Genomic DNA, 57,671 nt, shown 5'->3' with positions numbered 1-57,671 from the left:
CGGCCGAGATCTCCCGCTCCCAGGTCTGGCAGTGGGTCCACAACGACGTCGCGCTCGACTCGGGTGAGACGGTGACGCGTGAGCTCGTCGAGGATGTCGTGGAGCAGGAGTATGCCGGCCTGCGCGGTCGCATCGGGTGGGACGTTTTCGACGCAGATCCCTTGTGGGACAGGGCCCGTCAGCTCTTCGTCGACACAGCGCTCGCCGACAGGTTCCCCGACTTCCTCACGTTGCCGGCATACGAGGTGGTTCTCGCCGACGGCGAGTGACCGGCTACCCCTTGAGGCGGTCGCCGCCGACCCAGACACCGGCGACGTCGGCGGGGCACGCCAGCGCAAAAGCCTTGGCAAGGGCATCCTCGGGAGAGCAGGCCTGTCGCAGGCCCACCTCGAGCGGGTCGCCGTCGACCGGCCGCACCCACAAGGCGTCGAACTGCTTGCCCACCGACAGGTCACCCACCTCGGAGTCGAGCCCGAGCGCCAGCGCCCCGGCTCGCGTCGCCAGGAACAGCAGGTCGGGGGAGGCGAGCGGAAGGCCCTGGTCACCGAGCAGCTGCTGCATGAAGTACGCCTGCAGCCCCTCCTTGAACAGCGAGAACCCCGTGCCGGCCCCGACGTCGGAGCCCAGGGCGACCCTGGTGCCGTGCTCGATGTGAGTGCGCAGCGGGAACAGGCCGCTCCCGAGCGCCGAGTTGCTCGTGGGACAGTGGGCGACGGACGCCCCCTGGGATGCCAGCAGCTCCAGCTCCCGGGCCGTCGGGTGCACGTTGTGGGCGAGGACGGTCTTCGGACCGACGAGGCCATGCCGGTCGTAGGTGTCGCAGTAGTCCTGTGCGTCGACGAAAAGCCTTGCCACCTCTGCGATCTCGGCCGCGTTCTCGTTGACGTGCGATGTGAACCACGTGCCAGGGACGTCCTTGAGGACCGACCGACAGGCGTCGAGCATGTCGTCGCTGGCGGAGTACGAGAAGCGCGGTGTCACGGCATACCTCGTGCGTCCGCGACCGTGCCACCGGCGAGCCAGGGCGACCGCTTCGTCGTACGTGCGCTCCGGACTGCTGAGGAGGGGCTCAGGCAGCGAGCGGTCGCTGACGACGAGTCCCGCCGTGACGCGCACGCCGACCCGCTCGACCTCCTCGAACAGGACGTCGACCGCGCTCGCGAAGTGCGAGCCGAAGACGAGCGCGGTCGTCGTGCCCGCCGACACCAGGCCGCTGACGAACTCCGTCGCCACGGCGCGGGCGTAGTCGACCGACGCGAGCCGGGCCTCCTCGGGAAGGGCGCACTCGTCGAGCCACTGGAGAAGCGGCATACCGAGGGCGCCGATGACCCGCACCTGCGGGAAGTGCACGTGGGTGTCGACCATCCCAGGGAGCACGAGGCCGTCCGTGAGGTCGACGACGTCGTCGTCGCGATGCCGCCCACTGACCTCGGCGAACGGGCCGCGCTCGACGATGGTGCCGTCGACGACGCGCAGGGCGATGTCGGAGTCGGCCCGAAGGCGGATGCCGGAGGCGTGCTCCCCGCTGGGCGTGTCGAGAACCGTGCCCCGGTAGATGGTCACCGGACGACCTCCGCGTCCGCGCGTGCGGTGGCAAAGCGCCGCAGGAGGTCCCCGGCGACGCTCACGGCGATGGTCGCGGGGTCCTTGCCCGGGATCTCGGGCAGGCCGATGGGTGTCGTGATGCGCGCCAGGGCGGCATCGTCGTGACCCTCGCGCCGGAGCAGCACCTCGAAGCGCCGCCACTTGGACGACGACCCGATCAGGCCGATCGACCCGAGGTGTCCGGAGCGCAGTGCCATGTCGCAGAGCGCCGCATCCTCGGCGTGGTCGTGAGTCATGACCAGGACGTGGGTGCCGGCGGGCACCTGCCCGAGGACGACCTCGGGCACGGGGGAGTGGTGCACATGGATGCGGGCGACCGCATCGTTGAGGGGCAGGAGCCGGGCGGGCTCGACGTGGGCGGCGCGGGAGTCGACCAGGTGCAGCTCGATGTCGTGACGGGCCAGGATCCGGGCGAGCTCGAGCCCGACGTGTCCGATGCCGAAGATGGCGACGGCTGGGACCACCGCGAGCGGCTCGAGCAGGACCGTCACCTCGCCTCCGCAGCACTGCTGGCCGTGCTCGCTGGGAGCCTTGTCGCTCAACGACATCGTGAACGTCTCGGGCGATGTCGTACCGGACTCGATCAGGGCACGGGCACGCTCGACGGCCGTCGCCTCGAGGTTGCCGCCGCCGATGGTGTCCCACTCGGCATCGGCGGCCACGACCATCTTCGCCCCCGCCTCGCGGGGCGCATGTCCCCGCACGGCCGTCACGGTGACGAGGACGCCGGCCCGGCGCTGCTCCCGCAGCGCCTCGACGGCGCGCACCCAGTTCATCGGCCCGCTCCGACCGACTGGGCAGACGTGACGCCGTCGCCGGCGTGCAGCGCGGGCAGACCGTTGGACACCGGGGAGTCCTGCGCGGCGGCATGGCCGACCGCGAGACCGGCCCGCGAGGCGCGCGTGGGATCGTCGGCACCCGGCGACTGCGACCGCGCCGCCTCGACGGCCCAGTAGACCGCCTCGGGTGTCGCTGGCGATGCGAGGTCGACGCTGGTCCCCTCGGGCCCGAAGGCCGCCGCGGCCTGGCGCAGCGCCTCGCGAACGGAGAACGCGAGCATGAGGGGTGGCTCACCGACCGCCTTGGACCCGTAGACGACGCCCTCCTCGTGTGCGTGCTCCAGGAGTGACACGTGGAAGACCTCCGGCATCTCGGAGAACGACGGCAGCTTGTAGGTGCTCGCGGCCTGGGTCGCGAGGCGCCCCCGGGTCGGACCGTCGCTCTCGTCCCACCGGAGGTCTTCGAGCGTGAGCCACCCTGCGCCCTGGACGAACCCACCCTCGATCTGGCCGATGTCGACCAGCGGGGACAGGCTCTCCCCGACGTCGTGGACGATGTCCACGCGGCGGGTGCGGTAGGCGCCGGTGTAGCCGTCGACCTCGACCTCGGTCGCGGCGACGCCGTAGGCGAAGTACTTGAAGGGGGAGCCCTGCATCCGCGAGGAGTCCCAGTGCAGGCCCTCGGTGCGGTAGAAGCCCGCTGCCCACAGCTGGATCCGCTGGAAGTAGGCCTGGCTCACCAGGTCGTCCCAGGCGATCGGCTCGCCCCCTCCCAGCCCGCTGACGACGCCGTCGGCGAAGCGCACGTCGTTCGCGTGCACGCCGAGACGCCCGGCGGCGACCTGGGCCAGCCGCCCCGTGATCTGCTCGCAGGCGTTCTTGACAGCGCCGCCGTTGAGGTCCGCACCTGAGCTGGCCGCGGTGGCCGATGTGTTGGGGACCTTGTCGGTGCGCGTCGGGGCGAGCCGCACGCGGCGCAGCGGGACGCCGAGGGTCGTCGCAGCGACCTGGAGCATCTTCGTGTGCAGCCCTTGGCCCATCTCGGTGCCGCCGTGGTTGATCAGCACCGAGCCGTCCTTGTAGACGTGCACGAGGGCGCCGGCCTGGTTGAAAGCCGTGAGGTTGAAGGAGATCCCGAACTTCACCGGTGTCAGCGCGACAGCCCGCTTGACGTCGTCGTGGGCCGCGTTGAAGGCCGCGATCTCGGCGCGGCGCCGTTGCACGTCCCCGTTGGCGAGCACGCCGTCCCAGGTGGTGACGAGCCGATCGGGGTGGCGGACCGGCTGGCCGTACGGCGTGGCCTGGCCCTCGACGTAGAAGTTGCGCCGGCGCAGCTCGATCGGGTCGAGTCCAAGCAGCGGCGCGCACCGGCCGAGGATGTCCTCGATGACGAGCATGCCCTGAGGACCGCCGAACCCCCGAAACGCCGTCTGCGACGTCTTGTTGGTCCTGGCGATGCGCCCCTGCACCCGGACGTCGGGGATCCAGTAGGCGTTGTCGATGTGGCAGAGGGCGCGCGCGAGCACCGGCTCGGACAGGTCGAGGCTCCACCCGCCGTCGGCGGTCAGCGTCGCATCGAGCGCTTGGAGCCGACCCTCCTCGTCGAAGCCGACTCGCCAGGAGGCGTGGAAGCCGTGCCGCTTGCCGGTCATCGTGATGTCCTGGGTTCGGTTGAGTCGCAGTCGAACCGGTCGTCCCGTCAGCGTCGCCCCGAGTGCGGCGATGGCGGCGAGCCCGTGCGGCTGCATCTCCTTGCCGCCGAAGCCGCCACCCATCCGGAGGCACTGCACCGTCACGTCGTGGTTCGCGAGCCCGAGGACGTGCGCGATGATCTCCTGCGTCTCGCTCGGGTGCTGTGTGCTCGACTGGGCGAAGATCTGCCCGTTCTCGTCGACCATGGCCAGGGCGCAGTGTGTCTCGAGGTAGAAGTGCTCCTGGCCGGCGAACTCGAGCTCGCCCGAGAACGTGCGGGTCGACCGCGTCAGGCCGGCCTCGACATCGCCGCGCTCGAGGCGCGGCTGTGCGCCCTGGTAGGAGTCCGCCGCGATGGCCTCCGTCACTGTCACGAGGGCCGGGTGCGGGTCGTAGTCGACCTCCACAGCGGCGGCGCCGAGCCGCGCGGCTTCGAGCGTCTCGCCGAGGACCCAGCACACCGCGTGGCCGAAGTACATCACCTCCGTGGGGAACAGTGGCTCGTCGTGCTTGACGCCTGCGTCGTTGATGCCGGGCACGTCGGCAGCCGTGAGGACGCGCACCACGCCGGGCACGCCGTATGCCGGCTCGACCCGCAGGTCGGTCACCGTGGCCCGCGCGTGGGGGGCCTGGACCGGCCACGCGTGCAGCACGCCGGCGGTCCGGCCGACGAGGTCGTCGGTGTAGAGCGCGGCGCCGGTGACGTGCAGGGCCGCGGACTCGTGCGGGACCTCCAGCCCGACGACGGGGTTCGCGGGGCGCTCGGAGAGCTGGCTCATGCTCCCACCTCCTGCGGGGTCGCGTTCTGGGCGTGGAGCTTGAGCAGCGCGGTGCCGAGCATGGTGCTTCGGTATGCCGCGCTGGCCCGGTGGTCGTCCATGGGCGTGCCTTCGCGGCGCATCACGGCTGCTGCCGCCCGGACGACATCCTTGGTCCATGGCCGACCCTCCAGGGCGGCCTCGGTCGCCAGGGCCCGGACCGGGGTTGCTGCAACACCGCCGAGGCCGATCCGTGCCTTCTCGACGACACCGTCCGAGATGGTGAGGGCGAAGCCGACCGCGACGCTGCTGATGTCGTCGAACCGGCGCTTGGCGATCTTGTGGAACGCCACCACCGGGCTGAGGGGCAACGGGATGCGCACCGCCCGGATGACCTCGTCTGGCCTCCGCTGGGTCTGCCGGTAACCGGTGAAGTAGTCCGCCAGCGGCACCTCCCGCTCGCCGCGCGCCGAGGCCAGGACCACGCCTGCCTCGAGCGCGAGCAGTGCGGGCGGGGTGTCGCCGATGGGTGAACCGGTGCCGAGGTTGCCGCCGATGGTGGCGCCGTTGCGGATCAGGCGTGACGCGAACTGCGGAAACACCTCGTCCAGCAAGGGAACCCGGCCTTCGAGACGCGTCTCGACCTCGGACAGGGTGAGAGCCGCGCCGATCTCGATGGTGTCGTCGCCGATCGTGAGACCACGCAGCTGCTCGACCCGGTCGATCCCGATCACCTGACCGGCTCGGGTCCCTCGGAGGTTGACCTCCACACCCCAGTCGGTCGAGCCGGCCACCAGGACCGCGTCGGGGTGCTGGGCCATCAGGGCGAAGACGTCAGCCAGGTCGGCCGCCCGCGAGTAGCTGCCCGCCGTCGTGTCGAGGCGAGTGGCCACGGCGGCCGGGGGCGCCTGGTGGAGCCTGACCGCGAACGGGTCCGTCTCCTCTGGTGCTCCGAGGGCGTAGGCGGCGTCGCGGATCGGCCGGTAGCCGGTGCACCTGCAGAGGTTGCCGGACAGCGCGTGCAGGTCGAAGCCGTTGGGACCATGCTCGGGGTCGCCCTGTTGCCCGTGCTCCCCATCCGATCGAGTGGCCGCCCCGTCACTCCGGTCACTCGCCATCCGTGACTCCTGTGAAGACACGGCCGCTCGACTGTCTGCCCGGGTGTCGTCCCGCGGCTCCCGACCCGTTCGAGTGGCCGCCCGGTCACTCCTGTCACTCGGGTCACGCGTGCCACAGCGGCGGGGGCGGTAGTACTCGGCGGCCATGCTGCAGACGAACCCGGGCGTGCAGTAGCCGCACTGCGACCCGCCGCGCAGCGCCATCTCGCGCTGCACCGGGTGCAGGGCGGTCGGGGTGCCGAGGCCCTCTGCGGTGACGACCTCCTGGCCGTCGAGCGAGGCCGCGGGGATGAGACACGCGTTGATCGCCGTCCACTGGGTGCCTTCGGGCGAGCCGTCCGGCGCGAAGCCGGGCCGTGCGACGAGCACAGAGCACGCCCCGCACTCGCCCTCGGCGCAGCCTTCCTTGGCACCCGTGAGCCCGCAGGCGCGCAGCAGGTCGAGCGCACTCGTCCAGGCAGGCAGGGCCGCGAGGTCGAGGGTCTCGCCGTTGACCGTGACCGACGGTCCGCCGTCCGGCGCGCCGGGTGCCCCAGGTGCCCCAAGTGCTCCAGAGGCTCCGGTGGTGGGGAAAAGGGAAGACGCCATTGTCCACTCCTCGTGGTGCAGGACTGCACCGCTCGGACCGATCAGCGAGGGATCAGCCGCATGGTTGAGGGTGAACCGAACCGCTGGTTATCCATGCCGAACAACGGTCGGGCGCTGCATCGATGGTACGCGGGGGGTCGCGCCAAGGGAAGGGTTCACCCAGGATTATTTCCGCTATGTGGATAGATGATTCCGATCAGAGGAACTGCCTCGACAGCTTCGCGTGCCGGTTGACGTCCTTGTAGAGCAGGTACCTGAACCGCCCCGGCCCACCGGCGTAGCAGGCCTGCGGGCAGAAGGCGCGCAGCCACATGAAGTCGCCCGCCTGCACCTCGACCCAGTCGTTGTTGAGCAGGTAGACGGCCTTGCCCTCGAGCACGTAGAGCCCGTGCTCCATGACATGGGTCTCCGGGAAGGGGATCACGCCGCCCGGCTCGAAGGTCACGATGGTGACGTGCATGTCGTGCCGCACGTCGAGCGGGTCGACGAACCGCTTCGTCGTCCAGGCCCCGTGCGTGTCGGGCATGGGCGAGGCGTCGATCTCTCTCTCGTGCGTGACGAAGAGCTCGGGCGGCTGGATGCCCTCGACGAGCTCGTACGCCTTGCGGACCCAGTGGAACGTTGCCGGCTGGCTCGCCGCCTCGTCGACGGACACCGTCCACTGCCACCCGGGCGGCAGGTAGGCGTACCCGCCAGCCTCCATGACGTGCTCGTCGAGTCCCGCCCTGAGCCGCAGGGTCCCGCTCACGACGAAGATGACGCCCTCCGCCCCGGGGTCGAGCTCGGGACGGTCGCTGCCGCCGCCGGGTGACACCTCGACGATGTACTGCGAGAACGTCTCGGCGAAGCCGGACAGGGGTCGCGCGATGATCCACGTCCGGGTGCGCTCCCAGAAGGGCAGCACGCTCGTGACGATGTCGCGCATCGTCCCCCGGGGCAGGACGGCATACGCCTCGGTGAAGACCGCGCGGTCGGTCGTGAGGTCGGTCTGGGCCGGCAGCCCGCCGGTCGGGGCGTAGTAGCTCGGGGTGCTCATGCGTCTCCTCTCCGCAGCAGCCGCCCGCGCGGCTGAGCGTCGACGTCAAGGGGTATGCCTGCAAGCCAGGTCTGGCGCACGATGCCGGTCAGGGTGCGGCCGGCATACGCCGACACAGGGTTCCTGTGGGCGAGGGCGGCGGCGTCGACCACGAGCTCCTCGTCGGGGGCGAAGACGGCAAGGTCAGCGGCGAAGCCTTCCGCGATCCGCCCCTTCGTGGCCAAGCCGACCTGGCGTGCGGGCGCCTCGGCCATCCATCGCACGACATCGGGCAGCGCGAGCCCTCTCGCGCGGGCCCCGGTCCACGTCGCGGCCAGCCCGACCTGCAGCCCGGCGATGCCGCCCCAGGCCTTGCCGAAGTCGCCGCTGTCGAAGGCCTTGAGGTCGGCGGTGCAGGGAGAGTGGTCGGTCACGACGAGGTCGATGTCCCCGTCGACCAGTCCGTCCCAGAGCCGGTCGCGGTTCGTCGCCTCTCGGATCGGCGGGCAGCACTTGAACTCCGTTGCCCCGTCAGGGATCTCCTCGGCCGTGAAGGTGAGGTAGTGAGGACAGGTCTCGGCGCTGAGGGCGACGCCGTCCTCGCGGGCGCTGTGGATCATCGGCAGCGCGTCGGAGCTCGACAGGTGCAGGATGTGCGCCCTCGCGCCGGTCCATCGGGCCAGCTCGATGACCCCGGCGATGGCGAGGTTCTCGGCGCCCCGGGGCCGTGACCGCAGGAAGCCCGCGTACGCCGGCCCGGCGGCAGCGTGTGCGTGCTCGATCGTGTGCGAGTCCTCGGCGTGGACGATGAGCAGGGCCCCCAGGCGGCCCGTCTCGCGCATCGCCTCCTCGAGCTCGTCCGGCTCGAGGTGCGGGAACTCGTCGACGCCGGAGTGGAGCAGGAAGCACTTGAAGCCGAAGACGCCCTCGTCGTGCAGCGGCTCGAGGTCGGCGACGTTGCCCGGAACCGCGCCTCCCCAGAACCCGACGTCGACGAACGCCTGGTCGCGCGCGACGGCTCGCTTGGCCTCCAGCGCGGCGACATTCGTCGTCGGGGGGATCGAGTTGAGCGGCATGTCGACGATCGTGGTGACGCCACCGAGGGCTGCCGCTCGGGTGGCGCTGGCGAAGCCCTCCCACTCGGTGCGACCGGGCTCGTTGACGTGCACGTGGGTGTCGACGAGGCCGGGCAGGAGCACCTCGTCCGGGGCGAGCTCGACGACGACGCTGGCGTCGAGCCCTCCCCCGGCGGACGTGGCCGCGAGGTCATCGAGGGCGGCGGCGGTGCGCAGCTGCACGATCCGGCCGTCTGCGATGCCGACGAGCGCCGCCTTGACGGTGCCGTCGACGACCGCGCGAGGCGCGCGGATCAGGGTGTCGAGAGCCATGCGGCGGACTCCTTCGTCGTACCTTCGAGTCCGACCGTATGCCGTGTGGCCGCCTCGGGCGAGCGATCGCGGAGCTCCGCGGTGGCGCCGGAAGGCCCCATGCCCAGCCGTCGTCCGAGCCGCTCGCCGATGCGCTCGCCGATCCGCTCCAGCGCCGGACCGGGAGCCGCGATCGACGCCTCGACCGAGCCCGCCTCGTCCGTCGTGGTGAGGACCGTCGCGAACCCGGCCGACTCCCACGTGGCCCGGTCGATGAGGCACCTCCCGGCAACCCCGACAACGGGCACGCCCGCGGCTCGCGCCGCCTCGGCGACCGCGGCCGGAGCCTTGCCGTGCAGCGTCTGCTCGTCGATCGACCCCTCGCCGGTCACGACCAGGTCGGCGCCGGCGACCGCGTCTCGCAGCCCGGTGAGCTCGAAGACGATGTCGGCGCCTCGTCGCGATGTCGCACCGAGGGCCCCGATGAGGGCGAAGCCGACGCCGCCGGCCGCACCCGCTCCGGGCGCGTCCCGCAGGTCGCGGCCTGTCGCGTCCGCCACGAGGTCCGCCCAGTGGACGAGAGCCGCGTCGAGCAGCTTCACCTCGGCAGCCGATGCGCCCTTCTGCGGTCCGTAGACCGCCGCCGCTCCGCGCGGCCCGCTCAGCGGGTTGTCGACATCGCAAGCGACGACGAGCTCGACCTCGCGCAGCCGCGGGTCCAGCCCATCGAGGTCGAGGACCTTCACCTCGGCAAGCGGAGCACCGCCGTCGGCGACGGAGCCGCCGTGGCGGTCCGTGAAACGCGCGCCCAGGGCCCCGAGCAGGCCGGCACCGCCGTCGGTGCTCGCGCTGCCACCGATGCCGACGACGATGCGCGTGCACCCCGCGTCGAGGGCGGACCGGACGACTTCTCCGGTGCCGCGGCTCGTCGCCGTGAGGGGGGCGGGGAGGCCCTGGGGGACCAGGGCGAGCCCGCTTGCCGAGGCGAGCTCGACCACGGCGTCACCGCCACGTCGCGCCCACGACGCCTCGACCGGCATACCCGTGGGTCCGGTGACGCGCACGGTCTCGCGGCGGAACCCTGCCGCCACCGCTGCGTCGACCGTGCCGTCGCCACCGTCGGCGACGGGGATCATGACGATCTCGGCGTCCGGGCAGCCGGCGCGGACGCCCGCGGCGAGGTGTCCAGCGACGGCAGCCGCGCCGAGCGAGCCCTTGAACTTGTCGGGTGCGACGACGACACGTGGCATGGCGGACCTCAGTCGAGGTTGGCGTAGAGGGCCGTCGGTGCGTCGAGGTCGCTGACGGCGAGCTCCTCGAACTCGGTGACAGCCGCGATCGAGGTGCCCATGGACACGTTGGTCACACGTTCCAGGATCACCTCCACGATGACCGGCACGCGATGCTCGACGAGCAGCTTCTTCGCCTCCTCGAGAGCGGGCCGGATGCCATCGGGCTCGTGAACGCGAATCGCCTTGCAGCCCAGCCCTTCTGCCACCTTGACGTGGTTGACCCCGTAGCCGTTGATCTCAGGTGCGTTGATGTTGTCGAAGGACAGCTGCACGCAGTAGTCCATGTCGAACCCTCGCTGCGCCTGACGGATCAGGCCGAGGTAGGCGTTGTTCACCAGCACGTGGATGTAGGGGATGTTGAACTGCGCCCCGACCGCGAGCTCCTCGATCATGAACTGGAAGTCGTAGTCGCCGGAGAGTGCCACGACGGTCGCGTCGGGGTCGGCCGTGGCCACTCCGAGCGCGGCAGGCACCGTCCAGCCGAGTGGGCCCGCCTGGCCGGCGTTGATCCAGTGACGCGGCTCGTACACGTGCAGCAGCTGGGCCGCCTGGATCTGGGACAGGCCGATGGTGCTGACGTAGCGCACGTCGCGGCCGAAAGCCTTGTTCATCTCCTGGTAGACGCGCTGCGGCTTGATCGGCACGACGTCGAAGTTCGTCTTGCGCCACAGCGTCCTCTTGCGCTCCGTGCAGTCGGCCAGCCAGTCGCTCCGGTCGGGAAGCGCGCCCGCGTCACGGCGGGCGCGTGCCGCCTCGACGAACAGGACGAGGGCCGCCTTCGCATCGGACACGATCCCGTAGTCGGGCGCGAAGACTCGCCCGATCTGGGTGGGCTCGATGTCGACGTGCACGAACGTGCGTCCCTGCGTGTACGTCTCGAGGTCGCCCGTGTGGCGGTTCGCCCAGCGGTTGCCGATGCCGAGCACGAAGTCGGACGCGAGCATCGTCGCGTTGCCGTAGCGGTGGCTCGTCTGGAGCCCGACCATGCCGACGTTGAGCTCGTGGTCGTCCGGGATGGTGCCCCAGCCCATCAGGGTCGGCACGACGGGCACCCCGGTCAGCTCGGCGAGCTCGACGAGCAGGTCCGCCGCGTCGGCGTTGATGATGCCGCCTCCGGCCACGATGAGCGGACGTTCGGCGGCGGCCAGCATGTCCAGAGCCTTGTCGACCTGGGCCCGCGTCGCGGCCGGCTTGTACACCGGCAGTGGCTCGTAGGTCTCGATGTCGAACTCGATCTCGGCCATCTGGACGTCGATCGGCAGGTCGATGAGCACCGGACCCGGACGCCCGGACCGCATGAGGTGGAAGGCCTGCTGGAAGGTGCCGGGCACCTGCGCCGGCTCGAGGACCGTCACCGCCATCTTCGTCAGCGGCTTGGCGATCGAGGCGATGTCGACGGCCTGGAAGTCCTCCTTGTGGAGCTTGGCGACCGGCGCCTGGCCGGTGATCGCGAGGATCGGGACCGAGTCGGCGCTCGCCGAGTAGAGGCCGGTGATCATGTCCGTGCCCGCCGGGCCGCTCGTGCCGATGCAGACGCCGATGTTGCCGGCCGTGGTTCGGGTCCAGCCCTCGGCCATGTGCGAGGCGCCCTCGACGTGCCGGGCGAGCGTGTGGTGCAGGCCGCCCTGGGTCTGCATCGCCTTGTAGAACGGGTTGATCGCCGCTCCGGGCAGGCCGAACACGTGGGTGATCCCTTCCTTCTTCAGGATCTCCACCGCTGCCTGTGCTGCTGTCATGCGTGCCATGTCAGGTGTCCTTGCGTGAGGTCACCCCGCGGCATACCTGCATCTGACGTGAGGGTCGGTATGCCGTCCGGGTGGGGAGGTGGGTCAGGCGGGCCGCTGGCCCGACAGGCGCTGCACGCCGCGGAGCAGGCCGGAGTGGTCGAGGGCACCGTCGCCGTTGGCGCGGGCGGATGCCATCAGAGTCGCGATGAGGCTGCCTAGTGGGAGCACCACGCCGGCCTCGCGCGCTGCCGAGGTGACGATGCCCATGTCCTTGTGGTGCAGGTCGATCCGGAATCCGGGCTCGAACGAGTCCTGCAGCATGTTGTCGCGCTTCTGGTCGAGCACCTTCGAGCCCGCGAGGCCGCCACCGAGGACGGTGAGCGCGGCGTCGAGGTCGACGTCGTAGGCACGCAGGAAGACGACGGCCTCGGCGAGGGCCTCGATGTTGGCCGCGACGATGAGCTGGTTGGCCGCTTTGACGGTCTGGCCGGCGCCGTTGCCGCCGACATGGACGACCGTGCGGCCGACGGTCTCGAGGACCGGCCGGGCCTGCTCGAAGTCTCCCGTCGCTCCGCCGACCATGATGGACAGCGAGGCGTTCTGGGCGCCCGCCTGGCCGCCGGACACGGGGGCGTCGAGGATCCGGAAGCCCTTGGTCTTGGCCTCGGCGGCGAGCTCGGCGGTGACGTCCGGGCGGATCGACGAGAAGTCGATGACCAGTGTGCCCGGCTGCGCGTTCGCGAAGACGCCGTCGTCGGCGGCGAGAACGGTGCGGACGTCGGGGGAGTCCGGGACCATGACGGCCACGATGTCGGCCGCCTTGACTGCCTCGGCGATGGAGTCGGCCGCCCGGCCGCCGGCCTCGAGAAGGGGGCCGTAGCGGTTCGGCGTGATGTTGTAGCCGACGACCTCGTAGCCGGCGCGGGCCAGGTGGACTGACATCGGGCTGCCCATGATGCCGAGTCCGATGAAGGCGATGGTGGTCATATCGATCTCTCCTCGATGCTGCGGTGCTGGTCGTGCATGTCGAGCTCGGGTCGCTGGGGAGGCGGCCCGGTGGGACGCCGCTGGGCCGTGCCTCAGGTGCGGCGAGCGGCAGTGAGCCAGGTGAGGCTCTCGGTGGTGGTGGTCGAGGGTTTGTACTCGAGGCCGACCCATCCGGTGTAGCCGCCGTCGGCGAGGCGCCCGAGGTAGTGGTCGAGGTCGAGCTCGCCGCTGCCGGGCTCGCCGCGCCCGGGCCAGTCGGCCACCTGGACATGAGCGATGGTGTCGCCGTATGCCGTGACGGCGCGGTCGAGGTCGTCGCCGTTGTTGGCGAGGTGGAACAGGTCGAGCAGGAAGCCGACGTTGGCGGCGCCGGCGGCCCGGACGTCCCGCACGACGGCGTCGGCGTCCGCGGCCGTGCGCAGCGGGTACGGCTTGGGCCCGCTCACGGCCTCGACGAGGACCGTGGCGCCGATGCTGTCGGCGGCGTGAGCAGCGGCGACGAGGCTCTCTCGGGCCAGCGCGTCCTGCTCCTCCGGCGCCGCCTCGTCGACCCGGTTGCCGTAGAGGGCGTTGAACGCGCCCGTGCCGAGGCGCTCGCCGATGCCCACGGTGACCTCGATGTTGTCGCGGAACTGCTGGACTCGGGCCGGGATCGAGAGCACCCCGCAGTCGGGCCCGGCCAGGTCGCCGGCGAAGAAGTTGAGCCCGGCGAGGCGCACCCCGGCGTCCTCGACCGACCGGACGAGCGCGTCGACCTCGCGGTCTGAGGGGACCGGCTGGTCGGGCCAGGGCCACCAGAGCTCGATGGTGTCGAAGCCGGCCGCCTTGGCGGCTGCGGGTCGTTCGAGCAGCGGCAGCTCGGTGAACAGCATCGAGCAGTTGGCGAGGTAGCGCAGACCTCCAGGTCCGCTCGGCGTCTGGTCTGTCATCTCATCACTTCCGTAATGTGGAAATAGATTTCCGATATGCAAAACTGTAAGGGGGCGCCGGTGGGCGGGTCAAGATCCTGCGCCCACCACGTGAGACGCCCGAGGAGGGCCTCAGGCGAGGACGGCCGCCTTGCGCAGCAGTGATGTGCTCGCGGCCTGGAGAGCGGCGGCGAGGGTCTCCTGCTCGACTCTGACGAGCTGGTCGCGTTCGACGACGGGCCGTCCGCCGACGAGGAGCAGCTCGAGTGGTGGCCGGTCGCCGAGCACGAGCCCGGCGACCGGGTCGGCGATGTCACCGTGGGCGAGCCCATCGACCCGCCACAGGGCGATGTCGGCGAGCTTGCCTGGTTCGAGTGAGCCGATCTGGTCGTCCCAGCCGAGCACCCGTGCGCCGCCGATCGTCGCCAGCTCGAGCGAGTCACGAACGGTGAGCGCGGTGGGGCCGCCGACGGCGCGGGCGAACAGCAGTGCGTGCCGCGCCTCCTCGAGCATGGACGATGCCTCGTTCGACGCCGGTCCGTCGACGCCGAGGCCGACGGGCACGCCGGCATTGCGCAGTGCACGAGCTCGGGCGATGCCTGCGCCGAGCCGGGCGTTCGACGACGGGCAGTGGGCCACGCCGGTGCCCGACCGTGCCAGCGTCCCGATCGCCTCGTCGTCCAGGTGGATGCCGTGGGCGAACCAGACGTCGTCACCGACCCAGCCGAGGGACTCCATGTACTCGACCGGCGTGCGGTCGAAGTGCTCCCGGCAGAACGCCGCCTCGTCCGTCGTCTCCGCCAGATGCGTGTGCAGGCGAACGCCCTTGTCGCGAGCCAGTGCTGCCGCCTCGCGAAGGAGGTCGCCGGTGACGGAGAAGGGCGAGCACGGTGCGACACCGACGCGGGTCATGCTGTCGGGCGTCGCGTCGTGATGCCGGTCGACCGCGTCCGCGGTGGCCCGGAGGATGCGGTCGAGGTCCTCGACGACATGGTCCGGGGGCAGGCCGCCTTGTGACTGTCCGAGGTCCATGGAGCCACGGGTGGCCAGGAAGCGCACGCCCACCTCCGCCGCGGCCGCGATCTCGGCGCCGAGCAGGTCTCCTCCGGTGTGCGGGAAGACGTAGTGGTGGTCCATGCTCGTCGTGCATCCGGTGCGGGCGAGCCACCCCAGCCCGCCGGCGGCTGCTGCATGGGTGATGTCCTCGTCGAGACCGGCCCAGACCGGGTAGAGGGTCGTCAGCCACTCGAAGAGGGTCGAGTCACAAGCGATTCCACGGGTCGCCCACTGATAGAGGTGGTTGTGCGTGTCGACGAGGCCGGGTGTGGCGACGCAACCTCTGGCGTCGACGACGCGAACGTCACTGTCCGTCGCAGTCGGCACGAACTGGCCGGACGCCACTCGTGCGATGCGCGAGCCGTCGATGACGACGTGTCCCACGGCATACTCGGTACGGCCCGGATCCATCGTGACGATGGTGCACCCGTCGAGGACGACGCGCGCTCCCCGCGGCTCAGCTGCCACGGTAGGTGGAGTAGCCGAAGGGGTTGAGCAGCAGTGGCACGTGGTAGTGCTGCTCGGCGTCGGCGATCGTGAAGGAGATCGTCACTTCGGGATAGAACCCGGCCTGGCCGGTCGCCGCGAAGTAGGCGGCCGTGTCGAAGCGCAGCCGGTAGACACCGCGGTCGAGCAGGTCCGGCCCGATGACGCCCACCCTGCCGTCCGAGTCCGTGGACGCGGACCCGAGCTCGTGACCATCTGCAGTCTCCAGGGTGACCGGCACCTCGGCCGCCGGGACCCCACGGCTCGTGTCGAGGACGTGGGTGCTCAGGGTGCCCACTAGACCACCGCCTCGAGCCGGAGCAGGGCGATCTGCCGGAGCTGGTCGATCGTCTCGGCACGCTCCGACTCCTCGTCGTTGCTCAGGCGGCGCCGCAGCTCGGCCAGGATCTCGTGCGCAGAACGGCCCGCCGCCCTGATGAGGAACACCCGGTCGAAGCGGTCCTCGTATGCCGCGTTGCCGGCCGCCAGCGCCGCCGCGACCTCGGCGTCGGACCGATCGACCCCCGACTGCTCCTGCGCCGAGCGGACGGCATCGTGCTCGGGCGCGCTCGCTCGCTCTCCGATGCGTGGATGTCCGGCCAGAGCCGACGCGAGCTCCTGGTCGTCGAGCTGCCGGGCCGCCCGGTCGGCCGTGTCGAACACGGCCGACCGGGCGGCATACGGCCTGCCGGCGAGGACCTCATCGGCCCACCGGCCGACTCCGAGACACGCCAGCAGGCGCGGCCGCAGTGACTCGCCGGGCTCGGCGTTGAACTCGTCGAGCCTGAGGGCGGAGCGCAGGTCCGCTGGGTTGCTCACGCGACACCACCATCCTGGGAAGGCCTGATAGGCGCTGCGGCGCGCGCCGCAGCGAAGCGAGGCGCCAAGTGATGGCTGCTCATGCCAGCTGGTCCACGTCGACGATGCGCTGGCGGGCACTGTGGATCGGGTTGGCGTCGGCGACGAGGTCGTCGAAGCGGTATGCCGCGATCTTGCTGATCTCGACGAGGGCGGCGGCATGCTCCTGACTCGGGGAGTTGCCCAGCCGCTGCCATCCATGACGCAGCACCTGCTTGAACGAGTCGCGATCGCGCACGCACGTGACGAGCGGGAAGCCGAAGCGTTCGCGGTACTGGTTGTCCAGGTCGGACAGCTCGAGATGGTCCTTCTCGTCGAGTCGGGTCAGGCCGAGCGACGACTGGTCTCGCAGTGATCCCTCACCCTCCTCGCCACCGGCGACGCTCTCGGCGCCGAGGTCGGGGTAGGAGCTGATCAGCTCGAGCTGCTCCTCCCTGGTGGCCGCGAAGAGCGCCTCCTGGAAGGACCGGCGGAGGTCGTTCGTGTCGTCGAACGGGCGCTGGTCGTACGCCCGCTCGACGACCCAGTCAGGGCCCTGGAACAGGCCGCGGAAGGTGTCGACGAACTCGTCTCGGCTCATCTCGTTGACCTGGCTCAGCCGGATGAGCGCGCCCGGGGTGCCGGCGACGGCCGGTCCGCGCCTGCTCCCGACGTGGTGGAAGACGAGGTTGAGCAGGATCGCGGTGATGCTGCCCAGCGTGATGCCGGAGCCGAGGATGATCTGGGCCCACTCAGGCACGGCCTGGGAGACCTCCGGCTGGGCGGTGACGTACATCGCCAGGCCCACGCTGGTCCCGACGATGACGACGTTCCGGTGGTCGTGGAAGTCGACTCGCGAAAGGGTCTGGATGCCGACGACCGCAACGGTCGCGAACATCGCCAGGGCCGCGCCGCCGAGCACCGGGTGCGGGATCCCGGCCACGATCGCTCCGGCCTTCGGGATGAGGCCGATGACGATCATGATCAACCCGGCCGTCGCCACGACGTAGCGGCTCTTGACCCTGGTCAGCCGGACCAGGCCGACGTTCTCGGCGAAGCAGGTGTAGGGGAAGGAGTTGAAGATGCCGCCGATGGTCGTGGAGACACCGTCGGCGCGCAGCGCCCGAGCGATGTCCTCGCGCTCGATGCGCTTCTCGACGATCTCGCCGGTGGCGAAGACGTCGCCGGTCGTCTCGACAGCGGTGATGAGCATGACGACGACCATCGAGATGATCGCGGCGATCGAGAACTTCGGCCAGCCGAAGTAGAACGGCGTCGTCACTCCGAACCAGCTCGACGAGGAGACGTTGTCGAAGTGGGCGTCCCCGAGAATCCAGGCCAGAGTCGTGCCCGCGACGAGGCCGACGAGCACGGCGATCGTGGCCATGAAGCCCTTGAAGACGCGTTGGATGATGACGATGAGGAAGAGCGTGCCGAGCGCGTAGGCCATGTTGCGCCCGCTCGACGGGTCTCCCTCGGGCCCGGCCCCGCCGACCGCGTCAGCGGCTGCCACGGGGAGCAGGGCGATGCCGATGATGAGGATCACCGAGCCGGTGACGACCGGCGGGAAGAAGCGGATCAGCCTGCTGAAGTACGGCGCGATGAAGAACGTGAACAGGCCGGCGATGATCACCGCGCCGTAGATGACCAGCAGGCCCTCCGTGCCGCCCCCGGCCGCGAGGCCGATGGCGATCATGGGCGAGACGGCCGTGAACGTGACGCCCTGAAGGAGCGGGAGCCGGACGCCGACCTTCCAGAAGCCGATCGACTGGATGATCGAGGCGATGCCGCAGGTGAACAGGTCGGCGTTGATGAGGTGGATGAGCTCTTCGGTGCTCAGGTGGATCGCGCTCGCGAGCAGGATCGGGACGATGACCGCGCCGGCGTAGAAGGCGAGGACGTGCTGGAAGCCGTAGACGAAGAGCTTCGGGGCGGGCAGCACCTCGTCGACGGGGTGCCGCGAGCGGCGCTGGGCGGGAGGCTGTTCGACGGTGGTCGTGCTCATGGTGGTGGTCCTTTCCGAGTCCGTCAGCAGAAGCCGGGCGTGGCGAGCCAGGCCTGGGGGGCTGCCGGCACGTCGTCACGCAGGACGGTCGCTTCGATGAGGCCGTACGGCCGGTCGGCGGCGATGAAGACCTCGCCGTGGTTCTCGACGTCGGGGAAGTGGGAGAAGTCGACGAGGAAGTGGTGCTTGTTCGGGGCCGAGAACCTGATCTCGGCGATGTCCGGGTGCCGCTCGAGAACGGTCTGGCCCATGGCGTAGAGAGTTTCCTGCAGGGCGCGGCTGTACGTCGTGGCGAACACCTCGAGGAGCGAGTCGCGGACGCTGTCGTACGACTTGTTCCAGTCGACGTCGGTGCCGAGGTAGCGCCAACGGGCCACGAGCGAGGTCGCGAGGATGCGGTCGTCGGTCTCGGCGAGGGTCGTGTACTCGTCCCTGAGGTAGCCCTTGAACTCCGAGCCGGTCGACTTGAGCACGACGAGGTCCTTGAGCCCCGAGATGACGTGGGCGGTCCGGTCTCCAGCCTGGGCGCCTCGGTCCAGGGTGACCACCGTGGTGCGGACGTCGCCGCCGCGCCGGACGAATGCGTGGTCGTGCCCGTTCTCGCCGACCGGGATCCGGTCCCAGGCGTACTGCTCGACCTCGATGCGCGCGCCGGTTGCGGCCGGGGCGGCGTCGAGGAAGCGGCCGGCGAGGGCCAACGCGTAGTCCTCCGGCGAGCTCACGCCGTGCTTCTTGGCGTAGGCGAAGGCGGTGTTCTTCTGCGTGTCGGTGGGAAGGACCTTGGACTGGTCGCCCGTCACGTGGGCGTCGGCGAAGTCACCCCGGAGCGAGGTCGACACGTTGAGGTCGGTGATCTCGTGGCGAGCCGTGTCGCGCGTGATGCGGACGACGCGGTTCTCTGCCTTGCCGTACTGGTTCGGTCCCAGAACGATGCTCATGTTTCAACTCCATTGTCGATGCGTGGCGGTTCTGCTCGCGACGGTGCTCCCATCAGGGTGCCGTGGTCGGGGTCGCGGTGGGGAGGGGTTCGGCCCTGGGTGATCTAGTTTCCGAGATGCGGAATTAAGTTATCGAATAACGGAAGGATATGGCCGGGCCTGGCGGGCGTCAACGGTCTGTCCGAGCCGGGTCGAGTGGAACCCGGGTCGTATGCCGTCTCGCCCGGCTCGGGGGAGGGTGCCGTCAGGCGCGCCTGGCCAGGGCGGCCAATCCGTCGCGGGAGAGTCCGGTGCGCGACATCGCAAGGGCCGGGTCGACCGCGCCGCAGTCGAGGCCACGCAGCACGAAGTCGGCGAGTGCGCGGGCGGTCGCCGGCTCGTCCATGAACTCAGACGCTCGATGCGCGACGTAGTTGCCGAGCCTCGTCGCCGCCGCGTCGAAACCCTTGCGGTAGAAGGCGAAGACGGCTGCGTACCTCGTCGGCAGCTGGGCCGGGTGAAGGTCCCATCCCTGGTAGAAGCCGCGTGCCAGGGACCGCCCGACCAGCCGGTGGTGAAGGGCCCAGGCGTGGGCGACGGCCTCCGGGCTGCCGATGGGGATGACGTTCGTGGACCCGTCCGAGAGGCGTACGCCCGTCTCTGCGGCGGCCACCTGCATCACGGCCTTGGCGTGGTCGGCGGCAGGGTGGTCCATGGCCTGGAACTCGGCGGCGATGCCGAGGGAGGCGGAGTAGTCGTACGTGCCGTAGTGCAGGCCCGTGCACCGGCCGGCAGAGGCGTGGATCATGCGGGCCACCAGCGCAGAGCCGTCGGGACCGAGGATCGACTGTGGGGTCTCGACCTGGATCTCGAAGCCGATGCGGGTGGCGAGGGCGAGGTCGTGCTCCAGGCGGTCGGCGGCGTGGACCATCGCCTCGACCTGTCCGACGCTCGTCACCTTTGGCAACGTGACCACGAACCCGCTTGGGAGAGAACCGTCTTCGGCGACCGCCTCGAGGAAGCGGACCAGAGTGCCCAGGCCGCGGCGACGGGTCGGCGCCTCGAACGACTTGAAGCGGATGCCCGTGAACGGTGGGGCCGTGCCATCGGCTAGAGAGTCGCGCAGCAGGGCCGCGGCGCGGTCGACGGTCGCGTCTTCGTCGCCGTCCGTGTGGTTGCCGTAACCGTCCTCGAAGTCGATGCGAAGGTCCTCGATGGGCTCGGTCGCGAGCTTGCGGCGCACGGCCTCCACGATCTCGGGGTCACCGACCAGCTCGGAGAACGTGTCGGCATGGGAGTCGAGACTCTCCGCCGCAGTCGCACCCCACGCGGCCACCAGGTCAGGCTCGAGGCGGTCGGCCGGGACGTAGACGGTGTGAACCGGCTGCCGTCCGGCACGGGGGCCCGGATAGCGGGACGTGAGATCGCGGTCGGCCTCGAGCAGGAGGTCGTCGAGGGCGTCGGCCAGCGCGCCGATGTCCATCCGATCGCGCTGGTGAGTCGGGGTGGGCTGGTCGTTTCCAGGCATGGCGGCACTCCCTTGTGCAGAAATTCTGTTCTGCGGATAGTAACTTCTGCAATGCGGAAGTCAACGAGTGCGCCATGCCACGGACGGATAGGCGGGCGCCTCACCCGCCGGACGGCATACGGCCCCGCGTCAGGCCGTCGTCACATTCCTCAGCGGTGTCAGGGCGTCAGCGAGGAGGCGAACCGGCCGAGCGCGTCGTCCCAGCGGTGCTTGTCGTTCGCGCCGTCCTCGGCGATGCCGAGGCCCTCGTGGTAGAGGTCGACGCGCGTGCTCTCCCCGTCGGGCCTGAGCTGGAGGTCGACGATGCTCAGCGGGCCGTCCTCGTGCGGGTGCCAGGACACGCGGATCTGCTCGAGCGGGTGGTAGCTGCGCACGACACCGCACGGTCCTTCCGCGCTGTGCCACGACTCACCCTTGCTCCCGAGCACCACGCCGGTCCCGAGCAGGGCCTGCGTCCCACCGGGACTGACCAAGTGCCGCCAGACCTGGTCGACGGGCGCAGGCACGCTGACGCTCGCGTGCACGCCCGCGGGTGATCCCTCGAGCTCGGCGTCCTCGGGGATCGACTGCGTTGAACTGCTCATGGGCACCTCCGGGTCACGCGGCCGGCCCCTGATGGGCCGGACCCACCAAAGACAGTCGACCAAAGGTTGGCGCCGATGACAATGCCCAAATGTCCCGACCCCGTCGCCCGTCGGCGTGTCGTCTGGAACGTCCCGTTCGAGGTATTCGGTTCGAGGTGTTGCATCGGTCGATGGGGCGACCCTGTACCTCGACCCGAATACCTCGAATCCGGGTCAGCCGGTGAAGCCGGCTCGTCGCAGGGCGTCGGCCATCGCGCTGTTGTACGGCACGTCATCGCCTCGACGCCCCCGCTGGTCGCCCTGCTGCCCACCACGTCCGCCTTGCTGCCCGCCACGTCCGCCCTGCTGCCCGCCCTGCTGCCCACGCTGCTCGCTTCCGCGGCCTCGTCGCCTGCTCTGGTCGCCGGTCCGCGACACAGCCGGCCCGCCCGAACCCGTCGCACCCGTCGAGTCGGGCGAGGCGGGGGAGACGGCACCAGGCACCTCGTCGTCGAGACGTAGCGTGAGCGAGATCCGCTTGCGGGCGACGTCGACGGCGAGCACCTTGCAGGTCACCACGTCGCCGGGCTTGACGACCTCCCGCGGGTCCGAGACGAAGCGACGGGACAGCGCCGAGACATGGGCGAGGCCATCCTGGTGCACCCCCACGTCGATGAAGGCGCCGAAGGCAGCGACGTTGGTGACGACACCCTCCAGCGTCATCCCGGGCCGGAGGTCCTTCAGCTCCTCGACGCCGTCCCGGAAGGTCGCCGTGCGGAACGCCGGGCGCGGGTCACGGCCCGGCTTGTCGAGCTCGGACAGGATGTCGGTCACGGTGGGTAGCCCGAAGGTGTCGTCGACGAAGGTGGCCGGCCGGATCGCCTGCAGCGCAACGGTGTTGCCGATCAGCTGCTTCAGCTCGAAGCCGGTGTCGGTGAGGATGCGCCGCACGACAGGGTAGGCCTCGGGGTGCACCGCCGAGGAGTCGAGAGGGTCGTCGCCGTCCGCGATCCGCAAGAAGCCCGCAGCCTGCTCGAAGGCCTTGGCCCCGAGCCGCGGCACTTCCTTGAGCGCGGCACGGCTGCGGAACGGGCCGTTCGCGTCCCGGTGAGCGACGATGTGGTCCGCCAGACCCGCGGTGATGCCCGAGACCCGTGTGAGCAGTGGGGAAGAGGCCGTGTTGACGTCGACCCCCACCGCGTTCACACAGTCCTCGACGACGGCGTCGAGCGACCGTGACAGGGCGGTCTGCGGCAGGTCGTGCTGGTACTGGCCGACGCCGATCGACCTGGGGTCGATCTTGACGAGCTCGGCGAGCGGGTCCTGCAGGCGCCGGGCGATGGAGACCGCCCCACGCAGCGACACGTCGAGGCCGGGCAGCTCCTCCGAGGCATACGCGGACGCCGAGTAGACCGAGGCTCCGGCCTCGGAGACGACGGCTGTCGTGAGACGCAGATCGGGGTGGCGCTTGACGAGGTCGGACGCGAGCCGATCGGTCTCGCGTGATGCGGTGCCGTTGCCGATCGCGACCAGCTCGACCGAGTGTGCGGCACAGAGCTTCGCCAGGGTGTCGATGGAGCGGTCCCACTGGTTCTGCGGGACGTGCGGGTAGATCACATCGGTTGCCACGACCTTGCCGGTGGCGTCGACGACGGCCACCTTGACGCCGGTGCGAAAGCCCGGGTCGAGACCCATGGTCGCGCGGCTTCCGGCCGGGGCCGCCAGCAGCAGGTCACGCAGGTTGGCGGCGAACACGCGCACCGCCTCGTCCTCGGCGGCCTTCCTGAGCCGCATCCGGACGTCGATGCCGAGGTGGACGAGGATCTTGGTCCGCCAGGCCCATCGGACGGTCTCGCCGAGCCACCGGTCGGCCGGACGGCCCTGGTCGGCGATCCCGAACCGGGCAGCGATGGCCCGCTCGTACGTGGTCGCGAGGGCGCCCGGCGTCGCTGCCGCCGTGGCCGCGGGGTCGCCGTCCTCGGGCGTCGGGTCCACGCTGACCGAGAGCACGTCCTCCTTCTCGCCACGGAACATCGCCAGCACCCGGTGGGACGGCATACGGGACAGGGGCTCGGAGAAGCTGAAGTAGTCCGCGAACTTCGCGCCCTCGGTCTCCTTGCCCTGGCGGACGGTCGCGGCGAGGTGGCCACCCTTCCAGAGCCGCTCGCGCAGGTCGCCGATGAGGTCGGCGTCCTCGGCGAAACGTTCGACGAGGATCGCGCGGGCGCCGTCGAGCGCCGCACCGGTGTCGGAGACGCCGTTGGCCCCGTCGACGTATGCCGCTGCCGCCAGGGCCGGGGTCAGGGCCGGGTCCGTGAGCAGAGCGTCGGCCAGCGGCTCGAGGCCGGCCTCACGGGCGATCTGGGCCTTGGTGCGACGCTTGGGCTTGTACGGCAGGTAGATGTCCTCGAGGCGGGCCTTCGTCTCGGCCGCGAGGACCTGGGCGCGCAGCTCGTCGGTCAGCTTGCCCTGTTCGGCGATCGAGGACAGGACGCTGGCACGGCGCTCCTCGAGCTCGCGCAGGTAGCCGAGCCGCTCCTCGAGCGTGCGCAGCTGAGCGTCGTCGAGACCACCGGTGACCTCTTTGCGGTAGCGGGCGACGAAGGGGACCGTCGACCCCGCGTCGAGCAGCCCCACGGCTGCCCGCACCTGGCCGTCACGGACACCGAGCTCCTCGGCGATCCGCTGCTCGATCGACTGCACTGCCACATCTGCTCCTTGCGACGACTACGAGAGACCCGCATTCTGCCGGGGCCGCTGCTGCGGCCGACCGGCGGCCCGCGGGGATGGACAGCGCCGGCCGGGCGAGCTCAGCCGATGATGGGCCACCGCGGGGTGATGCCAGCGTCACGGTGCTGCTCGAACCAGTCGAGCGCCCGGAGCACGCCGACGTCGTCGAAACGACGGCCCGAGACCTGCAGACCGATCGTGCGACCGTCCGTCGTGAAGCCGCAGTTGGTCGTTCCGGCGGGTTGGCCGGAGAGGTTGAACGGGGCGGTGAAGCCGATGTGCGACATGGCCTCGTCACCCTCGCCCCAGGGCATCGGCCACTCGGCGGGAAAGGCGGCCATCGGGGCGACCGGAGACAGGACGATGTCGAACCGCTCGGTCCGGGCCGTGGTCGCCTGCTGGATCGCCATGATGCTCGAGTAGTCGCGCAGGACCGTACGGCCGTCGACGTCCCGCGCAGGCTCGACCCACCGCCGGATGAAGGGCAGCACGAGCTGGCGCGCCTGCGGGTCGAGCGACTCCAGCTCGACGAGGGATCTGACCCGCCAGAACTGGTCGAGGTGCTCGAGCCACTCCTGCCGCATGAACGGCGCGACGGGCACGACGGTCGCCCCGGCATCCTCGAAGACGGCGGCCGCGGCCTCGACCGCAGACCGGATCGGCGGGTCGACGGGGCGTCCGCACCCGGCGTCGAGGTGCAGGCCCACCGTCAACGTGGCCGGGTCGAGGTCCTCGGTGTGCAGGACGGGGTCGAGGTGATCCGGCGGCAGGCTTGTCCAGTCGCGGGCATCTGGCCGGCTGAGCACCGACAGGAGCAGCGCGGCGTCCGGTGCCGACCTCGTGATCGGTCCCGCGACGCGACCGAGGTAGGGGGTGTCCAGGGGCACCCGGCCGGCGCTGGGCTTGAGGGTGGTCAGCCCGAGCCAGGTGCCGGGGAGGCGGATCGAGCCGCCGATGTCGGTGCCGACGTGCAGGGGCCCGTATCCCGCAGCCGCGGCGGCCCCGGCGCCTGAGCTGGAGCCACCGGTCGTGAGCGTCGGGTCCCATGGTGAACGGGTGATGCCATGCCGGCTCGAGACCCCGGAGCTCAACATGCCCCAGTCGGGCATGACGGTCGAGCCCAGCAGGATGCCGCCGGCCTCCTCGATGCGCTCGACGACAGGACTGCTGCGCGCCGGGACGGCGGCCGTCACCCCCGCGTTGCCGGACGGCATCGGGACACCCGCGCGCGCGAGGTTCTCCTTCACCGTCACCGGAACGCCGTCGAGCAGCCCACGGGGTATGCCGTCGCGCCAGCGGCGCTCGCTGGCAACCGCTGCATCGAGAGCGGCCCGCAGGTCGTGGACCCAGAAGGCGTTGAGGTCGGGCTCGCGTGCCGTGACGATGTCGGCTACGTCCCTGATCACCTCGACAGGGGACAGCGACCCTGCCGCGAAGCGCTCGAGGAGCTCCGTGGCGGGGAGAGCGGCGGGGCGGAGGTCGGGCAACCGCACTCCTCTCGTCGCTGCGCACTCGGCGACCTGCGTTGTCCCGGCACCGGACCCGTGGGGGGTGACGGGTCTCCCACGCTACCCGTGTGGATAACCCGCCCGGACTGTCACCGCTCGCCGCCATCCTCGACTCATGCGATTCGTCGACCTTCCGAAGGACTGGGCCCAGCGGCCGATCACCGACCCCGACATCCTCGAAGGGGTCGTCGACCTCATCGCCACCGAGGAGTCACGGTCCGACGGCGCGACCTACGTCCTGCTGTGCCATGAGAACCAGCGGCTGCTCCAGCCGATCTGCCTCCCCGACGAGCCTCGCCGGATGGAGCCGGGGGAGGTGCTGGAGGGCGTGACGAAGCTGCTGGCGGAGGTCGCGAGGCATGATGTCCACGACGTCGTCATGGTGATCGCACGGCCTGGGCGGGCGGTTCCAACGCCTCGCGACCACGATCTGCGCGCCGCGTTCGAGGGGGCCTGCCGCAACACCGGTTTCGTCCTGCACGCGGTCGCGGTCGCCGCCCCGGGCGAGGTGTTCACGCTCCCGCCGGACGACGGGCGCGCTGCAGCCTGACCGACACGGACGTTCGCCGCGGGGACGGCCGTCACGGACGTCGGGCCTGGGGGACGAGGTCTGGCCAACTTCGTCGACTCCTAGCCGCCAACCGTTCGACGGTCGCGGGTAGCGTCCGACGCGATGGCCACCGCCCGGTGTCCATGTGTCGGCACAGGGAGGCCCGATGGCTGAGCAGACCCGAAGAGCTCGTACCGTCACGCGTCTGTATCGCGCAGACATCGGCGGGACCTGGTGGGGCGCGCTCGTCGTCGTGACGGTCGTCCTGGGCTTCGTGGGGCGCGGCGACGGTGGTTTCTGGGGGGCGTTTCTGTGGAGCGTCGTCGGGTTCGTCGTCGGCACGCTCGTCGCCATCGCGATCTCCTCGCGAGTGGTCGGTGCCCGGAGCGAGGCGGAGGCTTTCGCCGATGTCGACGACTCCTCCAGTGACGGGACCGTGCGATGAGGTGGCTGATGATGCTCGTGGCCATCCTGCTGGGCGCCGGGATCACCTGGCTGTTGACGGTGCGGCGAGTCACCCGGCAGGTGACCCCCTCGCCCGCCACGGCCATAGGATCCGGCGAACCGACGGACGAGGCAGCGGGCTTCGGTGGCGCCGTGACGCAGGAAAGCTCGTCGCACATGGGCTGGGACCGGACGTCTCAGGACGAGGACGCCCTCTTCCCCCACGACCTACCGGCCCGCGACCGCGAGGTGACGGACGTGCCCCCGATCCAGGGGGCGACACCGAACGGCGATCTCGCCGGGGTCACGGCTCCCGGCGCCGGCGCAGATTCTTCGCTGACACCCGTCGACCAGGGCCCGACTGTGGGCGACCTCGGCCCAGAGCTCGGCGCCCCGGAGCGGGACGAGCCCGAAGCCGCCGCGGCCGAGCCAGAGAGCGGCGAAGCGGACGTCACTGAGTCCGCCACGCCCGCTGCTCGCGACGACGGTCCACCTGACCCCGGACCCGCAGGCAGCCGCTAGCCGGGGTCATCGCCGGTGTCTGCTGCTGGAGCCTGCGGCTACCACCGGGGGCCTCTCAGCGCTGGACCAGGACAGCCCTCGCCTCGCGAACCGTTACGGACGTGGCCGGCTGTCGCACGGTCACCGTGTCGGGGATCGCCACCCACTGCCCGTTGTTGATACGGAACTCGCCACCGAAGGTGACGTCGACTCGAGAGCTGAACCTGCCGGGGCCTCCGTACGTGTGGACGATGTCCCCACGTGGATAGGTCCCGCCTGAGGAGTCGGTGGGACCGAGGGTCCCTCCGTCGCCGAACAAGTAGAGGAAGCCCTTCAGAGTCGGGCGGATCTCGACGCGATACCCGAACATCGTTGCCGGATCTATGACGTCGACTTCTCCGGGTTGGTAACCATCGGCCTCCCACCGGACCCGGAAGAAGGTCCTGAGGTTGACCAACGTCGTGTCGCCCTCGGGTTGCGACCGAACCTTCGCCGTCGCCCATTTCGTGTTGTGGAATGCCTTCAGGATCATCGCAACGGTCGGCATCGTCGCTGCTCCGGGCACCATCTCCGGAAGGCAGGTGGTGCCGATGTGGATCCACCCCGCCAGATCCGGGTTGCCTGCCGGAGGACGCAGGGGCCTCCCGGCCTGGTCGACCCACATTCTGAAGACGTCGACGAGTGGCCCCGTGCCTTGTGCCACGGAGTTGCCCGCGCACGCGTCTACGGCCGCCTGGTAACAGATGCCGGATGACCCCAGGCCACCGATGTCGCACGCCGCGATGGCTGTGCGGTAGGTCCATCGAGGGGAGCTGTCCGTCGACGCCTTGTCCGACTCGACCTGTAGTCTGCGAAGATTCTGACGTGTCATGGTTGCTTCGAGTCCAGACTGGTTTGTCTCACCCTCAAAGTCGGCCAGAGCCCCTTGGCACGAGCTAAACGCGATGATCAGGGCCCCGATGATTGACGCGGTCATGCGGAGGGCCGGTGTTCTCATGTGGCTCGCACCAGCTTGACGTCATGGACAATCCACCCAGTGGCGCCCCACCCGAGGTAGAACATGCAGTGGATGGCTTTTCGAGAGTCTGTGCCCACGGTCGAGCCCCGCCCGTTGATCACGCGGCGGCGTTCCTGAATCGCGCGCACGTCCACGCGCTGGAATCCGGCAAGAGTTGAGAGCCCCGTAGCGCGCCGCAATGTCACCGGCGAGCCGTCGTAGTGCAAACCAGATGTCGCCAGTCGGGCGGCAGTGCTCCGGTATGCATTGCATGCCTTCGACGTTGAGAAGTCACACGTCCCCTCAAGTAGCGCGGGGTTTGGCTCGGTCCATGAGCTGTTGACGCGGCCGATGAACCACGCAACGAAGGCTTCGGCACCGTCTCCGTTGTGTTCGCGGGCCGCCGTCGGGAGCCCGTCGGGAAACGTCGGCGCCGGCCGTGATGCCGGAACGGCCGCAGAGGTCGGGGTTGTCGGCCCAGACGCGGTCGTGGCTGTCGCCGTCGCATCGGCGGTCGCACGTGTGATGCCGCCCGGGCCTACCGGGTCCGCCGGACCGTCGGGTCCGGATGCGGAGCACGCCGCAAGCGCGACCAGCGCCGCAAGCGCGACGAGGGCTACGGCATACCTCCCCGGTGGCTGGCCCGGGCTGGTCCTGGATGTACGCATCTGTGTCCCCTGACTCGTTCGCGTGGCAAAGCCTGTGGTTGCGATGGTATGAGATAGTTTGTCGGTGGATGCCACCGTCTCACGATCTTGCCCGATCACCGCGTCACGCCGCGGACCTGGTCCACAGCCCTGCCCTCAGTCCTAGTAACCTGACAGCGCGAGTCAGGGCACTGGATCGCGACAAACAGGGGGCGTCGGACGACGGGATCCGAAGTCCGCGCGGGCGACACACCCGTGAGTTCGGATCATCGCCGACCGGCAGGTAACCTTTTCCGCGGTCCTGTGCGCACCTCCACGCGTGCAGTAGCTATATCGCCCGTCACATGGGCGTTGCGAGGGAGCCCCATGACACGCACCGACAGTGTCGACGTCAAGCGTTGGCGCGCGAAGTATGCGCTCATCGAGCGTGCCGCCGAGGCGGACAAGGACGCCCAGGCACTGTTCGCCGAGCTCGACACCGAGCGCTCCTCGCGCAACAACGAGCTGCGCGAGATCCTCGCTGACCTCACCGCGTCCAACGACCTGCTCGCCTTCAAGGAATCGATGAACCACTGGGCCCGCAAGGACGGCCCGTACGTCGGCTTCGCAGCGATCGGCGGCCCGTGGCTCGCTGCGCTGGTGCGTCGCGCAGAGGAGGACTACGCCGAGGTCGTGGGCCTGCTCAAGCTCACCCTCCAGACGCCCGCCTCGCCCCAGGACGCCTCGGACAAGCTCCAGGCGGTCGACGCGTTCCTCGCGCGTGGAGGTGCGCGGGGCCAGCGCGCCCCCGGCCCGGGGGCGACGGCATACGTCCTCTCGCTCTTCTGGTCGACGGACGACGCGGGCGCCTGGCCGCTCATGTGGGAGAACGCGCCCCACACGCTCCAGCGCCTCGGCTGGCTCGAGCGCGGCCTGAGCCACGCCGAGCGGTACGTCGCGTTCGCCGACCTCTGCGCGGCCCTGCGCCCCGAGGACCCGCGGTATGCCGCGCGCATCCTCTGGTACTTCAAGGAGACCGAGGCGTTCGTGGGCATCGCGCCCAAGGCGCTCGACATGTGCGTGGAGGCCGCGGAGATCGCGGCGGACTTCCGCCCCGCGACCGGCTACTCCAGCGGCAAGCGCGAGGACCGCGCCGCCGACCTTGCGCGCCAGCTGCGCGGCGAGGCCGACCACATCTCCGACAGCCTCATCGAGCGGCTCTCGGGCGAGACGGGGCTCTATCTGGAGGCGCCGACGCTGGCGCTGCAGCAGTACGCCAGCGAGGACTCGGCCTACCGCTCCGACCTGTATGCCGCGTGGATCCTCGTCGGCGGCGCCGGCGCGCCCGGCTTCCGCCTGTGGGTCACCCCGTCGGGCGTCGCGTTCGGCCTGCACGGGGGCTGGGAGGGCGAGTCCGACGAGCAGCACCGTGAGGTGGGTCTGCTCGTCCAGCAGCACCTCCCGCGGGGGCTCAACTTCATCAAGGTGCACGACGACGGCCGCACGGACCGCCTCGAGGTCGTGGGCCGGGACTACCCGTCGGGCGAGGCTTTCGTCGGCCGCTGGTGGAAGGGCGACACCGCGATCGGCCGGGCGGACTTCGCCGACGACATCATCTCCACCGCCCGTGCGCTCACCCCGCTCCTTCGGTTCATGACCTCAAGCCAGCGCGGTGGCGCCGACGACCCCAGCCTCGAGCTGTCGGCCATCATCGACCTCGAGACCGAGCTCGAGATCTTCACCGCCGAGCGGCCGTACCCGACCGAGCGCGACGCGTGGCACCAGGAGCAGCGGCGGATCTTCGCGGCGTGCCTGTCGCGCGAGGGTCTCGAGGACTTCGACCTGCCCACGTTCAAGCGCATCGTGTCAACGCGCGGCTACGGCGACATCGGCGCCCAGTCGGTCCTCATCAGCTCGATCAACGCCCTCGACGCAGCGGGCATCGACGAGCTGCGCCTCGTTGTGCGCGAGCTGCTCTGGGGCGAGGGCCGGGACGAGGAGCGGATCAACCGCGTCCTCGGCACCGACGACATGCCCGTGCAGGGGTTCGGCGAGAGCGTCGTGCTCAAGCTGTTCGCCATCGCCCACCCCGAGCACTGGCTGCCGCTGTTCACACTGGGCGGTGACTCCGGCAAGGTCGCGATGCTGACCCGCCTCGGCGGCCCGGCGCGCTGGACCGAGGGCAAGTCGCGCGGGCGCATGCACGTCGAGACGAACGCCCTGCTGCGCCAGATGTTCGACCCGCTGCTGCCCGAGGACCCGTGGGGCCAGGCTCAGCTGGCTCACTGGCTCATGCGCCGCTCCGACAAGGCGCTCATGCCCGACCACGACGCCCTGGGTGACGCCGCGTCCGACCTGCTCATCGGCGAGGAGTTCCTGCGCGAGATCAAGTCGCTGCTCGAGGAGAAGAAGCAGGTCATCTTCTACGGCCCGCCGGGCACCGGCAAGACGTACCTCGCGCAGCGGTTCGCGGCAGCCCTGCAGCCCGACCCGGCCAAGCGCGACATCGTCCAGTTCCACCCGAGCAGCTCCTACGAGGACTTCTTCGAGGGGTTCCGGCCGCAGATCGACCACCAGGGCCAGATGGTCTACGAGCTGCGCAAGGGCCCGCTGGCGCTGCTCGCCGAGGCGGCGGAGGCCGACCCGCTCACGCCGCACATCATGATCATCGACGAGATCAACCGCGCGAACCTCCCGCGCGTCTTCGGCGAGCTGCTGTTCCTGCTCGAGTACCGCTCACACTCGGTGAAGACCTCCTACCGCCCGGACGAGGGCTTCGAGCTGCCCCCGAACCTCTACTTCATCGGGACGATGAACACCGCAGACCGGTCGATCGCGCTCGTCGACGCGGCCCTGCGCCGGCGCTTCGACTTCGTGCCGTTCATGCCGCACGACGGGCCCATGGAGGGCCTGCTGCGCCGCTGGCTGGAAGCGCACGGTGGCCCGGTATGGGTGGCCGATCTCGTCGACCGGGTCAACGAGGATCTCCGGCGAGCCCTTCGCGGACCGCACCTGCAGATCGGGCACTCTTACTTCATGCGACCGGGCCTCGACGACGACGAGACGACGCTGCGTCGCATCTGGGACTACAACGTCTACCCGTTCATCGAGGACCAGCTCTACGGCCGGGAGCACGAGCTGGCGCAGTTCCGCTGGGAGAACGTCCGCGCCCGCTATGGCCAGTTCGACCTGACGCGCCCGTGACGCCGGCCGCCGACTCGCCGGTCGCGTTGCGATGAGCACGATCGAGCTGCCCCCGATCCCCGAGCACGGCCGCTCGGGGGCGGTTCGGCTGTCCCACGAGACGCGCGCCGCGCTCGTGGCCGCTGCCGGCGACCGGCTGGTCATCCACGCCACTGCCGACCCGGACGTCGTGACGATCGGCGCGACGAGCTGGGTCGGTGCCCTCGCGGTCCCGGGCCTGGTCGTGCGGGTCATGCCGAGGGTCTCGGTCACGAACTTCTTCGCGATGCTCAGCGCGGGGGTGTCGCCCGAGTCGTTCGAGCACGAGCAGGTGACGTGGAGCGACACGGACGAGCTCATCGACGGCGTCGCCTACTTCGCGATCCGGCTCATCGACAACGCGACGATGCGCGGCCTCGTGCACGGCTACGTCGCCCGTGACGAGCGGATGAAGACCATCCGGGGCCGTCTTCTCGTCGAGGAGTTCGCCCGGCGCCCGTGGAGTGCTGCGGAGCCTCAGTGCCGGTATGACGACTTCACCTCCGACATCGCCGAGAACCAGCTCTTCCGCTGCACCCTGCAGGCCATGCTTGCCTGGCCGCAGCTGGCCCCTGAGGTCCGTCGCGAGGCCCTGCGCCTGCTCGGGCGCTTCGACGGCGTCAGCGACACTCCCGCCACCAAGCATCAGGTCCCGGTCCCGATCACGAGGCTCAACGAGCACTACGCCGACGCGATTCGCTTGTCGCGCATGGTGCTTCAGGCCATGTCGCTGAGCCACGAGGCGGGCGACCAGCAGGCCAACAGCCTCATGGTCGACATGGACGACCTGTTCCGTCGCTGGATCGTGCAGGAGCTGGACTTCCGGCTGGCGCCCGAGCTGCGTATCGAGAGCGACGAGGACGTGTGGCTCGACGAGGGCCGCGCGGTCACCATGGCCCCCGACCTCATCGTGCGGCGAGGGACCGAGGTCGTCCTCGTGGGCGACGCCAGCTACTCGATGGGAGCCGACGGCTACATGGCCTCCCGCGACTACGTGTCCCTCGTCGCCTACACGACGGCGATGGGCCTGCCCACAGGTCTGCTCGTGCACTGCAACAGCGACCGCACGCCGGAGTCCGAGATCGTCATCCGCAACGCCGGCACCCGCATCTTGTGCCGGCCGATCCGCCTCGACGGGTCGTATGCCGCTGTGCGCAAGTCGCTGGACTCGCTGGCCGACCTGGTGCGCGAGCTTGCCGACGCGCCAGGGGAGTTCGAGATCCCGACCCTGATCCGCGCACGCCGCTGACCTGGGTCGGGCTGTCTCACAGATCACACTCCTACGGGTTGTAGTAGATCTGTCTTGACTACTACTCTCTGTAGTACCGACAGAGAAGCTGCCGGAACCAATATCGAGTTCTGGAGTTGAGCATCATGGCCACCATTCACCGAGACACCCCCACCCGGGGTAGCGCGAACGTCCCTGGCGCCGACCCGACCAAGGGCGTCGTCACGTTCCAGGAAGAGGTGGTCCGCTCGAGTGTGGCCCGTCGATTCCTCGCCGGCCTGCGACTCGTCCTCGGCTTCACCTTCCTGTGGGCCTTCGTCGACAAGCTGTTCGGCCTCGGCTACGCCACACCGGCGGCCAAGGCCTGGATCAACGGCGGCACCCCGGCCCAGGGCTTCATGAAGCACGCTGAGGGCCCCTTCGGCCAGTTCTTCGCGAACATCGCCGGCCCGTGGGCCGACTGGCTGTTCATGGCCGGCCTGCTCGGCATCGGCGTCGCACTGATGACCGGCGCGGGCCTCAAGATCGCCGCCTGGACCGGCGCCCTGCTCCTCGCCCTCATGTACCTTGCCGAGTTCCCCCTCGGAGCAGACGGCATGACCAACCCGCTCGTCGACAGCCACTGGATTGAGGCCCTCGGCATCGCAGTCGTCGCCGCGACCTACGCAGGCGACACCTGGGGCCTCGGGAAGTGGTGGGGCCGCCACGTCGGTAACGGCTTCCTGAGGTGAGTGGGTCCGGTGGCCGCGAGATCCCCTGACCACGGCCACCCCGCACGGGCCCGACCGACCGGCCGGCCGGCCGGGCCCGAGCACACAGTGAAGGCGGTCCTCTCGGAGGACCGCCTTCCTGCATGCCCGGATCCGCTGCAGGTGCCGCCAGGGCTCAGTCGGAGGTGAACGCGCAGAACTCGTTGCCCTCTGGGTCCGCCAGGACGGTCCAGCCGATCCCGCCCTCGCCCTTGTCGCGCAGCACCGTCGCACCGGCGTTGACGAGCCCCGCGAGGTCATCGGTGCTGACGTCGATGTGGATCCGGTTCTTCGTCGTCTTGGCCTCCGGCACCATCCCGAACACGATCGTCTCGTAGGGGAGGCCCGGCACGCCCTCGAGGTAGCTGTAGTCGTCTCCTCGAGCGACACCCGCGCCGAGCACACCGCCCCACCACAGGGCGAGCCGATGCGCGTCGTCCACGTCGCCGGCGACATCCCACACGAGCTCGTAGAAACGGGTGGTGACCGGCTCGGCGCGGACGAAGACGCAGAACTCCTGCCCGTCGGGGTCTTGAAGGACGGTCCATCGCGGCTGCTCGTCGAAGACGACGGCGCCCGACTGCAGAGCGGGCCCGAGCGACTCGGCGTTGATGTCGATGTGCAGCCGGTTCTTCACCGTCTTGGGCTCGGGCACCTTGTTGAACCACACCATGACCTGCTCGCCGACCCGCAGGCACGAGTCGCCGTCGTCATGGGGGTGTGACTCCCAGCCGAGCAGAGGAGCCCAGAAGTCCGACAGCGCAGGTGGGTCGGCGGCGTCGATGCAGAGGTCCTTGTACGTCGCGAGTGGCATTCTCCGACGGTAACGTCCGGTCCTGCAGGCCGGCGGCCCACGAGCCCAGGGGGCGCGGCCTCCCGAGCGATGTCGGAGGCGGACGTCATACTCGCCACATGCAGCGCATCGACGGCCACCTCGTCCTCAGCCCCACGGACCTGACCAAACATGTCGCGTGCGCGCACATCACCACGCTGGACCTTGACGCGCTCGACCACGGCACCGGCCCTGACGTCGCCGTCGACGACTCGCTCAACCTCGTCTTCGCCAAAGGGCTCGAGCACGAGCGGTCGTACCTCGCGCGGCTGCGAGCCGACGGCCTCGACGTCGAGGACATCGCGCAGCTCGGCCTCAAAGGCCCGGCCGCCGAGGAGGCCACGCTCGATGCGATGCGCCGCGGCGTCGACGTGGTCTACCAGGCGACGTTCTTCGACGGTCACTGGGTGGGCCTGGCCGACTTCCTGCTGCGCGTCGACCTTCCGGACGGCGAGCGGAGCCTGCTCGGCCCATGGCGCTACGACATCGCCGACACCAAGCTCGCCCGCCGGCTGAAGGTGCCAGCACTGCTGCAGATGGCGACGTATGCCGCCCGGCTGGAGACGCTCCAGGGCGTGCCTCCGCAGTGGCTGACGGTCGTGACCGGCGACCAGCAGGCGCACCCGTGGCGGCTCGTCGATGTGGCACCCTACGCGCGCCGGCGGCGGGCCGAGCTGCTCGATGCCATCGACCACCCGGCCCCCACGGAGGCCGTGCGCGTCCAGCACTGTGGCCAGTGCCGGTGGAAGGAGCGCTGCGCGAGCGAGTGGCTCGACCGGGACGACCTCATCCAGGTGGCTGGGATGCGCGCCGACCACCGGGCGCGCCTCATCGAGCTCGGCATCCCGACGGTGCGCGCGCTCGCCGAGTCTTCGGAGGTGCAGCTCGCCGGGGGGCTGTCGGTAGCCACTCGACGGCGGCTCCTCCAGCAGGCCCGGCTGCAGGTCGCCGAGCGAGACACGGGCGTGGCTCAGTTCGAGCTCCTCGATCCTGAGCCGGGGCGCGGCCTGCAGATGCTGCCGGCGCCCGACGAGGGTGATGTATACCTCGACTTCGAGGGAGACCCGTGGGCCCAGGGCGGCGCCGGCCGGGAGTACCTCGCGGGCATCTGGACCCGGCAAGGGGAGTTCGTCGACTTCTGGGCGCACGACTTCGCCGAGGAGGGCCGGCTGACGACCGACCTCGTGGACTGGCTGACCGCGCGCTGGCAGCAGCATCCGTCGATGCACGTCTACCACTACGCGCCCTACGAGACGACGGCGCTCAAGCGTCTCGTCGGTCAGCACGCGACGCGTGAGGCCGAGCTGGACCAGCTGCTGCGGCACGAGGTGTTCGTCGACCTGTATGCCGTGGTGCGTCAGGGCGTCCGCATCAGCAAGGGCTCGTACTCCATCAAGAAGCTCGAGGAGTTCTACTGGGGTCACACCCGGTCCGCCGACGGCTCCGGAGTCGCGGACGGCCTGTCCTCCGTCGTCGAGTACGAACGATGGCTCGCGGGCCGCGAAGACGGGGCACCCGACCAGGCGATCCTCGACGACATCCGGCGGTACAACGAGGAGGACGTCCGCTCGACGCTCGCCCTGCACGACTGGCTCGAGGACCGGCGGTCCGACCTGCTGGCCCACGGACACTCACTGACGCGGCCCGTTCCGGAGCCCCTGCGAGAGATCAGCGACGAGGAACGCGCCGAGATTCTCCTGGCCGACCGCCTCGTCGAGGCCGGTCACGAGCTGCTCGCCGGCTGCGTCGGCTGGCACCGCCGGGAGAAGCGGCCGGAGTGGTGGGACTTCTTTCACTACAAGGAGCTCGACACGGCTGAGCTCGTCGAGGACGGGACCGCGATCGGCGACCTCGGGGAGCCCGTCGAGACCGGTCAGGTCAAGCTGTCACGGATCTGGCGCTACCCGTTCCCGCCGCAGGACTGTTCGGTCTCGATCGGCAAGTACGTCCCCGACGTCGACACCCACATACCTGTCGGCAAGGTTGTGGGCATCGATCCCGTGGCGGGCTGGATCGACCTGTCGATGAAGCGGACTCTCGACCCGCCCCGCCCGCGAGGGGTCGGCGGCCCGAGCCCGATCATGGATGCCGTCCTGCGCCAGTCCATCGCGCGAACCGGCGAGACCGTCCTGACGGGCGGGAGCAACCTCCCGGCGCGGCTCCTCGAGCGCGTCGTGCCCCCCGCCGAGGTGCTGGCCGTCCGGCCGGGGGAGACGCCGAAGGACGCGGTGGTCCGGGTCGGGCTGTCGCTCGACGGCGAGGTGCTGGCGGTCCAGGGGCCACCGGGCACCGGAAAGACCTTCGCGGGGTCGGCGCTGGTCCGCGAGCTGCTCGACGCGGGTCTGCGTGTCGGCGTCACGGCCCAGTCCCACGCTGTCGTGCTCAACCTGCTCGACGAGGTCGCCCGACCCGCGTGGCACAAGGACGGCACCAACGCCGAGGAGGGAGAAGAGCCGGACGACCCGAACACCCTGATCCGGCACACGACCGACAATGGCGCGATCGTCGAGGCTCTCCGCTCCGGTGAGGCGACCCTCGTGGGTGGCACCGCGTGGCTGTGGTCCCGCGAGGACCTGCAGGACTCGGTCGACGTGCTGGTGATCGACGAGGCAGGGCAGTTCTCGCTCGCCAACGCGGTGGCCGTGGCAGCGGCGGCGAGGTCCCTTGTCCTGCTTGGAGATCCGCAGCAGCTGACCCAGCCGACGAAGGCCGTGCACCCCTACGGTTCCGGGGTCTCCGCCCTCGATCACCTCCGCATCGAGGGCGACGACGTCCACGACGTCATCCCGGCCGACCGAGGCATATTCCTCGACCGCACCTACCGGATGCACCCCAGCCTCACCGCGTTCGTCTCAGAGCTCGCCTATGAGGGTCTTCTCGAGTCCGCCCCGGGCCGCGAGCGGCTCGGCGTCGAGGCGCCGGGAGCTCTGTCGGGCAGCGGCCTGCGCTGGGTGCCCGTCGAGCACGCCACGGTGTCCGACCAGTCGAGCGACGACGAGGCGGGGGTCGTTCGCGCCTTGGTGGCCGATCTGATCCGGGGCACCTGGACCTCTGCCGAAGGCGTGACCGCACCTGTCGGCCTCGACGACATCCTCGTCGTCGCCCCGTACAACGCTCAGGTCGCGACCTTGGCCAGGGCCTTGCCCGAGGGCAGCCGCATCGGCACCGTGGACAAGTTCCAGGGCCAGCAGGGCGCCGTCGTCATCTACTCGATGGCGAGCACGACCGCCTCGGCCGCGCCACGGGGCGTGTCCTTCCTCTATGACCTGCACCGGCTCAACGTCGCGATCTCACGGGCCAAGACGATGGCCGTCGTGGTCGGGAGCCCGCTGCTCATGGACGCCGCGGTCCACACACCCGAGGAGCTGCGTGCCGTCAACGCCCTGTGCCGGTTCGTCGACGAGGCCAAGCTGGTCTAGCTCCGCACCTCAGGCGCCGTGCGCGGCCACGTGCCAGAGCCGTCCTTCGCCGCGGATGCCGGGCATCGCGGCGCGGATCGACCGCTCGGCGAGCTCGGGAGCGATTCCCAGGTCGACGGCATACCGGAGCGCGACCGCAGGTGTGCGCTGACCGCCGAAGTGGCAGTGGACGAGCACCCGCTTGCCCTCGGCCCGGAACTGTCGCAGCGCCGACGAGGCGTCGTCGAGGATGAAGTCGAGATGCGGGTTCGACTCCTCCTCGTCGTCCTCGTTGATCCAGAACTCGATGTGGTCACGTGCCGACATGCCCTCGGCCGGGATGTCGCGAAGCCCGAGCGGACAGAGCGAGACCACGGCCTGCACGTCGAGCTCACCCACACGTGCGAGGTCGGTGATGGTGCCCAGGATGATGTCGGGGTCGATCGGGTGGGGGACGCCGGTCGCCGGAATCGAGGGGTCGGCCATCGTCTCGACGCTGGGCCATTCGCCCACGCGGCGCCCTCGTAGGGACGCCGACACGGCGATCTCGACGAGGTCGTGGGCTCGCAGGCCCGGCCAGCCGTGCACCATGCGGCGCCACTGGGTCGGGACCGCGGAGGCGCCGTAGCGAGCGCCGAGGAGCGAGCCGGCAATCGCTGCAACGGTGTCCGTGTCGTGTCCGGCTCGCACCGCCGCCTGGAGCCCGCGCTGCAGGTGCATCGCCGAGCCGTCGCCGCGGTCGGTCGAGGTGATCGCAGCCCAGGCGTCCTGCAAGGCCGTCACGGTGTATCCGTTGTCGCCGAAGCCACCCGGGTCGGCTCCCGTGGCCGCCTCGATCCAGTCGCCCCAGCGGCCGGTGTGGCACTGGCTCACGAGGTCGAGACCGGCCGTGAGGTCGAGACGCCCCTCGGTGACCGCCACCCGAATCGCCTCGGACCACAGCACAGCAGAGTCGCCGGCCAGCGGGTCGGCATGCGTGAGCTCGGCCACGGCACGCGCGGCTCGAGCGGTGGCCTCGCGGTCGTCGAGGGTCGAGATCCCGACGATCGAGGTCCGCATCAGGGCGCCGTTGCCGGCGGTGAGCCCGGTGCGCGCGTGCAGGGCCTTGCTGGCCGCTGTCAGGCGCTGATGGGACGAGCCAGACAGCTGCCTCGCCTCGGTGAGCACCGTTCGGGTCTGGATGCCGACGTCGGTGGCCCCGCGGTCGAGCCAGGCGGTGAAGGCGTCGGCGACCGCGTCGAGTGCGGACGGCGACGCGAGGTCCACTCCCTGTGCCGCCACCAGGGCCACGCACAGCGTCATCTGGGTGTCGTCGCTCCACTCGCCCGGCTGGTAGGGCCCAAGGCCTCCCCCCTTCATGACCGCCTCGCCGACCGGTGGCGCGGCCATCTCGTAGGGCACCCCGAGTGCGTCGCCACAGGCCAGGCCGAGCAGGACCCCGGCGGCTCGGTCGACGGCGATCGGGCGGATGGACAACGGTGCTCCTCGCTGGGCGGCATACCTGGGCTGCCGGACGGGCAGCTGTCGGGGTCGGGACCTGGCAGACGTCATAGGCACCGGGCAGCAGTCGCGCATGCCCGACGGCACCCGAAGGACACCAGGCGTGAGCAGCAAAATACAGCGCCTTGCCGTCACGCCTGTGCACGGCCGCCCACATCGCTGTGCGTCAGCCGCTCCCACGCCGACCAAGTAGGCTTCCGCGCGTGCTTCAACCGCTCACCATCGTGCTGCTCGTGGGCTGCGCCGTCTTCGGGCTCATCGCCGCACATCACCTGCTACGCAAGCGGCTTGTCGACGACCCGCTGATCCTGACCGGTGGCGCGCTCGAGGTGGCCCTGGTCGTCCAGCTCGTCGTCGGACTCTCCACGTCGTCGGCAATCGCCGACGGGGCGGAGCGAGCGACCTTCATCGCGTACCTGTTCACCGTGCTCCTCGTCGTGCCGGCGGCGCTCTTCATCGCGATCAAGGAGAAGACGCAGTGGGCGATGGCCGTCGTCCTCGGCGGCGCGGTCGTCGTGGCGATCCTGGTGGCCCGCCTTCAGCAGGTCTGGAGCACCAATGTCTGACGCCGCGTCACGTCCCGAGCGGCGCCATGAGCCCGCCCAGCAGCCGGAGCAGCCGGAGCAGCCGCACACCGGTCACGGCTTCGGCCGTCTCCTGGTGGCCGTCTACGGCCTGCTGGCCCTGGCCGCGACGGGTCGCTCGATCCTGCAGATCACGGAGTACTACCACCGCGCTCCGGTGTCCTACATCCTCTCGGCGGTCGCCGCCGTCATCTACATCGTGGCCACGATCGGCCTCGCTCGCGGCGACCGTGCCTCGGTGCGGCTGGCGCGGATCGCCCTGACCGTCGAGCTCGTCGGTGTCCTCGTCGTCGGGGTCATCTCGTATGCCGTCCCGTCGGCGTTCCCCGACAAGACGGTGTGGTCGCACTTCGGCTCGGGCTACGGCTACGTCCCGCTGCTGCTGCCCATTCTCGGCCTCTGGTGGATCCACCACACCACCGCGCGTGCGGACGCGGCGACCCCGCCCGACCCGGCGCGCTCGGCCGGGTGAGCAGCGCCGATAGGGTTTCCGCCATGACTGAGCCGACCCCTGCCACCGCTGCGCCGACGATCGCGGGCCCGCTGACGGTCCGGCCGATCACCGGCGACGAGGCCGTCGAGACCCTGCTCGAGGTCGGCGGGAGCTTCCTGCAGACCCCAGCCTGGGCGCAGGCGAAGCAGGGCTGGCGGGCGACCCACCTCGGGTGGTTCGACGCCTCAGGTGCGCGGGTCGGCGCCGGCACCGTGCTGTCGCGGACCATTCCACGCCTGCGGCGCACCTATGCCTACCTCCCCGAGGGCCCGGGGCTGCCGTGGGCCGCCGTCGCCGACGACCCGGCCGCCTGGCTCGACCCGCTCGTGACGTGGGCCCGCTCTTCCGGCGCCTTCGCGCTGCGCCTGGGCTTCCCCGTGGCCTCGCGGGTGTGGGACCGCGAGCCGGTCAAGAGGCAGGTCGCGGAGGGTGGACTGCTCAGCTTCACCACGCTGCCGCCAGCGGTCGACAACCCGGTCGCCCGACGCCTGGAGGCGCATCTGGACGCGAACCAGTGGCTGCCGCTCGGTGCCGACGGCGTCGCGGTCGGGCAGCCGCGCCTGCTGTGCATCGTCGACCTCCGGGGCCGCACCAAGGACGAGCTGCTGTCCTCGATGAACCAGCAGTGGCGACGCAACGTCAAGAAGGCGGCGAAGGCCGGAGTGCAGGTGCGCGCCGTGGGCCCGGAGGGTGTGGACACCTTCCACGCGCTCTACGTCGAGTCCGCGGAGCGTGACAACTTCCTCCCGCGACCCAAGGCCTACTTCGACCTCATGGCGCGGTCCTTCTCGGCGGAGGACGGCCAGGTCTGGGCCAGGTTCTACGAGGCGCACATCGACGGCGACGTGCTCGCCTCGGCACTGATGATCCGGTTCGGCAGGACCTTCTCCTACCTCTACGGCGGCTCGACCGAGCGCAACCGCGATGCACGAGCCTCCAACGCGCTGCAGTGGCAGGCGATGCAGGATGCTGCGGACGCCGGCTGTGAGGCGTATGACTTCAGGGGCTTCAACACGTCCCTCGGCGCGACGAGCCCGCTCACCGGGTTGCTGCTGTTCAAGCTCGGTGCGGGTGCCGACGTCGTCGAGATGGTCGGCGAGCGCGAGCTGGTCATCAGCCGCTTCTGGCACTTCGCGTTCGCGCGGGCCATGGCGTTGCGGATCGCGATCAACAAACGGCGCAAGGCTGCCCGGGCGTCCGCCGACTCTGCCGACATCTGAGCTCCAGGCGCCAGACCGCCCGACGGCGAATATCGGTTCGGTCGGCGATGCAGGGCACGCCTATCCTGACGGGCATGCCCGACGAGCCCCCCACCGCGACCCCGACGTCGCGGCAGCCTCGCAGGCGCGGTGGCCGCCGCCGGCCCGGCGGGAACGGCGCGCAGGGCCCGCGGCAGGCCACACAGACGGGCCGGTCGGGACGTATGCCGCTCACCCCCGAGCAGCGTGAAGCACGCCGTACCACTCGGGCCGCCACGGTTCCCGAGATCACCTACCCCGAGCATCTGCCGGTTGTCGACCGCCGCGACGACATCGCTGCCGCGATCCGGGAGCACCAGGTGGTCGTCATCGCCGGCGAGACCGGGTCGGGCAAGACGACCCAGATCCCCAAGATCTGCCTCGAGCTCGGTCGGGGGCTCGACGGCACGATCGGGCACACCCAGCCGCGGCGGATCGCTGCCCGAGCCGTCGCCGAGCGGCTCGCGGAGGAGCTCGGGGTCGAGCTGGGCAGCGCCGTCGGGTACCAGGTGCGCTTCACCGACCAGTCGAGCCGCGACACGCTCGTCAAGGTGATGACCGACGGCATCCTCCTGGCGGAGCTGCAGCGCGACCGCGACCTGCGCCGCTACGACACGATCATCATCGACGAGGCCCACGAGCGGAGCCTCAACATCGACTTCATCCTCGGCTATCTCAAGCAGCTGCTCCCTCGCCGACCCGACCTCAAGGTCGTCATCACATCGGCCACGATCGACCCCGAGAAGTTCGCGGCCCACTTCGCCGACCCCAGGACGGGGGAGCCGGCTCCGATCGTCGAGGTCTCGGGCCGCACCTACCCGGTCGAGATCCGCTACCGCCCCCTGGTCGACCCGGATCGTCCGCAGGACGACGAGAAGGACATGATCACCGGCATCTGCGAAGCCGTCGAGGAGCTGTGGACCGAGCGACACACGGGCTCGTCGTCCGACATCCTCGTGTTCCTCTCGGGAGAGCGCGAGATCCGCGACGCGGCTGACGCGCTGAACGGGATGAAGCTGCCGATCACCGAGGTCGTGCCCCTCTTCGCGCGCCTCTCCGCGGCGGAGCAGCACCGGGTCTTCCAGGCCCACACGGGACGCCGGATCATCCTGGCCACGAACGTGGCCGAGACCTCGCTGACCGTCCCCGGGATCCGGTACGTCATCGACACCGGGACGGCACGGATCTCGCGCTACAGCCAGCGCACCAAAGTGCAGCGGCTGCCCATCGAACCGGTCAGCCAGGCGAGCGCGAACCAGCGTTCGGGCCGCTGCGGCCGCGTGTCCGAGGGTGTCGCGATCAGGCTGTACAGCGAGCTCGACTACGACAGTCGGCCAGAGTTCACCGACCCCGAGGTCCTGCGGACCAACCTCGCCTCGGTCATCCTCCAGATGACCTCCCTCGGGCTCGGCGACATCGCGCGCTTCCCGTTCGTCGACGCGCCGGACTCACGCCAGATCACCGACGGGGTCCGCCTCCTCGAGGAGCTCCAGGCCTTCGCGCCCGACGCCGAGGAGGCCTCCGCAGACGCGAGCGGGCCCGGCGGGCGGGGTCGGCGACGTCGGGGACGCCGCCTGACGGCATACGGCCGCACGATCGCGTCGCTGCCGATCGACCCGCGACACGCCCGCATGGTCCTCGAGGCCGACAAGCGGGGCGTGCTGCGCGAGGTGCTCGTCATCGTCGCGGCACTGTCGATCCAGGACCCACGCGAGCGTCCCCTGGAGAAGCAGGAGCTGGCCAACGCCGCCCACAAGCGGTTCGCCGACGAGACGAGCGACTTCGTCTCGTGGCTCAACCTGTGGTCGTACCTCCGCGAACAACAGAAGGCCCTGAGCTCCAGCGCATTCCGCCGGATGTGCAAGGCCGAGTTCCTCCACTACCTCCGGGTGCGGGAGTGGCAGGACCTTCACACGCAGGTCAAGCAGGCCGCCAAGCAGGCGGGCCTCGACGTGACCCGGGGGAGCGTGCACGGCGAGCCTGACACCGACGCCATACACCAGTCGCTCTTGTCCGGTCTGCTGTCGCACGTGGGGGTGCGAGACGAGCAGAAGCGTGAGTATGCCGGCGCGCGAGGTGCCCGTTTCGGCATCAGTCCCGGGTCGGCGCTGTTCCGCAAGCAGCCGCAGTTCGTCATGGCCGAGGAGCTCGTGGAGACGACGCGCCTGTGGGCCCGGGTCAACGCCCGCATCGAGCCGGAGTGGGCCGAGCAGCTCGGCGCGCACCTGGTCAAGCGGCAGTACAGCGAACCCCGCTGGTCGGCGCGACGGGGCTCGGCCGTGGCAACCGAACGGGTGACCCTCTATGGCGTCCCGCTCGTCGTCGGACGCGTCGTGGGTCTGGGTCGGGTCGACGCGGAGCTGGCCCGGGACCTGTTCATCCGGAACGCGCTCGTGGAGGGCGACTGGCACACCGAGCACCGGTTCCTGCGCGACAACGCCGCGCTGGTCGAGCGGCTCGGCGAGCTCGAGGCGCGGACCAGGCGTCGCGACATCGTCGTCGACGACAGCGCACTGGTCGCGTTCTACGACAAGCGGGTCCCGGCCGAGGTCGTCTCGGGGCGTCACTTCGACACCTGGTGGAAGAAGGCACGGCGGGAGCAGCCTGACCTGCTCACGTTCACCGAGGAGCTGCTGCTGCGGGACACCGCAGGCAGCATCGCCGACGCGGACCACCCGACGACCTGGACGCAGGGCGAGAACGTGCTGCCCGTGACGTACCAGTTCGAGCCAGGTGCCGAGCTCGACGGCGTCACGGTGCACATCCCGGTGGACCGGCTCAACCAGGTCACGTCCGACGGCTTCGACTGGCAGGTGCCCGGCTTTCGTGAGGAGCTCGTGACCGCGTTGATCCGGTCCCTGCCCAAGGGGATCCGACGCAACATCGTGCCGGCGCCAGACCATGCGCGGGCGGTCCTGCCGGACCTCGACCCCGGGTCAGGCCCGCTGCTGCCCGCCCTGGCCATCGCGCTGCGCCGAAGGGCGGGGGTCGCTGTGGCCGCAGACGACTTCGACTGGGCTCGGGTGCCGAGCCACCTCACCGTGACCTTCAGCGTCGACGGGCCGGACGGCCGGCCGGTGGCGGCCGGCAAGGACCTCGAGGAGGTCCGTGACCGGGCGACCCCGCAGCTACGCCGGCAGGTGCGGCGGGCCGGCTCGGACATCGAGCGCACGGGACTCACCTCGTTCCCGGACGAAGGTGTGGCCGAGACCTTCGAGAGCGCGTCGGGCGTGCACGGCTTCCCCGCGCTCGTCGACACCGGCTCGGCTGTCGACCTGCGGGTGCTCCCGACCCGCCCGGAGGCGGAGGCCGAGCATCGGCTCGGCGTTCGCCGACTGCTGCTGCTCGGTATCACCCCACCGTGGCGCCAGATCCTCGCCCGGCTCACGAACACCCAGAAGCTCGCGCTCGGCCACAACCCGCACGGCAGTGTGCCGGCACTCCTGGACGACTGCCTCGCGGCCGCGGTCGACGCCATCAGCGATGATGCCGTCGCCGGGCGCCTCGACCACACGATCCGGGCGCGCGAGGACTTCGAGTGGACCCTGTCGGCCGTTCGCACCCACACCACCGCCAAGGTCGTGCAGGTGGTCGGCCTCGTCGAGCCGATCCTCGCCAAGCACCTCACCCTGACCAACCGGCTCGCCGAGCTCGACCGGTCGGCGAGCCAGGCGATCCGGCCGATGCTGGCCGATGTGCGGGCGCAGCTGCGTGAGCTGGTGCGGCCCGGGTTCGTCGCCGACACCGGGTTCACGAGGCTGCCCGACCTCGACCGCTACATCCGCGCGATCATGCACCGTCTCGACAGGGCGCCGGAGAACCTGGCGCGAGACACCCAGGCCCTCGAGCAGGTGGATCTCGTCGAGGGACGCTACGCAGACCTGCTCGAGTCGCTCCGGCCGGCACAGCGTGGTTCCGCAGAGGTCGTGGAGATCGGCTGGATGATCGAGGAGCTTCGGGTCTCGCTGTTCGCGCAGTCGATCGGGACGGCATACTCCGTCTCCCCACAGCGCATCCTCAAGGCGATCGCGCGCATCGCGCGCTGACCGCGCGGCACAGGCTCCTCGGCGGCCGGCAGGGAATCATGGGGTGCTGCCGGGCGTTGACCATCTCAACCGCGAGAGACGAAAGGCCATACCGTGCAGGACCCGACCGAGCTCTTCCAGTTCGAGAGCGACACCTCACCGAGCATGCTGCAGGAGATGCAGGCCTCGGTGCTCGTGGTCGCCCTTGGCGGATTCATCGACGCCGGCCACACGCAGCGGCTCATGGCCGAGCAGATGCTCGAGGCGCACGAGTCGCGGGTCATCGCGTCGTTCGACGTCGACCAGCTCCTCGACTACCGCGGGCGGCGCCCGATCATGGTGTTCGACCGCGACCACTGGGCCAGCTACGACGACCCCAGCCTGCTGCTGCACCGAGTCGTCGACCGAGAAGGCGTGCCCTTCCTGCTTCTTGTCGGCCCCGAGCCGGACTACCAGTGGGCCCGGATGGTCGAGGCGGTCACCGCGCTCATCAAGGGGTTCGGCGTCAGCCTGACCGTCAGCGTCCACGGCATCCCCATGGCCGTGCCACACACGCGCCCGCTCGGGGTCACGGCTCACGGCACCAATCCGCGGCTGCTCACGGTCAACGAGCCGGCCTTCGGGCAGGTCCAGGTGCCGGCGAGCTTCTCGTCCCTGCTCGAGCTCCGGCTCGGCGAGTCGGGGCATGACGCGATCGGCTTTGCCGTGCATGTGCCGCACTACCTCGGCCAGAGCGAGTACGCCGACGCTGCCCTGCTGGGGCTGGAGCGCGTGCGCACAGCGACCGGGCTCGACCTCGACCTGCGAGAGCTCGCCGCGACAGCCGGGCTCAACCGGGCCGAGATCACCCGCCAGATGGAGGAGTCCGACGAGATCACGGCCGTGGTCAGGGCGCTCGAGCAGCAGTACGACACCTTCCTCGAGGGCCGCCGGCAGCCCAGCCTGCTCGCCACGGACCTCACGGACCTGCCGACCGCCGACGAGATCGGGGCGGAGTTCGAGGCCTTTCTCAAGGACGTCACCGAGGACGACCGTGGTGGCTCGGACCGATCCTCCGGGGACGGGTCGGACGGTCCCGACGGTGTGGACGGCACCGACTCCGACGGCCCCACGTCCGGCGGCGACCCCGCGAGCGGTCCCCAGGCCTGATCGCGGCCCCGTGAGGACGACGCGAAGCGTCGCCTCAGATCGCCGTGCCGGAGATGCCTCGGCCGTCACGCCTTGGCGTCGCTCCACCGTCGCACGACCGACGTGTCGGCGACGAACCGCACCTGGTCCGTGCCGGCCCAGGTGCGGGACGCACTCGTGAGTGACCGCTCCACCGCCGCCACCGCCGCACCCGCCTGAGTCTCGGGCACGTGCACCAGCAGCTCGTCGTGCAGACACAGCACGATCTGCCCGCCGAGCGGCCGGACCGCGTGGCGGACGGTGGCCGCCCAAGCCTTGAACAGCTCGGCCGCGGACCCCTGGATGATCGCGTTGCGTGCATAGCGGCCCCGTGCCCCCTCGGCGCCCGACCACTCCGACGTGGCCGCGCGTATGCCGTCCCGAAGCGTGTCGGGTGAGCTGTCCTGCGCCATCGGGCTGGTCAGAGCCTCCGGGCCGCTCGGCTGCGACGGTGCGGATCCGAACCGGATGAGCCGGCCGCCGTAGGTGCGGACCGGGCGGCGCGCCACGCCGTCGGCATAGGCGCGGTCGAGCAGTCCCATCGCGACGGGGTACGCGCGCTCGAGGTCCTTCAGAGCTTCACCAGCGGGACCCGAGCGCTGGCCGTACATCGCGGCAAGGACCGCAACCTTCGCGGTGGGTCGGTCTGCTCCGAGCTTGGCCGCAACCGGCGCATAGAGGTCGTCGCTGCGGGTGGCCTCGGCGAACGCCCGGTCGGCACTGACCACCGCGAGCACGCGCGGCTCGATCTGCCCGAGATCCGCCCGGACGAAGACGTGACCCGGGGCGGCGCACACGGCGGCCCGAAGCGGTGCGGGCAGGTTGTGCAAGCCGTTCCCCGCGGTCATCCGGCCGGCGGCGCCGTCGCAGGCGGTCCACTCTCCTCGCAGCCGGTCGTCGCTGCCTACGCACTCGTCCAGCCACCGGTAGCCGTAGGTCGTGGCGATCCGCTCGTCCTTGCGCCAGCGGAGCAGGGCGTCGACGAGAGGATGAGTCTGCCGGTACGGCTCCAGCACGAAAGCCCTGGTATTGGGAACCTCGACACCCACGGACTGAAGCAGCTCGCGCACCTGGCCGGGGTTGCGCAGGTCGGTCCGCTCGCGGCCGGGGGCGTGGCGCAGCACGTCGCGGTCACGCGCCGCCCGGATGCGGGCTGCGTCGGTGTCATCGACCGGACGCGGGCCCGCGGAGAGCGCGATGAAGTCCTCCGCCGTAGCGCGGTCGACAGGGAGGCCGTCCCGTTCCAGCTCGAGACAGAGCACCGCGGCCGCGGACTCGGACCAGACTGTGCGCTGCGCTCGCACGGCATCGATCTCTCCGATCGACGCCAGCGAGCTAGCCTGTGCCGCTTGACATTCCAATGCGAGCTGCGCGAGCACGCGGAGGCGGGTGGCGTCCGTTGCCCATGCTGCAGCGTCAGGTCGCAGGTGACCCTCGGGCGTGTCCAACGAGGTGTCGTCGCGCTCCGCGACGTCGAAGAGGTCGCCGTCGAAGCCGCTCAGCCGGTGGGCCCGGGGCGTCGGCACGTCCGCCTCGGGGAGTCCTCGGCACCCTGCAACCACGTGCCCGGGCGTGGCCCACCAGCCGCCGTGGATGATCCGGTGCGCCTCGGCGAGGTCCCATGACCGGGAGACATCGACGCCTGCGCGCACGACCTCGCGCAGGGTCGATCCCGCGGCCCAGACGACCCAGCGTGGCGAGACGCGCCGGTCGAGATCGGTGACGAGCTGGGCAAGTCTCTCGCGCGGGGCCGTCTGCTCGACACCCGCGCCCAGGGCACAGACCTCGTCCGGCCCGGCGACCAGCGCGACGAGCGGCGGTCCAGACGCCTTGTCACCCAAGGGATCTCGCGATCCGCGTCACAGCCTCGCGAAGGATCTCGGGTGAGGTCGCATAGTTGAGCCGGGCGTGCCCGGCGCCGCCCGAGCCATACATCGGTCCGTCGGAGAGGGCCACCCCGGCACGTGCCACGAGCTCCGTGCCCGGGTGGTCGCCCAGTCCGAGCGGTCTGAGGTCGAGCCACGCGAGATAGGTCGCCTCGGGCATCGTCAGCTCGGCTCCGGGCAGCTCGGCGTCCACGAGCTCGCCGATGAGGCGGCGGTTGGCGTCGAGCTCCGCGACCAGCCGGTGCACCCAGTCGCGGCCGTCGGAGTATGCGGCGGTCTGGGCGATGACGCCGATATGGCTGGCCCCGAACGTGACGAACATGTGCAGCCGGCGCAGGTCGTCGACAGCGCGCTCGCCGGGCACGAGCACGGCAGCCTTGAGGCCGGCAAGGTTCCATGCTTTCGACGCGGAGGTCACCGTGACGCCGCGCTCCGTGCCCGGGACGGTGAGGTAGGGCGTGAACGTGCTCGTCGAGAAGACGAGCGCCCCGTGGATCTCGTCGGAGATGACCTGCACCGAGTGCTCGTCGGCGAGCTCCGCCAAGGCCCGAAGCTCGTCGGGGGAGTGCACGGTGCCGAGCGGGTTGTGCGGGTTGGACAGCAGGTATGCCGCGCGCTCGGCCCGAGCGGTCAGGTCGGCGAAAGTCCTTGCGAGACAGTCGATGTCGAGTCGGCCTGCCCCGTCAAGCGGCGCCTCCACGATTCGCCGCCCAGCTGCCTCGACCACCTCGTAGAAGGCGTTGTACACCGGCGGACTGACGATCACGGGCCCGCCGACGTCGGTGTACAGACCAAGCAGGTGGGTGATGCCGGTCAGCACGTCGGCGACGCGCGTCGTCGCCGTCGGGTCGAAGCTCCAGCCCCACTCCGCCTCCGCGAATGATGCCAGCGCAGCGGCATACGCGTCGGTCATGGCGTAGCCCGTGTCGCCCCTGCGCACGGCCGCGGACACCGCCTCGACGACCGCAGGGCAGGGCGCGGAGTCCATCTCGGCGATCCACAGCGGGATCACGTCGGGGCCGTAGCGCCGCCATTTCACCGACGTTCGATCGCGCCGGAGGTCATCGAGGCCGGCGCCGAGGATCCTTTCGCCCATGCGCCGACCCTACGAGAGCGGACCGACGGTGTGCTGCGGGAGGGTGGCAGCGTCATGGAGCGGGGTGCCGGAGAGATTGGCCGACATCGTCGATGGCTTCGGCTGCCACGGGCCGGGCATCCGGCATACGGTGACGTGGTGGCCGTTCGTCGGCCCGATGACGCGACTTCGTGCAAGGGGTGGAGCCGGTGGGCATGTTCGGGGACAGCAACGCGGCGGTCAAGGCATCGGATGCCGCAGCCGAGGAGGCCCGCAAGCTGGCTGAGGAGACCGCGCAGGTTCGTGCGAAGGGCTCGTCCCAAGGAGGCCTGACCGCTGCTGCCACCCGCCTCGTCGAGCGGCTGGCCGACGTCGGGATCGACGGCAAGGGACCGTTCGACTCGGCCCACCAGGTCGCAGCGACGGCCCTCAAGCATGCGCGTGGCGACACGGAGCAGGCGCTCAAGATCATCCGGCACGACCACCGCCAGATCGGCGCGGTGGGCGGCTTCGTCACCGGGCTGGGTGGCTTCTTCACGATGCCGATCTCCTTGCCCGCCAACGTGCTCGAGTTCTATCTCGTGGCCACGCGCTTGACCGCGGCGACCGCGAAGGTCCGCGGCTACGACATCGACCAGCCCGAGATCCGCTCGGCGATCCTGCTCACGCTGGTCGGGGCGGACCGCAACGACCTGCTCAAGAGGGCGGGGCTGCAGGCAGGCACCGGCAGGCTCTCGGCGCTCGCCACCGACCGTTTGCCCGCTCCCGCGCTGATGGTCCTCAACAAGGCCATCGGGTTCCGGCTCCTCGGCCGGATCAGCCAGAGCACCTTCGCCCGCCTCGGCCGCCTCCTGCCGGTCATCGGCGGAGTCGTCGGCGCGACGATCGACGTCTACCTGCTCAACCGGATCGGGCGACAAGCCGCCAAGGAGTTCCCGCCCGTCGTCCCGTTCGGGCACGCATGAGGTCTGGGCTCATGGGAATCCGCTCGCACCGTCGGTCGTTGGGTCGGGCATGAAGACCGCCTCGCGAATCAAGCTGGCAGCGACCGTCGCCTCCGTCGTGCGCGCGTCGACGCGCCCGGGCTCGCCATCGCTCACCGAGCGCGCGCAGGCCGTGCCCCGCCTCGTGCGAGCGACGGTCGAGCGCAGGTATGCCGGAGTGACCCTCGGCAAGCTCGGCCTCGTCGCCGGGGCCGTGGCCTACGTGGTGTCGCCGGTCGACCTGATACCCGAGGCGCTGCTGCCGGTTCTCGGCGCGGCCGACGACGCCGTCGTGATCACGTGGGCGATCAAGGTGTTCTTCGAGGAGACCGACCGCTTCATCGCCTGGGAGATCGGCCAAGGCCTGCATCGCCCCAGCGTCTCGACCCGACGCGGGCTCGCGGCCTGGTCGCGCTACGCATCGCCCTCGGGGTCAGAGGCATCCTCGGCCACGGTCCCCGGCGCCGCGACAGGCCCGGCCGTCCCGCGGCGAGACCGAGACTTCACCGGGGCGGCGACGCCCGGAGGCGCGGAAGGTGCGGGCACCCGTGGCTCCGCTGGGGCTCGAGGTGCTCGTCCGGGGGCCGGACGCACGGATGCAGGGGCAGGGCGTGGTTCGTCGGGCACGACCGGTGCCACGGCTGGCGCCGGTGCCAGCGGCGGTCGCTCCGCGCGCACGCGCATGCCCGAAGGCATGCGCGGAGCCGCCACGGACTACGTCATGGAGTCGGTGCGCAAGCGCCTCGAGCGCTGACTTTCCACACCCCCTCGCGCACGCGCTGCTCCGTCCACAGGCGTCGTCCGAGGGGCGGCGCGGTGCCGACCGAGCCGCCAGGCTCGGGGAATGCCGAAGATCTCGTTGTCGGGTGCTGCCGACCTGTTGACCGTCATCCCTTTCCAGCTGGGGTTCCACCCGTCACGGAGCGTCGTGGTCAGCTGCTTCCACGGCAAGCGGATCGGGCTGGTCGCTCGGCTGGACCTGCCTCGCGACGATCCTCGAGGGGGCAGCCTGCGGGAGGCCGTGACCGAGGCGGTGGCCGTGCTCCTGCGCGAGAAGCCGTCCGCCGTGGCCCTTGTCGGGTTCGAGGACGAGGCCGGTGAAGCCGGCCCACTGGTCGATGCGCTCAGTGATGCCATCGAGGCGGACCGCGTCATCGTCCGCGAGCGGGTCGTCGTGCGGGATGGCCGCTGGTTCGACCTACTCAGGGGCTGCTGCCCGGAGGAGGGGCACCCCGTGCCTGATCCGAGCGATGTGCCCGCGGTCGCCTCCTTCGTCGCGTTGGGGCACGCCCCGCTCCGCGGTCGCGACGACCTGTGGCAGGTCTTCGGCCCGCTGGCCCGGTCCGATGCCCGGCACGAGCCGATCTCGTCCGCGATCGAGCAATGGCAGCAGCGGTATGTCGAGGCGGGCGGTCCGGGCGACCGGCACGGTCTCCCAGACGGCTCCGGAGCGGTCTGGAGCGAGCTAGACGGTGGCGGGGATGTCGGCCTGGGCGACGGCTGGGACGACGGCCCCGTTGACGGTTGGGACGACGGTTGGGACGACTGGTCCGTTGACGGTTGGGAGGCCTGGGACGACGGCTGGGGCGACGGCGGGGACGCCTGGGACGACGGCTGCGGCGACGATATGAGCGAAGACTCCTCGGACGATGCCGAGCGTCTCGCTGCCCGCGAGCGACTCGTGAAGGAGACGCTGGAGGCGTGGGCAGGGCTGCTGCGAGGCGACCTCGAGGGCGCCGCCCTCGAGGACCGGCTCCCAGCGATCGTCGGACCCCTGCGCGACCCCTTGGTGCGCGGGCTGATCCTTGCGTGGCTCAGATGTGACCCGGCGCTGCTCGACTCGTGGCCGACAGACCCGGCACAGTCTCTTGCGCTCCTTTTCGATGCCGCCTCGCAGCCCACGGTCCCGGTCGACCCCGGCGTCGCCCTGCCCGAGGGGGCGCAGCCCGGGCCGGGTCGCTCGCGTGCTTCCGTCCACGGCCATGAGCCGTCCGCCGGAGCCGGCAGGGTGCGCCGCCCACGGCGTGGCAAGCGCAAGCGGGGCCGGCGACTGCGCCGGGCGTCGTCCGGGGCCGCCGGCCAGGAGCGAGTGTCGGTACGCCCGGCGGCATCCAGCACGGGGAGTGACCTCGGCTGGGATGACTGGGGTGCGGCCGCCGCCGCTCAGACGATCCAGGCACGGCTCGAAGCGGCCTGTCGCCTGACCCCGGCGCCACACGCGGCGCCGCTGCTTGCCCTGGTCGCCTCATATTCATGGTGGGGAGGGGACGGAGCGCGCGCCGGGATCGCGGCGGATCGGGCCCTCGAGGCCGAGCCGGACCACGCCCTCAGCCTGCTCATCCGCGAGGCCCTGATCTGTGGCTTGCGGGCCCGGACGGCCGTCGAGTCGTCGTGACTCGCTCGGAAGCATGGCCCACGGCCCCCCGGAGCCGCGCGAGGATGCGCTCCGCACGTATCGCGTGCGTTGGCCGACTCGGTGGCTTCGAGTCCAGGTCGTGGACCGCGAGGTAAACGGCAGGCGGACGCTCGCGTATGGTGGTCCAAGGTCATGAGCACCAGTGACAAGCCCCGGCTCGCTGGTCGGCAACCCTCCTTCGCGGTGGGGTGCCCCGGGTGAGGACCTGGCCATGCCCGTCCCGGGTGTGTGCAAGCGCGAGCACCTAGGAGCAATCCGCCATGACAGTCACCGACCGGCAGCCGGTGCGTACGCGGCGTCCCGCGCGTCAGGTCGCTTCTGCGGGCGGCCCTGGCACAACCGGGGCGGCGGCACCTGTGTCGGCGACCCCAGCTGTGGTGCCGGCGGCCGCATCGGCAACAGTGGGTCCCGCCGCGAGGCTCGACGGGGCCTGGCGCGAGGGTGACCCGGCCGGAAACCGGCAGTTCGTCGACATCGGTCCCGTCGAGCTGGAGCGCGGGGGAGTGATCCCCGAGGTCCGGATCGCCTACGAGACCTGGGGCACGCTCAACAAGGCGGCCGACAACGTCATCCTTGTCGAGCATGCCCTGACCGGAGACAGTCACGTCGTGGGCGAGGCGGGTGATGGCCATCTCTCACCGGGCTGGTGGAACAGCCTCATCGGTCCCGGGAGGCCCGTCGACCCCGCTCAGTGGTTCGTCGTGGCGGCGAACGTCCTCGGCGGCTGCCAGGGCACGACTGGTCCGTCCAGCACATCCACCGACGGCCGCTCGTGGGGCAGTCGTTTCCCCTACGTCACTGTTCGCGACCAGGTCGGCGCCGAGCGCGCCCTGCTCGAGACGCTCGGCGTGCGCAGACTCGCGGCCGTCGTCGGCGGCTCGATGGGCGGGATGCGCGCCATCGAGTGGGCGGTGACCTACCCCGACGTCGTCGAGCGGTGCATCGTGCTCGCCTCGACGGCATACGCCACGGCCGACCAGATCGCGTGGTGCCAGCCGCAGCTCCTCGCGATCCGCAACGACCCGCACTTCGTCGATGGCGACTACTACGACTCGCCGCGGCGTCCGGAGGCCGGGCTTGGTCTCGCGCGCCGGATCGCACACATCACCTATCGCACGGAGACCGAGCTGAGCGCGCGTTTCGGCCGTGAGGCACAGCTCGGGGAGGACCCGCTGCGCGCGGGCGACCGGGGCCGCTTCGCGGTGGAGTCCTACCTCGACCACCACGCCGGCAAGCTTGCGCGACGGTTCGACGCCAACTCCTACCTCGTGCTCACCGAGGCGATGAACTCCCACGACGTGGGTCGCGACCGCGGCGGGGTCGCGGCCGCGCTGGCGAGGGTCACGGCCGACTGCACGGTGGTCTCGGTCGACACCGACCGCCTCTACCCGCCGCGGCTCTCGGACGAGCTCCACGTGGCCCTGCCCCGGTCTTTCCGGCGACACATCCGGTCCGACTTCGGACACGACGGCTTCCTCATCGAGGAGGAGCAGGTCGGCAGGATCATCGCCGAGGCCCTGTCCCGGTCGGCTCACTGACCAGCAGGCGGAGCCGCCGGCTGTTCGGCCGATGAAGCGGTCGCCCGAGCCGCCGGTTCGGCGGTCGCTCGCGGGCTGGTCACGGTCACCTCGCGGGCACCGCCGCGCCGCGCGCCGCGGACCCCGATTTCGGGTACGGTTCGAGCACTGGTTGTTTCCGTCCCAAGGAGGTCCGGGGAAGTGGCCATCGTCGTTGGTTATGTCGCAACCAAGGAAGGTCGCGCGGCGCTCAAGCGAGCGGCCGAGGAGTGCGTCCTTCGAGGTACGAAGCTTGTCGTCATCAGCTCCCACCGGGGCGGCAAGGACTTCGACGCGGACGAGGCCAGCATGTTCGAGGGCGAGCTCTCACGCGTCCAGTCGATGCTCGAGGAGCAGGGGCTGCAGCACGAGGTGCGCCACCTCGTTCGCGGCAACGACCCCGCCGAGGACCTCATCAGCGTCGCTGAGGAGGAGAACGCCGACTTCATCGTCATCGGCCTGCGCCGCCGTAGCCCGGTCGGCAAGCTCATCCTCGGCTCCAACGCCCAGCGCATCCTGCTCGACGCGAGCTGTCCCGTCCTCGCCGTCAAGGCGCTCTGAGCCCATTCCCGACGAGGCCAACCCAGCGCCAAGATCGAGCACGGCGCCCCGGGATCCGCTGGTCGAGAACCATCGTCCAGCCGGTGTTGCGGTCGATCGTCCCCACGTGTGGGCGCGCGGATGCGTCGTGCGTTCGCTCGGATGCCGAACAGCGTTTTATAATGTCGGAGTACCGGAATGCACGAGGCGCGACCGAGAGATCGACTCAGGGATCGACTCCGACTGGCCAAGCTCCCCCGGCACGAACCCCCATTCTCGTTCGTTGTGATGATGCATGCCCGGAGTCGGAGCGATCATCTGACGAGACCCGCGACGAAAGGCGACTGCATCCGTGCCGAAAGCAACAACCGCTGGAGCTCCCAAGACCCTGCCGAAGGTGTTCCAGCACGAGGCGATCATGCAGCTCCTGGTCAAGGGAACCAACAACGGGACCATCACCGGCACGGAGATCGCGCGCGCCCAGGCCGAGGCCGACCTCGACCTGAAGCAGATGAAGCCGGTACTGACGACGCTCGAGGCACACGACATCGAGATCGTCGTCGACGCGCCGCACTCCAGCACGAAGAAGACCCGCACGGGGACCAAGGGAGGCACAGTGGCCACCGCACGCAGCACCACGGCCGCGGCTACGAAGACCGCGACCAGCCGGACGACCGCACCCACGAAGGCCGCAGCCAAGAAGACCACGGCGAAGGCGACGGCCGCTCCGGCGACCAAGAGCGCGGCCGCGGCTGACGAGGCCGAGGTCACGAAGACTGCGACCAAGTCGGCGGCGAAGGCAACGCCTGCCGCCAAGAAGGCCGCGACGAACGCCGGTGTCGCCAAAGCGGCCGCGAAGCCCGCGGTCAGGAAGACCGCGGTGAAGAAGGCTGCGACCAAGGCCGCCGCCAAGACCACCGATGCGGCTGACGCCACGGGCGACGCCGAGGACGAGCTCGAGGCCGGCGACGCCGAGCCTGACGACGCGCCGGACGGTGAGCTCGAGGACGTCGAGGTCACCGACGAGGCCGAAGAGGCCGAGGAGTCCGAGGCCGAGGCCGAGGACCGCGAGGAAGGCGACGACGAGGACCGGCCGGCGGCGAGCGCCCCTGCGGCGGAGGAGTCCGAGGAGTCCGGCTTCGTCATCCGCGACGACGACGAGGACGACGCTCCCGCCCAGCAGGTGGTCACCGCCGGCGCGACCGCCGACCCGGTCAAGGACTACCTCAAGCAGATCGGCAAGGTGGCCCTGCTCAACGCCGAGCAGGAGGTCGAGCTCGCGAAGCGCATCGAGGCCGGGCTGTTCGCGGAGGAGAAGCTCAACTCCGGCGAGAAGTTCGACATGAAGCTCAAGCGCGAGCTGTGGTGGATCGCCCAGGACGGCAAGAAGGCGAAGAACCACCTGCTCGAGGCCAACCTGCGCCTCGTCGTGTCGCTCGCGAAGCGCTACACCGGCCGCGGCATGCTCTTCCTCGACCTCATCCAGGAGGGCAACCTCGGCCTGATCCGCGCGGTCGAGAAGTTCGACTACACCAAGGGCTACAAGTTCTCGACCTACGCGACGTGGTGGATCCGGCAGGCGATCACGCGCGCCATGGCCGACCAGGCGCGTACGATCCGCATCCCTGTCCACATGGTCGAGGTCATCAACAAGCTGGCCCGGGTCCAGCGGCAGATGCTCCAGGACCTCGGTCGGGAGCCCACTCCGGAGGAGCTCGCCAAGGAGCTCGACATGACGCCGGAGAAGGTCATCGAGGTGCAGAAGTACGGCCGCGAGCCGATCTCCCTGCACACGCCGCTCGGCGAGGACGGCGACAGCGAGTTCGGCGACCTCATCGAGGACTCCGAGGCGGTCGTGCCGGCCGACGCCGTGAGCTTCACGCTGCTCCAGGAGCAGCTGCACTCGGTGCTCGACACGCTGTCCGAGCGTGAGGCCGGAGTGGTCTCGATGCGGTTCGGCCTGACCGACGGCCAGCCGAAGACGCTCGACGAGATCGGCAAGGTCTACGGCGTCACGCGTGAGCGGATCCGCCAGATCGAGTCCAAGACGATGAGCAAGCTGCGTCACCCGAGCCGCTCACAGGTGCTGCGCGACTACCTCGACTGATCTGTAGGTCGTTCCTGTCAGGTGGCAGGGTGAAGTGCCGCCACGGCTCCTTGTCGTGGCGGCACTTCTGATCCCGGTCAAGGACCGT

The 57,671-nt window shown here is 70.4% G+C and carries 43 protein-coding genes and 1 riboswitch (1 of these 44 running past the window's edge); of the genes, 19 read left to right on the top strand and 24 right to left on the bottom strand.

Annotated features, from left to right (window positions below; genetic code table 11):
- A protein-coding gene (aceB, locus tag ACWEOW_RS08900) for a malate synthase A (RefSeq protein WP_452268825.1) crosses the window boundary here: on the top strand, nt 1–269 show its final stretch. 1,351 nt of this gene lie to the left of the window's left edge; the window shows 269 of its 1,620 coding nt (coding positions 1,352–1,620); the start codon falls outside the window, past its left edge; it ends in the stop codon at nt 267–269.
- 4 nt (nt 270–273) lie between these two features.
- Here the strand turns inward: aceB and ACWEOW_RS08895 are convergent, their stop codons facing one another.
- The 19 genes from ACWEOW_RS08895 to ACWEOW_RS08805 form a co-directional block, all read right to left on the bottom strand.
- Nucleotides 274–1,563, bottom strand: a complete 1,290-nt coding sequence (locus ACWEOW_RS08895) for a guanine deaminase (RefSeq protein ID WP_452268824.1) — start codon at nt 1,561–1,563, stop codon at nt 274–276.
- Nucleotides 1,560–2,381, bottom strand: coding sequence for a xanthine dehydrogenase accessory protein XdhC (xdhC, locus tag ACWEOW_RS08890; RefSeq protein ID WP_452268823.1), 822 nt, complete (start codon nt 2,379–2,381; stop codon nt 1,560–1,562). The genes ACWEOW_RS08895 and xdhC overlap by 4 nt, the downstream gene beginning before the upstream one ends.
- Nucleotides 2,378–4,855, bottom strand: coding sequence for a xanthine dehydrogenase molybdopterin binding subunit (gene xdhB / locus ACWEOW_RS08885; protein ID WP_452268822.1), 2,478 nt, complete (start codon nt 4,853–4,855; stop codon nt 2,378–2,380). The genes xdhC and xdhB overlap by 4 nt, the downstream gene beginning before the upstream one ends.
- Complete coding sequence (locus tag ACWEOW_RS08880) at nt 4,852–6,540, bottom strand: xanthine dehydrogenase small subunit (protein WP_452268821.1); 1,689 nt, start codon at nt 6,538–6,540, stop codon at nt 4,852–4,854. The genes xdhB and ACWEOW_RS08880 overlap by 4 nt, the downstream gene beginning before the upstream one ends.
- A gap of 196 nt (nt 6,541–6,736) precedes the next feature.
- Nucleotides 6,737–7,576 (bottom strand): bifunctional allantoicase/(S)-ureidoglycine aminohydrolase, encoded by an 840-nt coding sequence (locus tag ACWEOW_RS08875; RefSeq protein ID WP_452268820.1) that lies wholly within the window; start codon nt 7,574–7,576, stop codon nt 6,737–6,739.
- Complete coding sequence (gene allB / locus ACWEOW_RS08870) at nt 7,573–8,943, bottom strand: allantoinase AllB (RefSeq protein WP_452268819.1); 1,371 nt, start codon at nt 8,941–8,943, stop codon at nt 7,573–7,575. Before allB ends, ACWEOW_RS08875 begins: the two co-directional genes overlap by 4 nt.
- Nucleotides 8,925–10,172: a glycerate kinase gene (locus tag ACWEOW_RS08865; RefSeq protein WP_452268818.1), complete on the bottom strand. Its 1,248-nt coding sequence runs from the start codon at nt 10,170–10,172 to the stop codon at nt 8,925–8,927. The genes allB and ACWEOW_RS08865 overlap by 19 nt, the downstream gene beginning before the upstream one ends.
- An 8-nt stretch (nt 10,173–10,180) precedes the next feature.
- Nucleotides 10,181–11,959 (bottom strand): glyoxylate carboligase, encoded by a 1,779-nt coding sequence (gcl, locus tag ACWEOW_RS08860; protein WP_452268817.1) that lies wholly within the window; start codon nt 11,957–11,959, stop codon nt 10,181–10,183.
- An 84-nt stretch (nt 11,960–12,043) separates the two neighbouring features.
- Complete coding sequence (locus ACWEOW_RS08855) at nt 12,044–13,099, bottom strand: 2-hydroxy-3-oxopropionate reductase (RefSeq protein ID WP_452268816.1); 1,056 nt, start codon at nt 13,097–13,099, stop codon at nt 12,044–12,046.
- On the bottom strand, nt 13,021–13,857 hold the full coding sequence (locus tag ACWEOW_RS08850; RefSeq protein ID WP_452268815.1) for a hydroxypyruvate isomerase family protein: 837 nt from the start codon (nt 13,855–13,857) through the stop codon (nt 13,021–13,023). The genes ACWEOW_RS08855 and ACWEOW_RS08850 overlap by 79 nt, the downstream gene beginning before the upstream one ends.
- A gap of 111 nt (nt 13,858–13,968) precedes the next feature.
- Nucleotides 13,969–15,360, bottom strand: coding sequence for an 8-oxoguanine deaminase (locus tag ACWEOW_RS08845; RefSeq protein WP_452268814.1), 1,392 nt, complete (start codon nt 15,358–15,360; stop codon nt 13,969–13,971).
- Nucleotides 15,350–15,676 carry a hydroxyisourate hydrolase gene (gene uraH / locus ACWEOW_RS08840; RefSeq protein WP_452268813.1) on the bottom strand — a complete coding sequence of 109 codons (327 nt, stop codon included), beginning with the start codon at nt 15,674–15,676 and terminating at the stop codon, nt 15,350–15,352. Before uraH ends, ACWEOW_RS08845 begins: the two co-directional genes overlap by 11 nt.
- A complete protein-coding gene (gene uraD, locus ACWEOW_RS08835) occupies nt 15,676–16,197 on the bottom strand; it encodes a 2-oxo-4-hydroxy-4-carboxy-5-ureidoimidazoline decarboxylase (RefSeq protein WP_452268812.1) in 522 nt (173 codons plus the stop codon). The genes uraH and uraD (ACWEOW_RS08835) overlap by 1 nt, the downstream gene beginning before the upstream one ends.
- A gap of 79 nt (nt 16,198–16,276) precedes the next feature.
- Nucleotides 16,277–18,220: a 2-oxo-4-hydroxy-4-carboxy-5-ureidoimidazoline decarboxylase gene (uraD, locus tag ACWEOW_RS08830; protein ID WP_452268811.1), complete on the bottom strand. Its 1,944-nt coding sequence runs from the start codon at nt 18,218–18,220 to the stop codon at nt 16,277–16,279.
- Between the two features lie 23 nt (nt 18,221–18,243).
- Nucleotides 18,244–19,158: a factor-independent urate hydroxylase gene (pucL, locus tag ACWEOW_RS08825; RefSeq protein ID WP_452268810.1), complete on the bottom strand. Its 915-nt coding sequence runs from the start codon at nt 19,156–19,158 to the stop codon at nt 18,244–18,246.
- Between the two features lie 244 nt (nt 19,159–19,402).
- Nucleotides 19,403–20,620, bottom strand: a complete 1,218-nt coding sequence (locus ACWEOW_RS08820; protein WP_452268940.1) for a DUF6986 family protein — start codon at nt 20,618–20,620, stop codon at nt 19,403–19,405.
- 203 nt (nt 20,621–20,823) lie between these two features.
- A complete protein-coding gene (locus ACWEOW_RS08815) occupies nt 20,824–21,249 on the bottom strand; it encodes an SRPBCC domain-containing protein (RefSeq protein ID WP_452268809.1) in 426 nt (141 codons plus the stop codon).
- Nucleotides 21,250–21,462: 213 nt separating this feature from the next.
- The gene (locus ACWEOW_RS08810; protein ID WP_452268808.1) at nt 21,463–23,937 is read right to left on the bottom strand and encodes a Tex family protein; all 2,475 of its coding nucleotides are present in this window, start codon (nt 23,935–23,937) and stop codon (nt 21,463–21,465) included.
- Between the two features lie 101 nt (nt 23,938–24,038).
- On the bottom strand, nt 24,039–25,451 hold the full coding sequence (locus ACWEOW_RS08805) for an amidase (RefSeq protein ID WP_452268807.1): 1,413 nt from the start codon (nt 25,449–25,451) through the stop codon (nt 24,039–24,041).
- A 130-nt stretch (nt 25,452–25,581) separates the two neighbouring features.
- Between ACWEOW_RS08805 and ACWEOW_RS08800 the strand changes: the two genes are divergently transcribed.
- From ACWEOW_RS08800 to ACWEOW_RS08790, 3 genes are all read left to right on the top strand, one after another.
- On the top strand, nt 25,582–26,016 hold the full coding sequence (locus tag ACWEOW_RS08800; protein ID WP_452268806.1) for a hypothetical protein: 435 nt from the start codon (nt 25,582–25,584) through the stop codon (nt 26,014–26,016).
- Between the two features lie 166 nt (nt 26,017–26,182).
- Complete coding sequence (locus ACWEOW_RS08795; RefSeq protein WP_452268805.1) at nt 26,183–26,461, top strand: hypothetical protein; 279 nt, start codon at nt 26,183–26,185, stop codon at nt 26,459–26,461.
- 8 nt (nt 26,462–26,469) lie between these two features.
- The gene (locus ACWEOW_RS08790; RefSeq protein WP_452268804.1) at nt 26,470–26,982 is read left to right on the top strand and encodes a hypothetical protein; all 513 of its coding nucleotides are present in this window, start codon (nt 26,470–26,472) and stop codon (nt 26,980–26,982) included.
- Between the two features lie 55 nt (nt 26,983–27,037).
- Here the strand turns inward: ACWEOW_RS08790 and ACWEOW_RS08785 are convergent, their stop codons facing one another.
- Nucleotides 27,038–27,832 (bottom strand): hypothetical protein, encoded by a 795-nt coding sequence (locus ACWEOW_RS08785; protein ID WP_452268803.1) that lies wholly within the window; start codon nt 27,830–27,832, stop codon nt 27,038–27,040.
- A 1,139-nt stretch (nt 27,833–28,971) separates the two neighbouring features.
- Between ACWEOW_RS08785 and ACWEOW_RS08780 the strand changes: the two genes are divergently transcribed.
- The 3 genes from ACWEOW_RS08780 (at nt 28,972) to ACWEOW_RS08770 (ending at nt 33,765) form a co-directional block, all read left to right on the top strand.
- Nucleotides 28,972–31,788, top strand: a complete 2,817-nt coding sequence (locus ACWEOW_RS08780; RefSeq protein WP_452268802.1) for an McrB family protein — start codon at nt 28,972–28,974, stop codon at nt 31,786–31,788.
- A gap of 31 nt (nt 31,789–31,819) precedes the next feature.
- Nucleotides 31,820–33,055: an McrC family protein gene (locus ACWEOW_RS08775; RefSeq protein ID WP_452268801.1), complete on the top strand. Its 1,236-nt coding sequence runs from the start codon at nt 31,820–31,822 to the stop codon at nt 33,053–33,055.
- A gap of 125 nt (nt 33,056–33,180) precedes the next feature.
- Nucleotides 33,181–33,765 carry a DoxX family protein gene (locus tag ACWEOW_RS08770; protein WP_452268800.1) on the top strand — a complete coding sequence of 195 codons (585 nt, stop codon included), beginning with the start codon at nt 33,181–33,183 and terminating at the stop codon, nt 33,763–33,765.
- A 154-nt stretch (nt 33,766–33,919) separates the two neighbouring features.
- Here the strand turns inward: ACWEOW_RS08770 and ACWEOW_RS08765 are convergent, their stop codons facing one another.
- Nucleotides 33,920–34,597 carry a VOC family protein gene (locus ACWEOW_RS08765; RefSeq protein WP_452268799.1) on the bottom strand — a complete coding sequence of 226 codons (678 nt, stop codon included), beginning with the start codon at nt 34,595–34,597 and terminating at the stop codon, nt 33,920–33,922.
- 98 nt (nt 34,598–34,695) lie between these two features.
- Between ACWEOW_RS08765 and ACWEOW_RS08760 the strand changes: the two genes are divergently transcribed.
- Entirely contained in the window at nt 34,696–38,034 is a 3,339-nt protein-coding gene (locus ACWEOW_RS08760) for a TM0106 family RecB-like putative nuclease (RefSeq protein WP_452268798.1), read from the top strand.
- 9 nt (nt 38,035–38,043) lie between these two features.
- Here ACWEOW_RS08760 and ACWEOW_RS08755 read toward each other — a convergent pair whose 3' ends face one another.
- Entirely contained in the window at nt 38,044–39,489 is a 1,446-nt protein-coding gene (locus ACWEOW_RS08755; RefSeq protein WP_452268797.1) for an ADP-ribosylglycohydrolase family protein, read from the bottom strand.
- A 227-nt stretch (nt 39,490–39,716) separates the two neighbouring features.
- On the opposite strand from ACWEOW_RS08755, the gene ACWEOW_RS08750 reads away from it, so the two are divergent.
- The 5 genes from ACWEOW_RS08750 (at nt 39,717) to ACWEOW_RS08730 (ending at nt 47,002) form a co-directional block, all read left to right on the top strand.
- On the top strand, nt 39,717–40,079 hold the full coding sequence (locus tag ACWEOW_RS08750) for a hypothetical protein (RefSeq protein ID WP_452268796.1): 363 nt from the start codon (nt 39,717–39,719) through the stop codon (nt 40,077–40,079).
- Nucleotides 40,072–40,569, top strand: a complete 498-nt coding sequence (locus ACWEOW_RS08745) for a hypothetical protein (RefSeq protein WP_452268795.1) — start codon at nt 40,072–40,074, stop codon at nt 40,567–40,569. Before ACWEOW_RS08750 ends, ACWEOW_RS08745 begins: the two co-directional genes overlap by 8 nt.
- 23 nt (nt 40,570–40,592) lie before the next feature.
- Nucleotides 40,593–41,810 carry a lipid II:glycine glycyltransferase FemX gene (locus tag ACWEOW_RS08740; RefSeq protein ID WP_452268794.1) on the top strand — a complete coding sequence of 406 codons (1,218 nt, stop codon included), beginning with the start codon at nt 40,593–40,595 and terminating at the stop codon, nt 41,808–41,810.
- 74 nt (nt 41,811–41,884) lie between these two features.
- On the top strand, nt 41,885–45,874 hold the full coding sequence (gene hrpA, locus ACWEOW_RS08735; RefSeq protein WP_452268793.1) for an ATP-dependent RNA helicase HrpA: 3,990 nt from the start codon (nt 41,885–41,887) through the stop codon (nt 45,872–45,874).
- A gap of 93 nt (nt 45,875–45,967) precedes the next feature.
- Nucleotides 45,968–47,002, top strand: coding sequence for a proteasome assembly chaperone family protein (locus ACWEOW_RS08730; RefSeq protein WP_452268792.1), 1,035 nt, complete (start codon nt 45,968–45,970; stop codon nt 47,000–47,002).
- A 65-nt stretch (nt 47,003–47,067) separates the two neighbouring features.
- On the opposite strand, the gene ACWEOW_RS08725 is transcribed toward ACWEOW_RS08730, so the two are convergent.
- Together ACWEOW_RS08725 and ACWEOW_RS08720 are read right to left on the bottom strand one after the other, a co-directional pair.
- Nucleotides 47,068–48,861, bottom strand: a complete 1,794-nt coding sequence (locus ACWEOW_RS08725) for a DNA polymerase (protein WP_452268791.1) — start codon at nt 48,859–48,861, stop codon at nt 47,068–47,070.
- The gene (locus ACWEOW_RS08720; RefSeq protein WP_452268790.1) at nt 48,854–50,002 is read right to left on the bottom strand and encodes a MalY/PatB family protein; all 1,149 of its coding nucleotides are present in this window, start codon (nt 50,000–50,002) and stop codon (nt 48,854–48,856) included. The genes ACWEOW_RS08725 and ACWEOW_RS08720 overlap by 8 nt, the downstream gene beginning before the upstream one ends.
- Before the next feature lie 194 nt (nt 50,003–50,196).
- On the opposite strand from ACWEOW_RS08720, the gene ACWEOW_RS08715 reads away from it, so the two are divergent.
- The 6 genes from ACWEOW_RS08715 (at nt 50,197) to ACWEOW_RS08690 (ending at nt 57,583) form a co-directional block, all read left to right on the top strand.
- On the top strand, nt 50,197–50,946 hold the full coding sequence (locus tag ACWEOW_RS08715; RefSeq protein WP_452268789.1) for an EcsC family protein: 750 nt from the start codon (nt 50,197–50,199) through the stop codon (nt 50,944–50,946).
- Nucleotides 50,947–50,995: 49 nt separating this feature from the next.
- Entirely contained in the window at nt 50,996–51,718 is a 723-nt protein-coding gene (locus ACWEOW_RS08710) for a YkvA family protein (protein WP_452268788.1), read from the top strand.
- A 90-nt stretch (nt 51,719–51,808) separates the two neighbouring features.
- Nucleotides 51,809–53,359, top strand: a complete 1,551-nt coding sequence (locus ACWEOW_RS08705) for a DUF4192 family protein (RefSeq protein ID WP_452268787.1) — start codon at nt 51,809–51,811, stop codon at nt 53,357–53,359.
- 149 nt (nt 53,360–53,508) lie between these two features.
- Nucleotides 53,509–53,623: riboswitch (SAM riboswitch) on the top strand.
- 17 nt (nt 53,624–53,640) lie between these two features.
- A complete protein-coding gene (gene metX, locus ACWEOW_RS08700) occupies nt 53,641–54,918 on the top strand; it encodes a homoserine O-acetyltransferase MetX (RefSeq protein ID WP_452268786.1) in 1,278 nt (425 codons plus the stop codon).
- Nucleotides 54,919–55,098: 180 nt separating this feature from the next.
- Entirely contained in the window at nt 55,099–55,497 is a 399-nt protein-coding gene (locus ACWEOW_RS08695) for a universal stress protein (RefSeq protein WP_452268785.1), read from the top strand.
- A 331-nt stretch (nt 55,498–55,828) separates the two neighbouring features.
- Nucleotides 55,829–57,583 (top strand): RNA polymerase sigma factor, encoded by a 1,755-nt coding sequence (locus ACWEOW_RS08690; protein WP_452268784.1) that lies wholly within the window; start codon nt 55,829–55,831, stop codon nt 57,581–57,583.
- Nucleotides 57,584–57,671: the final 88 nt, after the last annotated feature.

The organism is Monashia sp. NPDC004114, from assembly GCF_053603855.1.
This window is presented reverse-complemented; position numbering and strand designations above follow the sequence as displayed.

Excerpts from the sequence above, each read along its gene's own strand:
- uraD (WP_452268811.1), bottom strand. The coding sequence starts at position 18,220 with ATGAGCACGACCACCGTCGAACAGCCTCCCGCCCAGCGCCGCTCGCGG.
- ACWEOW_RS08820 (WP_452268940.1), bottom strand. The coding sequence starts at position 20,620 with ATGGACATCGGCGCGCTGGCCGACGCCCTCGACGACCTCCTGCTCGAG.
- ACWEOW_RS08880 (WP_452268821.1), bottom strand. The coding sequence starts at position 6,540 with ATGGCGTCTTCCCTTTTCCCCACCACCGGAGCCTCTGGAGCACTTGGG.
- ACWEOW_RS08815 (WP_452268809.1), bottom strand. The coding sequence starts at position 21,249 with ATGAGCAGTTCAACGCAGTCGATCCCCGAGGACGCCGAGCTCGAGGGA.
- ACWEOW_RS08780 (WP_452268802.1), top strand. The coding sequence starts at position 28,972 with ATGACACGCACCGACAGTGTCGACGTCAAGCGTTGGCGCGCGAAGTAT.
- xdhC (WP_452268823.1), bottom strand. The coding sequence starts at position 2,381 with ATGAACTGGGTGCGCGCCGTCGAGGCGCTGCGGGAGCAGCGCCGGGCC.
- ACWEOW_RS08760 (WP_452268798.1), top strand. The coding sequence starts at position 34,696 with ATGCAGCGCATCGACGGCCACCTCGTCCTCAGCCCCACGGACCTGACC.
- ACWEOW_RS08765 (WP_452268799.1), bottom strand. The coding sequence starts at position 34,597 with ATGCCACTCGCGACGTACAAGGACCTCTGCATCGACGCCGCCGACCCA.
- ACWEOW_RS08740 (WP_452268794.1), top strand. The coding sequence starts at position 40,593 with ATGACTGAGCCGACCCCTGCCACCGCTGCGCCGACGATCGCGGGCCCG.
- xdhB (WP_452268822.1), bottom strand. The coding sequence starts at position 4,855 with ATGAGCCAGCTCTCCGAGCGCCCCGCGAACCCCGTCGTCGGGCTGGAG.
- ACWEOW_RS08850 (WP_452268815.1), bottom strand. The coding sequence starts at position 13,857 with ATGACAGACCAGACGCCGAGCGGACCTGGAGGTCTGCGCTACCTCGCC.
- ACWEOW_RS08795 (WP_452268805.1), top strand. The coding sequence starts at position 26,183 with ATGGCTGAGCAGACCCGAAGAGCTCGTACCGTCACGCGTCTGTATCGC.
- ACWEOW_RS08875 (WP_452268820.1), bottom strand. The coding sequence starts at position 7,576 with ATGAGCACCCCGAGCTACTACGCCCCGACCGGCGGGCTGCCGGCCCAG.
- ACWEOW_RS08710 (WP_452268788.1), top strand. The coding sequence starts at position 50,996 with ATGAAGACCGCCTCGCGAATCAAGCTGGCAGCGACCGTCGCCTCCGTC.
- ACWEOW_RS08745 (WP_452268795.1), top strand. The coding sequence starts at position 40,072 with ATGTCTGACGCCGCGTCACGTCCCGAGCGGCGCCATGAGCCCGCCCAG.
- gcl (WP_452268817.1), bottom strand. The coding sequence starts at position 11,959 with ATGGCACGCATGACAGCAGCACAGGCAGCGGTGGAGATCCTGAAGAAG.
- ACWEOW_RS08720 (WP_452268790.1), bottom strand. The coding sequence starts at position 50,002 with ATGGGCGAAAGGATCCTCGGCGCCGGCCTCGATGACCTCCGGCGCGAT.
- ACWEOW_RS08785 (WP_452268803.1), bottom strand. The coding sequence starts at position 27,832 with ATGACACGTCAGAATCTTCGCAGACTACAGGTCGAGTCGGACAAGGCG.
- ACWEOW_RS08775 (WP_452268801.1), top strand. The coding sequence starts at position 31,820 with ATGAGCACGATCGAGCTGCCCCCGATCCCCGAGCACGGCCGCTCGGGG.
- ACWEOW_RS08715 (WP_452268789.1), top strand. The coding sequence starts at position 50,197 with ATGTTCGGGGACAGCAACGCGGCGGTCAAGGCATCGGATGCCGCAGCC.
- metX (WP_452268786.1), top strand. The coding sequence starts at position 53,641 with ATGACAGTCACCGACCGGCAGCCGGTGCGTACGCGGCGTCCCGCGCGT.
- hrpA (WP_452268793.1), top strand. The coding sequence starts at position 41,885 with ATGCCCGACGAGCCCCCCACCGCGACCCCGACGTCGCGGCAGCCTCGC.
- ACWEOW_RS08705 (WP_452268787.1), top strand. The coding sequence starts at position 51,809 with ATGCCGAAGATCTCGTTGTCGGGTGCTGCCGACCTGTTGACCGTCATC.
- ACWEOW_RS08855 (WP_452268816.1), bottom strand. The coding sequence starts at position 13,099 with ATGGGTCGGCCTCGAGTACAAACCCTCGACCACCACCACCGAGAGCCT.
- ACWEOW_RS08790 (WP_452268804.1), top strand. The coding sequence starts at position 26,470 with ATGATGCTCGTGGCCATCCTGCTGGGCGCCGGGATCACCTGGCTGTTG.
- allB (WP_452268819.1), bottom strand. The coding sequence starts at position 8,943 with ATGGCTCTCGACACCCTGATCCGCGCGCCTCGCGCGGTCGTCGACGGC.
- ACWEOW_RS08770 (WP_452268800.1), top strand. The coding sequence starts at position 33,181 with ATGGCCACCATTCACCGAGACACCCCCACCCGGGGTAGCGCGAACGTC.
- ACWEOW_RS08800 (WP_452268806.1), top strand. The coding sequence starts at position 25,582 with ATGCGATTCGTCGACCTTCCGAAGGACTGGGCCCAGCGGCCGATCACC.
- ACWEOW_RS08865 (WP_452268818.1), bottom strand. The coding sequence starts at position 10,172 with ATGCCACGTGTCGTCGTCGCACCCGACAAGTTCAAGGGCTCGCTCGGC.
- pucL (WP_452268810.1), bottom strand. The coding sequence starts at position 19,158 with ATGAGCATCGTTCTGGGACCGAACCAGTACGGCAAGGCAGAGAACCGC.